Here is a 43,172-nt window from a genome sequence, read left to right as displayed (position 1 = left end):
CCCGCGGCCGGCGGCACCGGGCGGGCCCCCGCCTCGGAGGGCTCGGCGGCGTCGTTCACCGCGTCGGTCGATACCACCTCACCTGGCACCCAGCCTCCTAGTCCGTGCGGGCGCTGCTCTCTCCGTGCCCCGCGGGATGCGCCCGTCCCCACCGGGCTCTGATGGCGCCAGTGTATCCGGCGCCCATTTCGTACTAGACCGTAACCAGGGAATGAACGTCGAGATTCCGCAGCTTGTCGCGTCCGTGAAGGAACGACAGCTCCAGGAGGACCGACAGACCGACGACGTCTCCCCCGCCCCGGCGGACGAGTTCGGCGGCGGCCGCGGCCGTCCCGCCGGTGGCGAGGACGTCGTCGACGATCAGCACCCGCTCCCCGGGCCGGAGCGCGTCGAGATGGATCTCTATCGTCTCGGTCCCGTACTCGAGATCGTAGGTCTCCTCGTGCGTCCGCGACGGGAGCTTCCCCTTCTTGCGCACCGGGACAAAGCCGGCGCCGAAGTGGTAGGCGACGGGCGCGGCGAGGATGAACCCGCGCGCCTCGATGCCGACGATCTTGTCGATGGTGCCGCGGCCGTAGTGGTTGACGATCGCGTCCACGACGCCGGCGAACGCGACGTGGTCGGCCAGCAGCGGCGTGATGTCCTTGAACACCACTCCCGGCTGCGGGTAGTCGTCCACGTCGCGGATCCGGTCCTGGATCAGCTTGCCGAGATCCACGTTGCTCCCCCGCCCTGACCGAACGCCGCGCTAACGGCTACTTGGCGCCGCCGCCGCGGCGCTGCTGACGGGTGCCGCGCTTGGGCTGCTGCCGCGGCCCCGTCTGCACCACCTTCTTGACGGTGACGGTGCTCCGGAGATCGGGGGCGTCGTCGTCCGGCTCGCCGCTGGACGTTCCGCCGGACGGTTCGTCATCGGGCGCGTCGCCGGGACCGCCGGCCGCGGCCTTCACCTTGGCGGTCTGCTTCTTCGCCTGCCGCTTCGTGCTCTGCTCGCGGCGGGCGATGTTCACGCGGATCTGCCTGTACTTCGGCTCGCGCTCCTTGAACTGGACGAGCAGCGGCGTCGCCACGCAGATCGACGAGTACGTGCCGACGATCATGCCGACGAACAGGGCGAGCGACAGGTCCTTCAGCGTCCCGGCGCCGAACAGCGTGGTGCCGATGAACAGGATCGCGCCGACCGGCAGGATCGCCACCAGGGAGGTGTTCAGGGAGCGGACCAGCGTGCTGCTGAGCGCCTGGTTGGCCGCCTGGCTGTAGGTCGTCTTGGAGGTCGCGGTGAGCGGTTTCGTGACCTCCTTGATCATGTCGAAGACGACGACCGCGTCGTACAGCGAGTAACCGAGGATCGTCAGGAAGCCCAGCAGGGTCGCCGGCGTGACCTCGAACCCGGACCAGGCGTAGATGCCCGCCGTGATGACCAGGTCGTGGATCAGCGCGACGACGGCGGCGACCGCCATCCGCCACTCGAACGCCAGCGACAGATACAGGATGATCAAGATCATGAAGACGATCAGCGCCTGCCACGCCTTCTCCTGGATCTCGCCGCCCCAGGAGGCGCCGACGACCTGCGTGCTGATCTTGTCGGCGGGGATGTTCAGCTCCTGGCTGACGTGCGTCTTGACCTCGGTGACGTGCGTAGAGGTCAGGCTCTCGGTCGTGACACGCCAGTCGCCGCCGGCCTTCTGCACGATCACCTGGTGGACGCCGCCGCCGGAGACGGCGCCGCGGACGTCCTCGATGGAGGAGCCGGGGGCCTTGAACGTGAAGACGGACCCGCCCTTGAACTCGACCCCGAAGTTGAGGCCCTGGACGAGCAGCCCGGCGAGGGACAGCACCAGCAGCAGCCCGGAGATCGCCGCCCAGATCTTCGGGCGGCCCACGATGTCGGCGCTGATCTCGCCCCGGTAGATCCGCGAGGTGACGGCACGCAGTCCCATGGGTCAGGCCTCCTGGCTCGTGCCGGCGGTGGCGGCGGACGGCTTCTGCGCCGCGCGGTGCAGCTTGCGCGGGTCGACGCCGGACAGCGGATGGCCGCGGCCGTAGAACCTCGTCCGCGACAGCAGCGCGACCAGCGGCTTGGTGAAGAAGAACACCACGATGACGTCGATGAGCGTCGTCAGGCCCATCGCGAACGCGAACCCGGCGACGCCGCCGACCGCGAGGAAGTACAGCACCAGCGCGGCGATGAACGTCACGGCGTCGGCGACCAGGATGGTGCGCCGGGCCCGCTTCCAGGCGGTCTCCACCGACGGCCTGAGCTTGCGCCCGGCGCGCAGCTCGTCCCGCAGCCGCTCGAAGTACACGATGAACGAGTCGGCGGTGATGCCGATGGAGACGATCAGGCCGATGATGTGCGGCAGCGAGAGCCGGAAGCCCATCCCCTCACCGAGGATCACGACCGCCAGGTAGGTGATGGCCGAGGCCACGATCAGGCTGGACACCGCGACTAGGCCGAGGCCCCGGTAGTAGAACATGCAGTACAGGACGACGAGGCCGAGCCCGATCGCGCCGGCGATGAGCCCGCCGGTCAGCTGGTCGGAGCCCAGCGTGGACGACACCTCGTCGATGGAGCTCTGCGTGAACTCCAGCGGCAGCGCCCCGTACTTGAGGACGTTCGCGAGGTCGGTGGCGTAGCGCTGGTTGAAGCTGTCGGGCGGCCCGTCGATGCTGGCGGTGCCGCCGGTGATCGCACCCTCCCTGATGCTGGGCGCGGAGACGATCTGGCCGTCCAGGACGATCGCGACCTGCGCCCGCGGGGAGTTCGGGTCCTGCTGGTAGGCGCCGTAGGCGTCGGTGGTGACCTCGCCGAACTGGCGGGCGCCCCTGCCGTCGAAGTCCAGCGAGACCGACCAGCTGGCCTGGCCCTGCTGGGAGTTCGGCGGCATCGCGTTGGCGCCGTCCACGTTCTCGCCGAGCACCCGGACGGGACCGAGGATGTACTTGGCGATCTGGCCGCCCTCGTCGTCCTGGTCGCAGGCGGCGACGAACTTGCGGCTCGGGTCGTTGGAGCCGGGGGCGCGCCGGTCGCCGGTGTAGCAGTCGAGCGCCTCGTACTGCTTGATCACGGCCTGGTCGGTCACGCCGGTGTAGTCCTGCGGGGGCGGCTGCTGGCCGGGCGCGGGCTGCCCCGGCAGCGGCTGGCCGGTCGGCGGGATCAGCGGCGACGTCGGCGACGGCGCCGCGCCGGACGGCGTGGGCGTCGGGGCCGTGAGCGCCCCGGACAGCGCCCTGCCGCGCGGCGTGGCCGACGCGGACGCCGACGGCTTGGCGCTGGCGGACGGCGAAGCGGACGGCGACGGGCTCTTGTCGTCCTTCTTCTTGCCGTCGTCCTTGGCCTTACCGGACGGGCTCGCGGACGGCGCCGGCGCGGCGCCCGTGGACGGCTTGCCGTCGGCGACGGCGAACACCTGGCGGAACTGCAGCTTCGCCGTCGTGCCGATCAGGCTGACGACGCGGCTCTGCCCCTCCCCGGGCACGTTCACCACGATGTTGTTGCTGCCCTGCTTGGCGACCTCCGCGTCGGACACACCGAGGCCGTTGACCCGCTGGGTCATGATCTTGACGGCCTGGTCCATCTGCTGCGCGGGCGGGTTCTTGCCGGACGACGTCTTGGCGGTGAGCGTCACCGTCGTGCCGCCGGCGAGGTCCAGCCCCAGCTTGGGCGTCGTCTGGCCCTGCCAGACGGCGACGCCGGAGAGGATCACCAGGATCGCGAAGAGCGCGAGAAGCGTGCGCCCGGGCTTGGGAGCGGTACTGGGCGGAGCCACTGGTCGTCTTACTTCCCGTCTAGTGTCGGCACCGGAGGAGGGTCAGGCGGACGGCTTGTCCGACGCCTTGACCTTGGCCCTCCCCTTGGGCTTGGACTCCTCGGCCTCGTCCGCCTCGTCCGCCCCGCCGGCCTCCGCGTCCTCGACGTCGTCGTCCTTGGAGAGGTCGACGCGGTCGCCGTCCTCGTCCCCGTCCGCCTCGGCGGGCTCGTCCTGCTCGTCGTCGAGGTCCTCGGGCTCGTCGTCCTTGAGGACCTGCATGACGGCCGCCTTGACGAAGCGCACCTCGACCCCGTCGGCGATCTCCAGCACGATGCCGTCGTCGTCGACCTCGACGACGGTCGCGCGCATGCCGCTGGTGGTCAGCACGCGGGCGCCTGGCTCCATGGCGTTCTGCATCTCCATCTGCTGCTTGCGGCGCCGGCTCTGCGGGCGGATCAGCAGGAAGTAGAAGACCAGGGGAACTGCGAGGAGCAGGAGCAGGTTGAAGGCCCCGCTACCGCCCGATTCCGCCGCGAGAATAATGTCGCTGCCCATTACAGGGGCGTCCTTCCGATGTCGTTAGCCCAGCCTTGTGACCGGAGCCTTGTGACCGGACCGGTCACATCTACGGGACCGCCGGCTGGAGAACGGTCAACCAAGTCCCGGAGTCTAGAGAGTACGCCAGACCCCGGCAACGACGCGACGACCGACGAAGCCGGGAAGTTCCCAACCCGTTACCCGAATGATCACTATTCGGGCCGATCGGCCGTCTCGTCCCGGTCCTCGTCCATATCGAACAGCGTCCCGGCCAGCGGCGCCGTCGGAGGCGGGGTCAGCCCGAGATGCGCCCATGCGGCGCCCGTGGCGACCCGTCCGCGCGGCGTCCTGGCCAGCAGGCCCTGCCGGACGAGGAACGGCTCGGCGACCACTTCCACGGTCTCCGGCTCCTCCCCGACCGCCACGGCCAGCGTCGACAGGCCGACCGGACCGCCGCCGAACTTGCGCAGCAGCGACCCGAGCACCGCCCGGTCGAGCCGGTCCAGGCCCCGTTCGTCCACCTCGTACAACGCCAGCGCGGCCTGGGCCGATTCCCTGGAGACCGTCCCGTCGCCGCGGACCTCCGCGTAGTCGCGGACGCGGCGCAGCAGCCGGTTGGCGATGCGGGGGGTGCCGCGGGAGCGCCCGGCGACCTCGGCGGCGCCGTCGTCGCTGATCTCCACGTCCAGCAGCCGCGCCGACCGCCGGACGATGATCTCCAGCTCGGCGGGCTCGTAGAAGTCCATGTGCGCGACGAACCCGAACCGGTCGCGCAGCGGCCCGGGCAGCATCCCCGCGCGGGTGGTGGCGCCGACCAGCGTGAACGGCGCGATGTCCAGGGGGATCGCGGTGGCGCCGGGGCCCTTGCCGACGACGACGTCGACGCGGAAGTCCTCCATCGCCATGTAGAGCATCTCCTCGGCGGGGCGCGCCAGGCGGTGGATCTCGTCCAGGAACAGCACCTCGCCCTCGGCGAGCGTCGACAGCACCGCCGCGAGGTCCCCGGCGCGCTCGATCGCGGGCCCGGACGAGATCCGCAGCGGCTGCCCCAGCTCCGCCGCGATGATCATGGCGAGGGTGGTCTTGCCGAGGCCGGGGCCGCCGGACAGCAGCACGTGGTCGGGCGTCCGGCCACGCCGCAGGGCGCTGTGCAGCACGAGCGAGAGCTGCTCGCGGACGCGTTCCTGCCCGATGAAGTCGTCGAGCTTCTTGGGCCGGAGCGCGGCCTCGATCACCTGCTCCTCGGGCCCGCCCGCGTCCGCCGCCACCAGCCGCTCAGGCTCACTCCCTGTTCCCTGTGGGAGGCGACCCCCCACACCCCCCGGTTCGCTGCCGCTCATCATTTGCTGAGCTTCTTCAAAGCGGACTTCAAAAGGGTCGCGACGGGCGGCGTCTCGGCGCCGTCGAGGTCGGCGGCGACGGCGCTGACGGCGGCGTCGGCGTCCTTGGCGGACCAGCCGAGGTTGATCAGGCCCATCTGGACCTGCTCGCGCCACGGCTCCGCGCGGGAAGGCGCGCGGACGTCGGCGGCGCCGTCGCCGACCGGGCCGCCGAGGCGGTCCCGCAGTTCCAGGACGATGCGCTGGGCGCCCTTCTTGCCGATGCCGGGCACCTGGGTGAGGGCGGTCACGTCCTCGGTGGCCATGGCGCGGCGCAGCGCGTTCGGGGTGTGCACGGCGAGCATCGCCAGCGCGAGGCGCGGGCCGACGCCGCTGGCCGTCTGCAGGAGCTCGAAGACGGATCGCTCGTCGTCGTCGGCGAAGCCGAACAGGGTGAGAGAGTCCTCGCGGACGACCAGCGACGTCGGCACCTTCGCCTGCTCGCCGACCCGCAGCCCCGCGAGCGTGGCGGGGGTGCACTGCACCGACAGGCCGACGCCGTGCACGTCGATCACCGCCCCGTCGGGCCCGGCGGCGGCCACCTTGCCGCTGACGAAGGCGATCATTCGCTGGTTCCTCCTCTGGTCCGGGCGGCGGCGGTCCGGGACGCGGCGGTGCGGGCGGCGAGGCGTTCCCGCTCGGCCCGCGCCGCCTCCTCGATCCGCGACCGCTGGGCATGGGCGCGGCGCTTTTGGGCGCCGCCGCGCCACACGTGGCAGATGGCGAGCGCGAGGGCGTCCGCCGCGTCCGCGGGCTTCGGCGGCGCGTCCAGGGACAGCAGCCGGGTCACCATCCTGGTCACCTGGGCCTTGTCGGCGCGGCCGTTCCCGGTGACGGCGGCCTTGGCCTCGCTCGGGGTGTGCAGCGCGACGGGCAGCCCGCGGCGGGCCGCCACCAGGAGCGCGACCCCGGCGGCCTGCGCGGTGCCCATCACGGTGCGGACGTTGTGCTGGGAGAACACGCGCTCGACGGCGACGGCGTCGGGGCTCAGCTCGTCCATGAGCGCCTCGATGCCCGTCTCGATGCCCAGCAGGCGCAAGGCGATGTCGTCGTCGGGGGCGGTCCGCACGACGGACACGTGCACCAGATGGAGCCGCTTGCCCGGGTCGCCCTCGACGACCCCCACCCCGCACCGGGTGAGCCCGGGGTCCACCCCCATCACCCGCACGGCCACTCCTTCGATCATCTGTTCGGCCGAACACGCTACCAAGTCAGCATGCACCGTTCACGTGCGCCCAGGGTGTGTCCTTTAGAAGCAGGGCGTGTCCCTAGAAGTAGTCAAGGGTGAAAGGCGTGGCGGCGAAGGCGGGTGACAGGGCGTCCGCGTCACCGCCCTGGAGCAGGCCGGTGCGGCGGAGCGTGGCGACCGGGACGCCCGCGTAGAGCGCCGCCAGGCCGCGGGGGCCGAGCCGGACGGCGCCGGCGTTCTCGGCGGTGCGCTCCAGGCGCCCCTCGCCGTCCTTGATCTCCAGCCGCCAGTGGCCCGAGTTCGCGGGAAGCTGCGGATCCTCGATGAGGAGGGACGCCCCCGCCGTCACTCCGGACGGGTAGCCGCGCGCCTCGATCGCGGCGGGCGCGTCCACCAGCCGCAGCATCCACTGGCTGCGGTGGACGTACTCGGTCTCGCGCTCCCGGAGCAGCCACAGCACCGGGTCGTAGGGCGCGACGCACGCCCGGACGGTCTCGGCGGTGGACGAGCCCGACCCGACGAGCGCCCACAGCGCCCGCAGGGTCCGCTCCGACGACGCCACGAGCCGGAGCACCTCCAGGCCGGTGGCGGACTCATTCCAGTGGTAGGCCAGGAACCCGTCCTCGGCCAGGTAGCAGAAGTGCTCGTCGGTTTCGAGCATCGAGCGCCACATCGGCTCGTCCCACCCGACGGGCCCGCAGTCCCGCGCGGCGCGGTGGGCGCGGCCGATCACGGCGGCGACCTCGGCGGCGTCGTCAGGGCCGGCCCTCCGGAGGGAGACGCGGTCGGCGGCGACCGTGCGCAGCGCCTCGGTGGGGATCTCGACGTGGTGCTCCGCGCCCGCGTGCTCCCAGCCGACCGAGCGGTAGAGGGTCGTGGTGGCGGGATACAGCACGGCCAGCGGATGGCCGAAGCCGGCGGCCCGCTCCAGCAGGCCGGTCATCAGCTCGCGCCCGATCCCCCGGCCGCGCTGCTCGGGCGCGACCGTGATCGCGCTGACGCCCGCCAGGGACACGGCGCGGCCGTGCCACCACTGCGTCATGTCGTACAGCGTGCCGGTGGCGATGATCTCGCCGCCGTCGAACCCGGCGAAGTTCCGTCCGGCCTCCAGCGTCGGCCGGGCGCGCCGGACGCGCTGCCGCCACGCCTCGTCCGGCACCGGCCCGAAGGCACGGGCCCGGATGTCGCGGACGCCGTCGAACTCGTCCGGCCTGAGCGCGCGGATCTCCATGATCCCGACCGTATGCCCTCCCGCTGACAACGAGGCGGCTAGTCCAGTGTGGCGAGCACCTCGTCGCTGACGTCGAAGTTGGCGTAGACGTCCTGGACGTCGTCGGAGTCCTCGAGCGCGTCGAGGAGGCGGAAGACCTTCTTGGCGTTGTCCTCGTCGAGGGGGACGGTCACGCTCGGCAGGAACTTGCTCTCCGCCGACTCGTAGTCGATCCCGGCGTCCACCAGGGCGGTGCGGACCGCGACCAGGTCGCCGGCCTCGCTGACGACCTCGAAGTTCTCCTCGTCGAGCTCGTTGACCTCCTCGGCGCCCGCGTCCAGGACGGCCATCATCACGTCGTCCTCGCTGGTGCCGGTCTTGGGGACGATCACGACGCCCTTGCGGTTGAACATGTAGGAGACCGAGCCCGGGTCGGCGAGGGAGCCGCCGTTGCGGGTGAGCGCGACGCGGACCTCGGAGGCGGCCCGGTTGCGGTTGTCGGTCAGGCACTCGATCAGGATGGCCACGCCGCCGGGCGCGTATCCCTCGTAGGTGATGTTCTGCCAGTCGGCGCCGCCGGCCTCCTCGCCGGCGCCGCGCTTGCGGGCGCGCTCGATGTTGTCGTTGGGGACCGAGTTCTTCTTCGCCTTGTAGATGGCGTCGTAGAGGGTCGGGTTGGCGTCGGGATCGCCGCCGCCGGTCCGGGCCGCCACCTCGATGTTCTTGATGAGCTTGGCGAAGAGCTTGCCCCGCTTGGCGTCGAGGGCCGCCTTCTTGTGCTTGGTCGTCGCCCATTTGGAATGGCCGGACATTCTGTCATTCCTCCTCTGTCGTCCGGCGCACCAGATCGGCGAAGTAGTGGTGCACGCGGAAATCGCCTGTCAACTCCGGGTGGAACGCGGTCGCCACGAGGCGCCCCTGGCGGACGGCGACGATCCTACCGGCGTTCGGGCCCCCCTCCGGCACATGCGCTGTGCGTCCGAGCACTTCGACGGCGTCCCCGACGGACTCCACCCAGGGGGCGCGGATGAAAACGGCGTGGTACGGCGTGTCCCCCATACCGGTCAGCACGACGTCGGATTCGAACGAGTCGACCTGGCGGCCGAAGGCGTTGCGGCGCACGGTCATGTCGATCCCGCCGACGGTCTCCTGGCCGGCGGCGCCGTCCCGGATCCGGTCCGCCAGCATGATCATCCCGGCGCAGGAGCCGTACGCGGGCATCCCGGCCTCGATCCGCTTGCGCAGCGGTTCCAGCAGGTCGAACGAGCGCGCCAGCCGCCACATCGTGGTGGACTCCCCGCCGGGCAGGACGAGCCCGTCCACCTCCTCCAGCTCCTCGCGGCGGCGCACGGTGAGGGTACGCGCCCCGGACGCCTCCAGCGCACGGGCGTGCTCGCGCACGTCGCCTTGCAGGGCGAGGACACCGATCGTCGGCACAGCAGTCACGAAGAACCTTCCGGGGGGTCGGCCAACCTTTGGACGTTCCGTACAACGCCGTACGACCTGGCGCGTCTTCCCCAGGCCCCGGCGCGTCCTCCCGGGGTCCGGCGCGGGTCGTCCCAGGAACGAACGGCGGGCCGGTCAGGCGTGTTTGAAGCGGCGGAGCGGGAGCTCCAGCGGCAGGAAGCCGTCCTTGCCGCGGTCGGCGATGCCGCGGCCGAACATGTGGGCCTCGGCGAGCGCCAGCCCGAACTCCTCGGGGTCGAACGGCAGCGGCACGTCGGGCGCGCCCCCGTCGATGGCCCGCCAGAACGGGCGCTCGGCGGGGAGCCGCTCGCCCTGGTCGACGACGACGCCGTCCTCGGCGGTGACGAACACGTCGCGGCGCAGGTCGCCGTACTCGTACCAGCGGAACCAGCAGCCGCGGATCACCGTGTGCAGGACGAGGACCCCGCAGCAGGAGTCGGGCAGCGCGGCGGCGGCGGTGTCGGCGATCCGGCGGGCGTCGTCGTCCAGGCAGAACAGCCGCCGGTCGCACAGCAGCAGCGCCCGCTCGAACGCCCCGACGAACAGCTCGTCCTCGTACGGCCAGAGCGCGAAGTCGAGGACGGTGTCACCGGTCTCCATGAGGGTGTCCGCCGGGTAGAGGCCGCGGGCGATCTCCGCGGCGGCGTCCGGATCGGGCACGAGGCCCGGCCGGAACACCTCGGCGGGCTCACCCGCGCTCGCGCACGCCAGCGCGACCGACCAAGCCATGCTCTCCCCTCCCGCGGCCGGGCACCGCCCAGGGATCTCTCCCTCACCGGCCGCGCCGCCAGCGTAAACCCTGTAAGGGCGCGCTGTGGAGTGGGGGCGCCCGTTTACCAGCCGCGGCCCGCGAACTTCTGGTCCTCGCCGAGGGAGGCGGCGCTGATGCCGACCATGGCCTCGCCGAGCCCGCGCGACACCTTGGCGATGACGCCGGGGTCGTCGTGGAAGGTGGTGGCCTTCACGATCGCCTCGGCGCGCTGGGCCGGGTTGCCGGACTTGAAGATCCCGGAGCCGACGAAGACGCCCTCGGCGCCGAGCTGCATCATCATGGCCGCGTCGGCGGGGGTGGCGATGCCGCCGGCGGTGAACAGCACGACGGGCAGCTTCCCGGCCTCCGCGACCTCCTTGACCAGCTCGTAGGGGGCCTGGAGCTCCTTGGCGGCGACGAACAGCTCGTCCTCGGGGAGGTTCTGCAGGCGCCGGATCTCCTGCCGGATCTTGCGCATGTGGGTGGTGGCGTTGGAGACGTCGCCGGTGCCGGCCTCGCCCTTGGAGCGGATCATCGCCGCGCCCTCGGTGATGCGGCGCAGCGCCTCGCCGAGGTTGGTGGCGCCGCAGACGAACGGGACGGTGAACGCCCACTTGTCGATGTGGTTGTCGTAGTCGGCGGGCGTGAGCACCTCGGACTCGTCGACGTAGTCGACGCCGAGCGCCTGCAGCACCTGGGCCTCCACGAAGTGGCCGATGCGGGCCTTGGCCATCACCGGGACGGACACCGCGGAGATGATCCCGTCGATCATGTCGGGATCGCTCATCCGGGAGATGCCGCCCTCGGCGCGGATGTCGGCGGGGACCCGCTCCAGGGCCATGACGGCGACCGCGCCCGCGTCTTCGGCGATCTTCGCCTGCTCGGGCGTGACGACGTCCATGATCACGCCGCCCTTGAGCATCTCCGCCATACCGCGCTTGACGCGGGCGGTCCCGGTCTCAGGCGCGGCGTTCTCAGGGACGGGAGTGGAAGTGGACACGGGCATTCCTCACGTGACGGGCGATAAGTCACCTTCAATGATATTCCCTGCTCGGACGAGTCCCGGACCCGGCAGAGTGTCAGCGCCTCCTGCGCGTTCACTTACGGGGTGTAGGGCGCCTACGGGGTGTAGGGCTTGCCGTCGTTGACGAGCACGACCCAGACCTGTCCGGGCGCGAAGTTCATCGGCTCGCCGGCCTCGGTGGTGAACGTGGTGCCCTTGTCCTCGGACGTCCGGGACCACTTGGACTTGTAGGCCTTCCCGTCGCGCAGGACGACCGCCCGCCCGGTGCCGGTGGTGTCGATCAGCGGGGTGTAGCTGCCCAGGAAGTCGTGGAACTTCGACCGGGTGGTCTTGGCGTACTGGACGACGATCGTCTTCCCGCCTAGCCGTCCGCCCTCGGCGGCGCGGCTCGGGCTGCCGCCCCAGCTGGCGAGCCACCGCTTGTGCTTGGCGGACCAGGTGAACCCCATCTTCGCGGCCGGCCACCTGGCGGTGAACGACGTGACCGGCTTGCCGCCCGCGGCGGGCGCGTCCCCGAAGCGGAAGCCGACGTCCTGCGGCGGCGTGGCCTTCGGCGCCCGCTTGAGCAGGGCCTTCGGATCGGCGTACAGGTTGTACGGTGCGGGCTTGCCGCCGAACCGGTAGTAGGCGCCGCCCGCCTTCTCCTGGGAGACCTCGTACGCGGGCGACTTGCGGACGTACTTCTTCATCTTGCTCTGGACGCCGGAGAACGCGAAGGCGGGCCGGCCGAACTGGGGCAGGATGTGCAGGTCGGAGATGCGGGCGCTGCGGACGGGCCCGACGCGCTTGGGCAGCCGGGAGGAGTACACCGCCATCAGCCGCGTCTCGCCGCCCTCGACCTGCTCGACGTACACGATGTCGGCGGCCGACACCCCGCTCTGCGGGAACGCGGGCCGGGTGTTCTCGATCTTGACGGCGAGGACGGGGTCGGTCACGCCCTTCGTGCCGCCGGTGAACGGGTGCGTCGCTGGTGCGGGCGTCCCGGACTCCGCCGGTCCGCCGGTGCTGCGCGGCGGCGGCGCCGACGCTGGGTCGCCGGAGTCAGAGCAGGCCGGCAGGACGGCCCCCGCGACGGCGAGGACGCCGAGCCACGCCGCCGTCCGGCGCCGGCCGGTGGTGCCCCAAACGGATCGCACGATGTGCCCCTCCCTTGGACGGTCTGCCAGAGGGTAGCGAACACGCCCGGGTGCGCCCGCCCCCCGGCAGCGGTACGGTTCGGCAGGCCGGGACCGCTCAATCGGAACGCTCGGATCGGTAGGCGGGCCCCCTCAACTGCCAGGCGGGTCGCCGCCTCAAATGCCGGGCGGGGGGCGTCTCAGATGCCGGGCGGGTCGTCGTCGATCTCGAAGAAGTCCGGGAGCGGGGCGCGGCCGGCGAGCGGCAGGATCCGGATGAGGGGCTTGCGGCGCGCGATTCTGGCCTGGGCGACGGCGTCGTTGTAGAAGCGGCGCGCGTAGGCGACCTTCGCGGCGGACGAGGACAGCTCGTCCAGCACGGCCTCGCCGGCGCCGCGGGCGGTGAGGGTCCCGACGAACTCGGGCTGGTCGACGACGGCGCGCAGCGCCCGCGACAGGTCGCTCTCGGCGAACTCGCGGTTGTCGGCGTCGGCCGTGCGCGCCTCGTGCGCGGCGGTGGCCAGCACGAGGCTCGCGGCCGGGTCGAGCAGCCGGGACGCGGCCAGTTCGAGCGCGGCGGCGGCCCGCCTGACCAGCGCGGCGTCCAGCGCGGCGCGGGCGGTCTCGACGCGGACGTGCAGCCGGTCGAGCCGCGTGGCGCGCCACGACACGTACACCGCGATCAGGAACGCGACCGCGATCCAGAACAGGACGTCGATGATCCAGTCGTAGGACATCAGCGCTCCGCCTACGCGCCGAGGCCGGACTCGACGACGCCCGCGCCGGCGTCGGTGACCGTCTCGTACACCCTGAGCACGTCGCGGGCCACGGACGACCAGTCGTAGGCGCGCACGGCCGCGCGCGCCTCCGCCGACAGCTGCTTGCGCCGGGCCGGGTCGTCGAGGAGCTCGCCGGCGGCGGCCGCGAGGGCCTTGTGGTCGCCCGCCGGGAACAGCGCCCCGGCGCGCCCGCCGAGCAGCACCCGGTCGAACGCCTCGATGTCACTGGCCAGGATCGGCGCGCCCGCCGACATGGCCTCCACGAGGACGATGCCGAAACTCTCGCCGCCGAGGTTCGGCGCGACGAACACGTCCACCGAATGGTAGGCGCGGACCTTGTCCGCCTCGCTGACCAGGCCGAGGAGGACGACCCGGTCGCGCAGGTCCGGCGAGACGCGGGCGGCCACGTCGTCGGCGTCGCCGGGCCCGGCGAGCAGCAGCCGCAGGCCCGGGCGGCGCCGTCCGAGGATCTCGAAGGCGCGCAGCAGCACGTCCAGCCCCTTGCGCGGCTCGTCCATGCGGCCGAGGAAGCCGAGCGCGCCGCCGTCGCCGTCGCCGGGACCGCGCGGCGCGGCTCCGGCGGACGGGACGCGGCCGGGCCAGCCGGGCAGCGGGTCCGCCATCGCGTACCGCTCGGTCGCGACGCCGTTCGGGATCAGCACGGCGTCGCCGCCGAGATGGTCGACGAGGCTGGTGCGGGCGGCCTCGGACACGGCGATCCGGCCGGTGATCTTCTCCAGGGCGCTGCCCAGGATCGGCGACATGACCGACAGCGCCCGCGACTTCACGAACGAGGCGTGGAAGGTACCGACGATCGGGCCGTCCGCCGACCAGCAGGCGAGCAGGCCCAGGGACGGCGCCGCGGGCTCGTGGACGTGCAGGACGTCGAAGCCGCCCTCGTTGATCCAGCGCCGGACGCGTCCCGCCGACAGGAACCCGAACGCCAGCCGGGCCACCGATCCGTTGTAGGGGACGGGGACCGCGCGCCCGGCCGACACCGCGTACGGCGGCAGGCGCGCGTCGTCGTCCGCGGGCGTGATCACCGACACCTCGTGGCCGAGCGCGATCAGCGCCTCGGCGAGGTCGCCGATGTGCTGCTGGACGCCGCCCGGCACGTTCCACGTGTACGGGCAGACAATGCCGACTTTCATAGCGCGCCGACTCTCATCAAGCCCCGTCCGCCAGGTCTTCCACCCAGACCTTCTGCAGCATGTGCCAGTCTTCCGGGTGGGCGGCGATGCCCGCCTCGAAGACCCCCGCGAGCTCCTGGGTCATGGCCTGGATCTTCTCCTGTCTGCCGCCCTCGTCGGGCACCCGGATCTCCTCGTGGACGCGCGCCGCCCAGTACTCGCCCTCATACCAGAGTGTCACGGGAATGAGCGCGGCGCCGGTCTGGAGCGCGAGCGCCGCCGGGACGGCGGGCATCCGGGCGGTGGCGCCGAAGAACCGCACGTCGATGCCGCTCTCGGTCAGGTCGCGGTCGACGACCAGGCACACCGGCCTGCCCGCGCGGAGCCGCTGGGCCATCCGGCCGTAGGCGGACGCGCCCCGGTGCGCGAGGACCTCCATGCCGAGCCCCTCCCGGAACTCGACGAACCGGTCGAACAGCGACTCGGGCCTGAGCCGCTCCGCGACGGTGGTGAAGGGGTACCCGCAGTGCACCAGCCACGCGCCGGCGTGCTCGTAGTTGCCCATGTGCGGCAGGGCGAGGATGACGCCGCGGCCGGAGTCGAGGCTGGTGAAGATCTTCTTCTCGCCGGTGACCCGCATCCGGCCGAGGATCCGCGCCCGGTCGTACTCGGGCAGCCGGAACACCTCCAGCCAGTAGCGGAAATAGGACCGCAGCACCTTCTTGCTGAGGACGCGGACCTCGTCGTCGACGGCGTCCTTGCCGAGGACGCGGCACAGGTTCTTCTCCAGCTGGCGGACGCCCGCGCCGTGGCGGTGCCAGGTGCGGTCGGCGAGCGCGGCGAACGCGAGCCGGGCCGCGCGTTCGGGCATCTTCCGGACGACCGTCCAGCCGAACGCGTAGGCGGCGTCGGTCACCTCGTCCCGCAGCACCGCGGCGCGTTCCCGCGGGCGGGCGGCGGTCACGGTCTCGGCTCCGCCGCGGAGCCCCTCGCCTGAGCCGCGTCACCGGACTCGGCGTCGCTGGGCCCGCCGGCGTCGCCGGCCTCGGCGGCGGCCTTCGCCTGGACGTGGACCGTCGCGAACCGCTGCCCGATCGTGATCGTGCTCAGCCCGGCGAGCGCCCACAGCGCGACCGCGAGGATGAACGGCACGCCGAGCCCGTCGAACCCGGCGGCGACCAGCGCGACGATGAGGCGCTCGGCCCGCTCGGCGATGCCGACGTTGCAGGTGTAGCCGAGCCCCTCGGCCCGGGCCTTGGCGTACGACACCACCGCCCCGGCGACCAGGCAGTACAGCGCGACCCAGGCGAGCGTCTCCTGCCCGTCCCGGTACAGCCCGATCATCAGCCCGGAGAAGATCGCGGCGTCGGCGACCCGGTCCATCGTGGAGTCCAGGAACGCGCCGAACTTGGAGATCTTGCCGGTGACGCGGGCGACGGCGCCGTCCAGCATGTCGAACAGCACGAACGCGGTGATGACCATCGTGCCCCAGAAGAACTCGCCGCGCGGGAACAGCACGAGCGCGCCGGCGGCGACGCCCAGCGTCCCGACGACGGTGATCGCGTTCGGCGACGGCCCGATCCGCGCGACCGCGTGTCCGACGGGCGTGAGGGCGCGTTCCAGTCCGGGCCTGATCTTGTTGAGCATCGCCGTCCGTTCTGCTGGTCTCGGGGCGCCAATCGTAGTGCGGCCGGCACGCACCGGTGGTCAGGGCCGGGTTTGCGGCCGCCGCGCCGCGGACAGATCACGGTTGATTGTCCTTCACCCCTTGTGGTCCCGCTCGCCACGGGAAAAGGTGGTGGTACGGGTGTGACGTCGGTCACGCACGTTGGACGAGGTCGGACGCCGCACTCGGACGTCAGGGCCGGACCGCCGCGAGGTCCGGGCCCAACCGCACGCGGGCCCCGCACGTGCGCGACACGCGCGGAGACCCCTCCGAGGAGGTAGTCATGGCGGACAAGGGAGGCCACCCGGGAGCCCCCGGCAGGGCACCGGAGGCCGGCGGGTGCGACAAGGTGCGCAATGTCGCGCTGGTCGGCCATTCCGGGGCCGGGAAGACGACGCTGGTGGAGGCGCTGCTCGCCGCCACGGGCACGCTGCAGCGGGCGGGGAAGGTCGAGGACGGCACCACCGTCAGCGACTACGACGAGGTCGAGGTGCGCCAGCAGCGCTCGGTGAACCTCGCGCTCGCCCCGTTCGAGCACGGCGGCGTCAAGATCAATCTCATCGACACCCCGGGCTACGCCGACTTCGTCGGCGACCTGCGGGCCGGGCTGCGCGCCGCCGACGCGGCGCTGTTCGTGATCTCGGCGGTGGACGGCATCGACGGCCTCAGCCGGATGCTGTGGGAGGAGTGCGCCGCCGTCGGGATGCCCCGCGCGGTCGTCGTCACCAAGGTCGACCAGCAGCGCGGCGACTTCGACGACGTGGTCATGACCTGCCAGGACGTCTTCGGCGAGGGCGTAGCGCCGCTGTACTTCCCGGTCAGCGACGGGGACGGGCTGAAGGGCCTCATCGGGCTCCTGACCCAGCGGTGCCTCGACTACTCCACCGGGCAGCGCACCGAGTGCGACCCCGACCCGGAGTACCTGGACCAGATCGCCGAGCAGCGCGCGACGCTGATCGAGGGGATCATCCAGGAGAGCGAGGACGAGTCCCTCATGGACAGGTACCTGTCCGGCGAGGACCTCGACGTCAAGGCGCTCATCGAGGACCTGGAGACCGCGGTGGCGCGCGGCAGCTTCTACCCCGTCCTCGCGACGTCGGTGCCGCACGGCGACCACCCCGGCCCGGTCGTCGGCATGCAGGAGCTCCTGGAGATCATCACGCAGGCGTTCCCGTCCCCGCTCGAGCACGGCATCCCCTCCGTGACCCCGGTGAAGGGCGGGCCGCCGAAGGAGGTGGCCTGCGACCCGGACGGGCCGCTGATCGCCGAGGTGATCAAGACCACGTCCGACCCGTACGTCGGGCGGATCTCGCTGGTCCGGGTGTTCTCCGGGACGCTGCGCCCCGACACGACCGTGCACGTGTCCGGGCACGGCATGGAGGACCGCGGCCACGAGGACCACGACGTCGACGAGCGCGTCGGCGCGCTCACGTCCCCGCTCGGCAAGGCGCAGCGGACGGTCTCGTCCTGCATCGCGGGCGACATCTGCGCGGTCGCGAAGCTCACCCGCGCCGAGTCCGGCGACACCCTCTCCGATCCCGGCTCCCCGATGGTGATGGCCCCCTGGACGATGCCCGACCCGCTGCTGCCGGTGGCGATCCGGGCGAAGTCCAAGGCCGACGAGGACAAGCTCAGCCAGGCGCTCGGCCGGCTCGTCGCCGAGGACCCCACGCTGCGGCTGGAGAACAATTCCGAGACGCGGCAGCTCGTGCTGTGGTGCATGGGCGAGGCCCACGCCGACGTGCTGATCGACCGGCTCAAGACGCGCTACGGCGTCGAGGTCGAGCGGGTCGGGCTGCGCGTCCCGCTGCGGGAGACGTTCGGCGGGTCCGCCAAGGGCCTCGGCCGGCACGTCAAGCAGAGCGGCGGGCACGGCCAGTACGGCATCTGCCACATCGACGTGGAGCCGCTGCCGTCCGGCGAGGGCTTCGAGTTCGTCGACAAGATAGTCGGCGGGGTGATCCCCCGGCAGTTCATCCCGTCGGTCGAGAAGGGCGTCCGGCAGCAGATGACGCGCGGGGTGTCCGCGGGGTATCCGCTGGTGGACATCAAGGTCACCCTGCACGACGGCAAGGCCCACTCGGTCGACTCGTCCGACATGGCGTTCCAGGCCGCCGGGGCGCTCGGGCTGAAGGACGCGGCGAGCCAGGTGCCGATCCTGCTCCTGGAGCCGGTCGACGAGGTGGACGTGCTCATCGCCGACGAGTACGTGGGCCCGATCATGTCCGATCTGTCGTCGCGGCGCGGCCGGGTGCTCGGCTCCCAGGCGGTGCCCGGCGGCCGCACGATGATCAAGGCGGAGGTGCCGCAGCTGGAGATCGTCCGGTACGCGATCGACCTGCGGTCGATGTCGCAGGGCACCGGCACGTTCAGCCGGAAGTTCCTGCGCTACGAGCCGCTCCCGTCGCATCTGGCGGAGAAGGTCGCCGAGGAGTCCAAGGACGGCTGACAGCGGGGCGCGGGGAGGGGCGGCCCGGCTCGGACGGGCCGCCCCTCCTCCGCGTCCGGCCGGGAGTTCATCCTTTCGTCATCCGCCCCTCATCCCAGAGGTTGAGAGCAGGTCGGCCGCCGGGCCGATGATCTTCCCGGATCACCGTGGCACGCTGACTTCGCCATGGAAAAATCGGGGGAAGAACGGCGGCGCGAAGGGCCGGGCAGGCGCCGTTTCGTCAAGAGCATCGGGCTCGCGGCCGGCGGCCTGCTCGCGGGCGGCGCCGGCGTCGTGACCGAGCAGGCGTGGCAGGACAAGCCCGTCCCGGCGTCGGCCGCCTCGGTGGAGTCCTGGCGGCCGCCCGGCTGCCAGGTCGACGTGTTCTGGTCGGTCGACACCAAGCGCCGCCTCGTCGCGCTCACCTTCGACGACGGCCCGATGGAGCGGTGGACGCCGCAGGCCCTCGACGCGCTGGACGCCGAGAAGGTGCCCGCGACGTTCTTCGTCGTCGGGAGCAGGCTCCGCCGCAACGCCGATCTCGTCCGCGGCAGGTTCGGCCGGCACGAGATCGGCAACCACACGTGGCGGCACGACGACCTGTCGAGGATGAGCCACGCCGCCGCCTACCGGTCCATCCACCGCACCCACGAGGCGATCAAGGAGGTCACGGGCCGCGCGCCGACGCTGCTGCGCCCGCCGTGGGGCCGCCTCGGCGGGACGACCCTGCACGTCGCCGCCGAGCACGGCTACGACATCGCGCTGTGGTCGCTGCTGGTGCAGGACCGCCGGTTCGCCGACCGGCCGTCCGCGCTGGTGGACGCCGTCGTGGACAACGCCAGGCCCGGCTCCATCGTGCTCGCCCACGACGTCGGCGCGCCGAGCCGGAAGGTCGCCGTCCAGGAGCTGCCCGCCATGATCCGCGGGCTGCGGGAGAGGGGCTTCGAGTTCGTCACCGTGTCGCAGCTGCGGCAGGCGGCCCCGCCGCCCTTGCCGGGGGGTGTGGGGGGTCGTCCCCCCACAGGGGAAAACGGCCGGGCCGGAGAGAAGGGGATCTTCCTGCCGGAGCGGCCGCGCGGCTCTAGGGTTGGATGATGCACACCCCGGCCCACCGCCTGGGTCTCGCCTCGAGGCTCTGGCGGTCCGTCGTCGCCGCGTCCGTCGTCGGGACGCTCCTCTACACCAGCTCGTACGGGGACAACGACGCCTTCCCGCTCGGTCCGATGACGCAGTTCGCGTTCGCGGTGAAAGACGACGGCGGCACGATCAACTCCTTCTGGCTGGAGGCCGACACCGCGGCCGGCGTGCACGTGAAGCTGTCCATGGACGCCGTCGGGACGGGCATGAAACGCGCCGAGATCGAGGGGCAGATGAGCCGGATCGTCCGCGACCCGTCCCTGCTCCAGGGGATCGCCGAGGGGCACCGCAGGCTGCATCCCCGCGAGCCCGGGCTGACCAGGATCTACGTCGTGCAGGAGATCAAGACGCTGAAGCGCGGCAAGGTGGTAAGCGTCACGAAGCAGAACCGCGTCGTCTGGGACGTGCGATGACGGCCGCGGCGACACCGGAGGCGCCCCGTCCCGTCGAGGCCGGCGCGTCCGGGGACTCCACCGCCCGCACCGCCTGGGACCGCTGGTGGTTCGGGCCCGCCCCGCGCGCCCGCGTCGCCTGGCTGCGGATCCTCGGCTACGCGTTCCTGCCGTTCGACATGCTGCTGCTGACCGGCAGTTCCCTGGCGCACGCGCGGCTGCCCGCCGACCTGTACCAGCCCGTCCTGCTCGGGCGGCTGCTGCACATCCCCGCGCCCACGTTGTGGTCCATGTACACGCTGCTGGTGGTGACGATCGCGGCCGGGCTGGTCGCGGCGACCGGACGGGTCCTGCCGAGGGCGACCGGGTACGTCGCCGCGTGCGGTTACCTGTGGTGGGTCACGATCAGCATGTCGTACGGGAAGGTCGACCACGACCATCTGGCGCTCGTCGTGGCGCTGTTCGCCCTGCCGAGCGTCGGACGCGCGAGGATCGGCGACACGCAGGGCTGCGAGGCGTCGGCGTGGTCGGTGCGCTGCATCCAGATCGGCGTCGTCGCGGCGTACTTCCTGTCCGCGTGGGCGAAGGTGCGCATCGGCGGGTTCCCCGCGTGGCCGAACGGCAACACCGTCCAGTGGGCGCTGAGCCGGCGCGGGACGCCGTTCGGGCGCAGCCTCATCGACTACTCGCCGGTCCTCAAGGCCAGCCAGTGGATCATGTTCGTGGCGGAGGCGGTCTCCCCCGTGATCCTGTTCCTGCGCGGGCGCCCGCTGTACCTGATGGTGCTGTTCTTCGCGGGCTTCCACGTCGTCACCTACGCGCTGATGACGATCCACTTCCTGCCGCACGCCATCTGGCTGGCGGCGTTCCTCCCGCTGGAGCGGCTCACGGGACTGCTGCCCGAGCGGCTGCGCGGCCGGACGGCGGCGGACGAGGCGCCCGCGTCCGGTCAGCGCGAGCCGCTGCCCTCCTGACGGGCGCCGCCTGGACGCTGCGCCGCCGGGAGCCTGCACGCCGCCGTCCCGCCCGGCATGCGGTGCCGGTTGATCGCGACGAGCCGGTAGGCGGCCTGCGCGGCCCAGCTCACCGGCGCGATCCGGATGGCCACGCCGAGCGCCCGCCAGGCGCCGCCGGCCTCGGTCAGCAGCCGTCCGACCGCGTCCGCGCCGCCGCTGACCCGGCCCAGCCGGTCGACCCACAGCACCTCGTGCTCGGCGCGCTCGACCGTCGTGCCGAGATCGTCCAGGTCGGCGAACTGGAACGGGACGACCTCCGCCCGGACGGGCACGTACCGCTCCAGGAACCGCGCCGACGTCGTGCAGAAACCGCAGTCGCCGTCGTACACCAGGACCGGCTGATCACGCCGCTTCAGGGGGCTCATGACGCGGGCCAGGCGTCGGCGAGCATCTGCCGGGTGTCGCGCAGCAGCTGCGGCAGCACCTTGGTGTGCCCGACGACCGGCATGAAGTTGGTGTCGCCGCCCCAGCGCGGGACGACGTGCTGGTGCAGGTGCGCCGCGATCCCCGCGCCCGCGACCAGTCCCAGGTTCATCCCGACGTTGAAGCCCTGCGCGCCGCTGGCCTTGCGCAGCGCGGTCAGCGAGTGCCGCGTGAACACCGCCAGCTCCGTGTACTCCGCCTCGTCGAGGTCGGCGTAGTCGGCGACGTGCCGGTACGGGACGACCATGAGGTGCCCGGAGTTGTACGGGTAGAGGTTCAGCACCGTGTACACCGACGCGCCGCGGGCGACGACGAGGCCGTCCTCGTCGGGCATCTTCGGGATCTCGCAGAACGGGCAGCCGTCGTCCGAGCCCGCGCCCGTCGGCTTGTTCTCGCCCTTGATGTAGGCCATCCGGTGCGGGGTCCACAGCCGCTGGAATCGGTCGGGCTCGCCCGCGCCGCCCCGCTCCTGCTCGAAGCGGGGCCCAGGCTCGTTCTCTGCGCTCAAGGCGGCGGTCTCCTTTTGTTCACGGCCTGACCAGCAGCATAGAGAGAGATGCCCGGGATGCTGTAGCCGGGATCCCCGCCGGGCACGCGTGCGGGACGCGCCCGCGATCACACCCGTGCGTGACGTCCCGCGGGTCCCTCCGCCACCATGGTCATTCCACCGACCCCCAGGGAGCGATCATGACCGGGCTCGACAAGGGCTTCACCGGAAGTGGCGAGCCGAGGCCGGAGCCCGGTGCCGGGACGTTCTTCCCCGGGCCCGCCGCGCGCCGGGGGCCGGTGCCGCCGTCGAGACCGCCCCTGTCCGCGCCGTCCGCGCTGACCTCGGGCGCGAACGCGCTGCCGATGACGCTGCAGGGCACGCCCGGCGACATCACCACCGCGGTGGACGGCCGCATCACGATCGAGAACGGCGTCATAGGGAAGATCGCCGCGCTGGCCGCGCTGGAGGTCGGCGGGGTCGCCGCCCTCGTCCCGCGTCCCGGCGCTCCGGGTCCCGGCGCGCAAGGCCCCGACGCGCAGGGCCCGGACGCCCAGGGCCCGGACGCTCAGGGCCGGGACGCGGCGCGGGCGCGGGCGGGCGTGCGCGTCGACCTGGACGAGCACGCGGACGAGGTCGCCCTCGACGTCGCGATCGCCGTCGAGTACGGCACCGTCATCAAGGACGTGGCGAGGCTGGTGAAGGCGAACGTGGCGCGGGTCGCGGGCATGATGCTCGGGATGCGGATCGCCGCGGTGAACGTGTCGGTGGAGGACGTCCGCCTGCCCGGCGATCAGGCCGCGACGCGGGCGTAGCACGTCTGCATGGCGACGCCGACCGACACCGTGGTGACCTTGACGCGCTGGACGAGCTGCGGCGGGACGCCCGTGAAATGGAACGTGTGCGGCCCGCCGCCCTTGACGGTGGTCTGCTGCGACGCCGGTTGCCGCCCTCCGTCCAGGGACATCTCGGCCCGGATCGCCCCGCTGGAGGAGACGGTGATCACGACGTCGACCCCGTCGCGGACGGCACGGTAGTACGCCGTCCCCCGCGGGCACCACGACAGCTGGGCCGGGCCGTTCTGCTCGGGGATCTCGGGCCCGCCGCCCTGCCCGCCGGGGTAGGGCTCTCCCCTGCGGTTCTCCTGCGGCGCGGGCCGCGTCGGGGACGCGGGAAGGCCGGCGCCGCCGGGCTGCCCGCCGGTCGGCGCGGCGGACGGGTTCGCCGGGCCCTGGGCGCCCGCGGCCCCGGCGTCCCGCCCGTCGTCCATCAGCGGCATGAGGAGCACCACGACGGCGGCGGCGGCCAGCAGCGCGGCACCGCCGTAGCCGCCGATCCGGACCCAGGGTGACCGGGGCCGCCGGACCCGCCGGGCCCGCCGCGCAGACCACGGCCGCCGCCGCGCCGACCGGGGCGACCGCGTCGACCGGGGCCACCGCCCCGGGCGCCCGACCTTCATCCGCCGTCTGCTCAAACCGGGCCCTCCAGCCGCCCGTCAGATCTGCACGCGGGCCTCGACCGCCTTGGCGATCTCGTCGGCCGCCTCGGCGATCGGGACCCCGTTCTTCTGCTCGCCGTTGCGGTACCGGAACGACACGGCGTCCTTGGCCACGTCGTCGTCGCCCGCCAGCAGCATGTACGGGATCTTCTGCTTCTGCGCGTTGCGGATCTTCTTCTGCATCCGGTCGGACGAGGCGTCCACCTCGACCCGGATCCCGCGCTCGCGCAGCGCGGCGGCGGCCTTCTCCAGGTGCGGGACGTGGGCCTCGCCGATCGGGATGCCGACCGCCTGCACCGGTGCCAGCCAAGGCGGCATCGCGCCCGCGTAATGCTCCAGCAGCACGCCGAAGAACCGCTCGATCGACCCGAACAGCGCCCGGTGGATCATGACGGGCTGCTGCCGGGTGCCGTCCGCCGCCTGGTACTCCAGGCCGAACCGCTTGGGCTGGTTGAAGTCGACCTGGATGGTGGACAGCTGCCAGGTGCGGCCGATGGCGTCCTTGGCCTGGACGGAGATCTTCGGGCCGTAGAACGCGGCGCCGCCCGGGTCGTCGACAAGGTCGAGGCCCGACTCCTCGGCCGACTCGCGCAGCGCGGCGGTGGCCTCCGCCCATTCGTCGTCGGAGCCGATGAACTTCTCGGAGTCGTCCTTGGTGGACAGCTCCAGGTAGAACTCGTTCAGCCCGTAGTCGCGGAGGAGGTCGAGCACGAAGGTGAGCAGCTTCTTGATCTCGTCGACCATCTGCCCGCGGGTGCAGTAGATGTGCGCGTCGTCCTGGGTCATGCCGCGGACGCGGGTGAGGCCGTGGACGACGCCGGACTTCTCGAACCGGTACACCGACCCGAACTCGAACAGCCGCAGCGGCAGCTCCCGGTAGGACCGCCCGCGCGCCCTGAAGATCAGGTTGTGCATCGGGCAGTTCATCGGCTTGAGGTAGTAGTCGCCGCCGTCGACCTCCATGGGCGGGAACATGTCGTCCTTGTACCAGCCTAGGTGGCCGGAGGTGTCGAACAAGTCGCCCTTGGTGATGTGCGGGGTGTTGACGAACTCGTAGCCGCTCTCCTCGTGCCGCCTGCGCGAGTAGTCCTCCATCACGCGGCGGACGACGCCGCCCTTCGGGTGGAAGACGGCGAGGCCGCTGCCGATCTCGGACGGGAACGAGAACAGGTCGAGCTCGGCGCCGAGCCTGCGGTGGTCGCGCTTCTCGGCCTCCTCCAGGAACTTCAGGTACTCGTCCTGCTTCTCCCTGGACTCCCACGCGGTGCCGTAGATCCGCTGGAGCTGCGGGTTCTTCTCGCTGCCTCGCCAGTACGCGCCGCCGGTCCGCATCAGCTTGAACGCGGGGATGACGCGGGTGGACGGCAGATGCGGGCCGCGGCACAGGTCCTTCCAGCGCAGCTCGCCGGACTTGGCGTCGAGGTTGTCGTAGATGGTCAGCTCGCCGCCGCCGACCTCGACGCTGGCACCCTCGGCCGCCTCTTCGGCGCCACCTGAGCCCTTGAGGCCGATGAGCTCCAGCTTGTAGGGCTCTTCGGCCAGCTCGGCGCGGGCGTCGTCGTCGGAGACGGGACGGCGGGAGAAGCGCTGCCCCTGCTTGACGATCTCGCGCATCCGCTTCTCGATGCGCTTGAGGTCGTCGGGGGTGAACGGCTCGGCGACGTCGAAGTCGTAGTAGAAGCCGTTCTCGACGGGCGGGCCGATGCCGAGCTTCGCCTCGGGGAACAGCTCCTGGACGGCCTGCGCCATGACGTGCGCGGCGGAGTGCCGCATGATCGCCCGTCCGTCGGCGGAGCCGATCTCGACGGGCTCGACCGCGTCGCCGGCGCTCAGCCCGGCCGCGAGGTCGCGCAGCTCGCCGTTGACCCGGGCCGCGATCACGGTGCGGCCGTCGGCGTCCAGCGCCTGGCCCGCGGTGGCGCCCACCGGCACCGCCCGCTCGCCGCCGTCGACGGTGATGCGCAGCTCGGACACGGATTCTCCTCGTGGTGATGGGCCGGGATCAGCGGGTTCCGATGGTATCGACTCGGGGTGGGCCCCGGACGCATCCGCCTCCATCTCTGGTGCTCCTCTGATCATGGAGGGCCCGCGGCGATCCCGGTCGGCGGCCTTGGAAAGCGAGAGGGCCCCGGGATCGCTCCCGGGGCCCACCGCGTGCAATGTCAGGACATGCCGCCGTCGCGCCGGGAGTGACCCGGCGCGGTCGTCTCGAACACGTGCGGCATGCGTCCAGCGTAGCCGATGGGACGAACCGGCGCACGGCGGTAAAAAGCGCTCAGGAGCGGGCTCCGGGGGCGGCGAGCTTGTCCATGTCCTCCAGCTCGCGCCCCTTGGTCTCGGGGACGGCGCGGATCACGAACACGAACGCCAGGACGGAGGCCGCCGTGTAGATCCCGTACGCCAGCCCCAGCGAGAACCCGGAGATGCCGGGGAACGTCGTGGTGATCACCCAGTTGGCGAGCCACTGCGCCGCCGCGGCGACGGCGAGGGCGGACGCCCGGATGAAGTTGTTGAACATCTCCCCGAGCATCACCCAGACCACCGGGCCCCACGTCGCGGCGAACGAGGCGACGAAGACGTTGGCGGCGACCAGCGCGACCGGCCCGGCGAGGTCGCCGAGGCGCGGCTCGCCGTCCACGACGGGGGCGGTGGCGAAGCAGACCGTCAGCAGGCCGAGGGAGACCGCCATCCCGGCGGCGCCGCCGAGCAGCAGCGGCCGCCGCCCGACCCGGTCGACCAGCGCGATCGCGACCAGCGTGAACAGGACGTTGACCAGCGAGTTGATCACCGAGGTGAGCATCGCGTCGTCCTCGGAGAACCCGACCGCCTGCCACAGCGAGGACGAGTAGTAGAAGATCACGTTGATGCCGACGAACTGCTGGAACACCGACAGCAGGACGCCGACCCAGACGATCGGCAGCAGCCCGAGCCGGGGGCCGCGCAGGTCGCCCAGCCGGACGGGCCGGTCGCTGGCGATCGACCGCTCGATGTCGCCGATCTTGGCGTCCACGTCGCCGTGGCCCATCACGCGGGCGAGGACCTGCCGGGCGCGGGCCGTCTCGTGCTTCTTCACCAGGTACCGGGGCGACTCGGGGATCGCCGTGGCGATGATCCCCCAGAGCACGGCCGGGACGACCGCGCTGGCGAACATCCACCGCCATGCGCCGCCGCCCCAGGGGAACGTCCCGGTCGCGCCGCCGTCGGACACCTGGGCGATGACGTAGTCGACGACGAGCGCCGCGAAGATGCCGAGGACGATCGCCATCTGCTGGAGCGAGCCGAGCCGTCCGCGCAGCTCGGCGGGCGCGATCTCGGCGATGTAGGCGGGCGCGATGACGGACGCGGCGCCGATGGCGACCCCGCCGACCAGCCGCCAGAACGTCAGGTCGACCGGGTTGAACGCGAGCGCCGAGCCGAGCGAGCTGATCACGAACAGCAGGGCGGCGACGTGCATCACCCGCACCCGGCCGATCCGGTCGCTGAGCGGCCCGGCGAACCAGGCGCCCGCGGCGCAGCCGAGCAGCGCGGCCGACACGACGAAACCGACGGCGAAGCCGCTCAGGCCGAAGGTCTCCTTGAGCGCGTCGACGGTCCCGTTGATGACGGAGGAGTCGTAGCCGAACAGGAATCCGCCGAGGGCGGCGGCGCCCGCGAGGAGCACGGCGGTGGCGACGGAGTGGGACGGCGCGTCCCGCCGCCGGTCCGCCGCGGGTCTCGGTCCGCTGTCCGGTGTGGTCATGCGGCCTGATCTTCCCCGGCAGGCGGGCCTTAGTCGCGGACGGCGACCCCGATGACGTGCGGCGAAGCGGGGTTGGCGCGGGCGGACGCCGGGAACTCGAAGTGCCGCTCCCGCCGGACGGTGAACCCGGAGCGGGCGATCCACTCGTCCGTCGGGCGGGTCAGGCGGCAGCCGGCGGCGAGAAACGGCCACACCAGGTCGGCGTAGCGCTGGAACCGCACCTTCCGCGGCGTCCTGCCCCGGACGTGCTCGTAGTACCGCAGCTCCCCGCCGGGCCTGAGGACGCGCCGCAACTCGGCGAGCGCGCGGACGGGGTCGCGCACCGAGCACAGCACGAGGGAGGCCACCGCCACGTCGAAGGAGGCGTCGTCCGCGTCGAGGTCCTCGGCGACGCCGGGCCTGACGGTGACGGGGACGGGCGCGGCGGCGGCGGCGCGGGCGGCCTTGGCGCGCAGCAGCGGCTCGGGCTCGACGGCGACGACCTCGGTGACCTCGGGCGGGTAGTGCGCGAAGTTGGCCCCGTATCCGGCGCCCACCTCCAGGACGCGGCCGGACGCGTCCGCGAGCAGCTCGGCGCGGTGCGCGTCGCCGCCCGCCTTGGCGCAGCCGGCGGCGAGGCGCGGATAGAGCCGGGCGAAGATCGGATGGCTGAGGTCGCTCATTCCCGCAGTCTCCGTCGCCCCGGCGATCACCGCAAGATCACTTCCTGCCGGACGTGACCGGCCCGATTGCGGCGGAAGCGGGCTGATACCCAGGGTGCGGGTCGCATCTCCCTCCGCCGGGTCAGGCCGTCGCGGCGCCGGTGGATCTAGGCTCGACGCAAATGAACCATCCAGACCACGCCGCGTCGGGGGCCCGGAACCGGCTGATCGCCGGCGTCCGCGCCGCCGTCGTGCCCGGCCGCGACGACCACCCGGCCGTCACGCTGCTGCCCGGGAACCTCTCGCTGCGCGTCCCGATCCTCGCGCTCATGTTCGCGATGACGATCGGCTTCACCGCCGGGTCGATCGCGATCGCGATCGTGGAGTACCACGTGAAGCCGGGGCTCGCCTGGCCGCTCGGCGTGCTGCAGGCGACGCCGCTGATCTTCGCGGCGCGGTGGCCGCTGGCGGCGTGGCGGGTCGCGGCCGCCGGGCTGCTGCTGACCGTCGTCGTCCGGCACGGGACGGGGTTCATGCCGTGGCCGGTCACCGCGATCCTGGCCCTGATCGTCATCCTGTTCTTCACCGGGGTCGGCGCCGACCGGCAGACCACCGTGGGCGTCGGCACGGTCACGATCGCCGGGGTGCTGCTGCCCGCCGTCGCGTTCGGGATGCCCGGCTGGTTCGGGATGATCCTCGCCGGGATCTTCGCGGTCGCGCTGACGTTCGGGGACGCGGTCGGCGGCCGGCACTCGGCCGTGGAGGAGCTGCGCCGCCGCGAGGAGCAGCACCGGCAGGACCTCGCCCGGCAGGCGGTGCTGGAGGAGCGCGCCCGCATCGCCCGCGAGCTGCACGACGTGGTGGCGCACCACATGTCGGTGATCGCGATGCAGGCGGAGGCCGCCCCCTACAAGATCCCCGACCTGCCGGACGCCGCGAAGCAGACGTTCGGGGTGGTGCGGGACGCGGCGCGCGAGGCGCTCACCGAGACCCGCCGCGTCGTGGGGCTGCTGCGCTCCGACGACGAGGGCGCCGAGCGGGCCCCGCAGCCCGGGCTGGACCGGCTGGACGACCTGGTCGCGGCGGCCCGCCGCTCCGGGCTGTCGGTCGCGAGCGTCGTCGTCGGGATGCCGCGTCCGCTGGACACCGGCGTGGACCTGTCGGCGTACCGGATCGTCCAGGAGTCGCTGAGCAACGCGGCCCGGTACGCGCCGGGCGCGCGGGTCCACATCGAGATCAAGTACGGCGCGGAGGCGCTCGCGGTGTCGGTCATCGACGACGGGCCGCGCAGCACGCCGGCGGAGTCGCACGGCGGCGGGCACGGCCTGGTCGGGATGCGCGAGCGCGTGACGATGCTCGACGGCCGCTTCGACGCGGGCCCGCGCCGGGAGGCCGGCTGGTCGGTCGTCGCGGAACTGCCGTACGGGGACACCGACTGATCTTTGCCCCGTACTGTTGACGTGTGACGATTCGGGTGCTGATCGCCGACGACCAGGTGATGATCCGCGACGGGCTCGCGGCGCTGCTGTCCTCCGATCCGGGGATCGAGGTGATCGGGCAGGCGGGCAACGGCCGCGAGGCGGTGGAGATGGCCCGCAGGCTCGATCCGGACGTGATCGTCATGGACATCCGGATGCCGGAGATGGACGGCCTGGCCGCGACCGCGGAGCTGGTCGGCGAGCCCGCCGCGGACGCCGACCCGGCCGGGGCGCGGCCCAAGGTGCTGGTCCTGACGACGTTCGACCTGGACGAGTACGTGTACGAGGCGCTCGGCTCCGGCGCGAGCGGGTTCCTGCTGAAGGACGCGTCCGCGGCGGACCTGGTGAACGGCGTGCGGATCGTGGCGGCCGGGGACGCGCTGCTCGCCCCGTCCATCACCCGGCGGCTGATCGGCGACTTCGCGCGGCGGCGCCGCCACCAGCGGCCGAGCCCGAAGGCGACCGCGGCGCTGACGCCGCGGGAGCTGGACGTGCTGCGGCTCATCGCCCGCGGCCTGTCCAACGCCGAGATCGCCGGGGAGCTGGTGCTGGCCGAGCAGACGGTCAAGACGCACGTGGGACACGTGCTGACCAAGCTCGCGTTGCGCGACCGCACCCAGGCCGTCGTCTACGCCTACGAGAACGGCCTTGTCGGCTGATCCGGCCGGTCGGCTGGTCCCGGTTCAGCGGGACGGATCCAGGACGAGCTTGCCGGTGGTGCGGCGGGCGCGCAGGTCCTCGTGGGCGCGCCTGGCCTCGGTGAGCCCGTACTCGCCGCCCGCGACGACGCGGAGGCGTCCGTCCACGGCGAGGCCGAACAGGTCGTCCAGCGCGGTGCGCATGACGTCGCCGGGGAGCCGGAACACGTGCGCCAGCCACATGCCCGCGATCGTCGTCGAGTGGGCCATGAGCGTGGCGGGGCGGACGGGCGACGGCTCCGTCCGCGACGCCATCCCGTAGAACGCGAGGCGCCCGAACGGCGCAAGGGCGCGCAGGCTCTGGTCGGTGACCGTCCCGCCGGTCATCTCCAGGACGGCGTCGACGCGCCGTCCGCCGTTGGCGTCGATCAGCGCGGCCGTGAGGTCGGGCTCGTTCGCGTCGACCGCGGCGTCGGCGCCGAGTTCGAGCGCGAGGTCGCGCTTGTCCGCGGACGAGGCGGTGGCGATGATCCGTCCGGCGCCCCAGGCCTTGGCGAGCTGGACGGCGATGGACCCGACCCCGCCCGCGGCGGCGTGCACGACGACCGACTCGCCCGGCTCCAGGTGGACGCTGCGGCGCAGCAGCACCCACGCCGAAGCGCCCTGGACGATCATGGCGAGCGCGGTGACGTCGTCGACGGCGTCCGGGACGTCCCACGCCAGCGCCTCGGAGGCGACGGCCTTCTCCGCATAGCCGCCGGTGCCGACGAGCGCGACGACCCGCCTGCCGTCCTGAGCCGTGCCGACGACCTCGCCGCCCGGCACCATCGGCAGCGTGGACTCCGAGAGGTAGCTGTCCTCGGCCTGGTGGGTGTCGGCGTAGTTGACGCCCGCCCGCGAGACGTCGATGAGCAGGTGCCCGGGCCCGGCGGCCGGGTCGGGCAGCTCGGTGACGGTCAGGACCTCGGGCCCGCCGAACTCGGTGATCTGGATCGCGCGCATGACTCTCCTGTCGGCTCTCGTGCTCAGCGCGGGCCGGGGACGCCGCGGAACCTGAACGGCTCCGCCGGGCGCCCGGGCACCACGTACCACGCCTCACCCGTGCCGTCCCCGTCCAGGACCTGCATGAACGCGGTCACGACGTCGTCCACGTCCAGGATCGGGAACCCCGTCTCCTGGAGGTGCCCCTTCATCGGGACGAGGATGTCGGTGTCGGCGAACGACGGGCACAGGGCGTTCACCCGGACGCCCTCGTCCGCGAACGCCGGCCCGAGCGCGCGGACGAGCCCGACCACCGCCGCCTTGTTCGCGCCGTAGACCGGGTCGAACGGCGTCGCGGTGAGCGCGGCCATGCTCGCGGTCGCGACGATGTCGCCGCCGCCGCGGGCGCGGATCGCGGGCAGCGCGGCGTGCACGCCGAACACGACGCCGTCGAGGTTGACGCCCATCGCCCGCCGGTACGCGGCGAGGTCGAAGTCCTCGCCGACTCCCCCGCCTCCGGCCACGCCGGCGTTGAGGAAGGCCACGTCCAGTCCGCCGAAGCGGTCCACGGCCGCGGCGACGGCGGCCTGGCTGTCGCCGGGCTCGCGCACGTCGCAGCGTACGAACGCGCCGTCCAGCTCGTCCGCGAGCGCCGCGCCGGCCTCGGCGTCGATGTCGGCGAGGACGACACGCGCCCCCTCCCGCGCGAGCCGCCGGGCCACGGCGGCGCCGATGCCGTTGGACCCGCCCGTGATCAGGGCGACCTTCCCGGACCCGTCGAACGCCGGCATGGGGACTCCCTCATGAAGTAACTGACTCGTCAGTTACCCTAATGGAATGGACTTCGGTTTGAGCGAGCGGGCCCGGGAGTACCACGGCCGCCTCCAGGAATTCATGGACGCCCACGTCTACCCGGCGGAGCCCGTCTACGCGGCTCAGCGGGCGGAACTGCGTACGGCGGGCCGCGAGCACCACGTCCCGCAGATCGTCGAGGACCTCAAGGTCGAGGCGCGCAAGCGCGGCCTATGGAACCTGTTCCTGCCCGACAGCAAGGACCCGGCGCACGGCCTCTCCGTCGTCGACTACGCCTCGCTCGCCGAGACGCTGGGCCGCTCCCCCGAGCTCGGGCCGGAGGCCGCCAACTGCGCGGCGCCCGACACCGGCAACATGGAGGTCCTGCACCTGTTCGGCACGCCCGAGCAGAAGGAGCGGTGGCTCGCGCCGCTGCTGGACGGCGAGATCCGCAGCGCGTTCGCGATGACCGAGCCGGACGTCGCCAGCTCCGACGCCACCAACATCTCCACCAGCATCGAGCGCGACGGCGACCACTACGTCATCAACGGCCGGAAATGGTGGATCACCGGCACCGCCGACCCGCGCTGCAAGATCATGATCGTGATGGGCAAGACCGACCCGGGCGGGCACCCGTACCGGCAGCAGTCGATGGTGCTGGTGCCGATGGACACGCCCGGCGTGGAGGTCGTCCGGCCGCTGCCCGTGTTCGGCTACCAGGACCAGCACGGCCACTGCGAGATCACGTTCACCGACGTCCGCGTCCCGGTGGAGAACCTCGTCGGCGAGGAGGGCGGCGGGTTCGCCATCGCCCAGGCCCGCCTCGGCCCCGGCCGCATCCACCACTGCATGCGCGCGATCGGCGTGGCGGAGCGGGTGCTGGAGCTGATGTGCGAGCGCGCCGTGTCCCGCGAGGCGTTCGGCGGGCCGCTCGCCAAGCAGGGCGTGGTGCGGGCGCAGATCGCCGAGTCCCGGATGGCGATCGAGCAGGCCCGGCTGCTCACGCTCAAGACCGCCTGGCTGATCGACAGGCAGGGCGTCCAGGCCGCCAGGTCCGAGGTCGCGGCGATCAAGGTGATCGCGCCGCGGGTCGCGCTGGACGTCGTCGACAAGGCGATCCAGGTCCACGGCGGCGCCGGCGTCAGCGGCGACACTCCGCTCGCGGCCATGTGGGCGGGGCTGCGCACGCTGCGCCTGGCGGACGGCCCCGACGAGGTCCACGTCCGGTCCGTCGCGCGCGCCGAACTGGGCAAGTACACCGGCGCATGACCGACGCCGAAGCGGGGGCGGGCGCGCGGCGGCGGATGCCGCACGCCCGGCGGCGCGAGCAGCTGCTCCGGATCGCGCTGGAGGAGTTCGGCAGGCGCGGCTACCACCTGACGCAGATGGAGCACGTGGCGGCGGCCGCGCAGGTGTCCAAGGCGCTGCTGTACCAGCACTTCGCGTCCAAGGAGGAGCTGTTCGCCGAGGTCACCGAGGCGATCGTCGCCGAGCTGACCGGACGGCTCAACGCGGCGGTGCTCGCCGCGCACGGCTCCGCGGGCGGCATCCGCGCCATGATCCGGGTGCTGTTCGACTACGCCACCGAGGAGCCGGACGCGTGGGCGCTCGTCGTGCGGCATCTCGACAAGCCCGAGGTGGGGCTTGAGCTGCGCGAGCTCCGCGAGCGGCTCGGCACCGCGTTCGCCGACCTGCTGCTGCGCCGCCGCCGCGCCGACCCGAAGCTGTCGCGGGCCGCGCTGGAGGTGAACGAGCGGCGGGCGCGGCTCCTCGTCCCGCTGATGTACGGGTCGATGCTGTCGATGGTCTCGTGGTGGCTGGAGCACCCCGACACCCCGCGCGAGCGCGCCGAGCAGATGGCCGTGGAGTTCATCTGGCTCGGCCTCGACCGGCTCCGCACCGGCGAGCGGCTGCCCAAGGAGCCGGAGACCGGGCCGGTGGAGGGCTAGCGGAAGACGTCGTCGCGGGCCAGGTCGAGAGCGGTCAGGACCGCGCCGCGCAGCACGGTGTCGCCCTCGACGCCGCTGGGCCGCACCTCGGTGGGCGCCGGGGACATCCGGCCGAGCCGCTCGGCGACCAGCCCGGCCAGCCGGTCGCCGCCCGCGCGGCCCAGGTCGCCGCCGAGGATGACGAGGCCGGGGTCCAGGACGGCGACCAGCGCGAACACGCCCTGGACGATCCGGTCCGCGAACTCCTCCGGGGCGAGGTCGCGCACGGCGCCCACCAGGTCGCAGAAGTCCATGCCGCCGAACTTGAGCAGGCCGACCTCGCCCGCTCCGCCGGACGCGCCGCGGCGGAGCCGTCCGTCCAGGAAGACGGCGGCGCCTATGCCGTCGGCCATCCAAAGCAGAGCGAAGTCGTCTCGTCCGGCCGCGGCGCCCGTCCGGTGCTCGGCGACGGCCGACAGGTTGACCTCGTTCTCCAGGGTGACATGCACGCCCAGCCGGTCCGCCAGAGCCGGGCCCAGGTCGGGACGCCAGCCGGGGACGCCGCTGTCGGTGGCGAGCCCGGTGCGCGGATGGATCAGGCCGGGCGTGCCGAGCACCACCGTGTGCGGGACGCGCCCTCCCGCGGCGTCGGCGACGGCGCCGGCGATGAGCGCGACCAGATCGGGCGCGTCCGGCAAGGGCCGCGACGCGGCGCCGGTCTCGTTCCCCGCGATGTCGGAGACGACCACATGGACGGCGTCCCGCCGCAGGTTCACCCCGGCCACGTGCGCGCGGCCCCCCACGAGGCCGTAGAGGCGCGCGTTCGGGCCCCGCCGGTCGGCGCCCGCCTCCCCGGCGACCTCGATCAGCCCGCCGGCGCGGAGCCGCTCGATCAGGTCGGACACGGTCGGGCGCGACAGCCCGGTCAGCGCGCGGAGCTGCGGGGCGGTCAGCGGTCCCCGCTCCAGCAGCAGGTCGAGCGCGAGCCGGTCGTTGATCGCGCGGGCCATCGTCGGGTCGGCGGTCTTCACGCTCCCATAATAATCAGGGTTCCTGCCTGTTTTCACTTTTCATCAGGAAGCCTGCCTGTTAGTTTCTGTGGTCATGAACCCTCAGCACCGCGCCATCGGCGTCGTGTTCGCCGTCCACGGCGCCGTGGCCGGGACGCTCGCCACCCGCATCCCGTGGATCCAGGACAGGCTCGACCTCTCCCCCGCCGTGCTCGGCCTCGCCCTGCTGTGCCCGTCCATCGGCGCGTTCTCCGCCATGCCGACCGCGAGCCGCCTCGCGCACCGGATCGGCGAGCGGCGGTCCATCCGCATCCTGGCGGCGGCGTGGAGCGCGGCCCTCGCGTTGCCCGCGCTCGCGCCCGCGCCCGCCTGGCTGTTCGCGGCCCTGCTGCTCTACGGGGCCGCCTCCGGCATGTGCGACGTCGTCATGAACGGCCACGGCGTCGCCGTCGAGCGGCACCTGCGGCGCCCGATCATCTCCGGGCTGCACGGCCTGTGGTGCGTCGGCAGCCTGGCCGCCGGCGGCGTCGGCATCCTCGCCGCGCACGCCCGCGTCGACGCCCGGCTGCACCTCGGCCTGGTCGCGGCCGTGCTGCTCGCCGCGGCCCTCGCGGCGGGACGCGGGCTGCTCGCGGACCGGCCGACCGAGGGCGTCCCGGCGCCGCGCCGGTTCGCGCTGCCGACCCGGGCCGTCCTCGCCATCGGCCTCGTCGGGTTCTGCGGCACCTTCGCCGAGGGCGCGAGCGCCGACTGGGCCGCCGTGTACCTCACCGAGGTCGCGGACGCGGGCCCCGGCCTCGCCGCCGCCAGCTTCACGATCTTCATGTCGTGCATGGCGGGCGCGCGGCTCCTGGGCGACCGGCTCGTCCGGCGGCTGAGCGCGGCGAAGGTCGTCCGGTGCGGGGGCTCGGTCGCCGTGCTCGGCGGCGTCCTGGTCGTGGTGTCCCGTGCCCCGCTGCCCGCGATGGCCGGATTCGCGCTGCTCGGCATCGGGGTCGCGACGGTCCTGCCGCTGGTCTTCGCGGCCGCCGCCGACACCGGCGCGACGCCCGGGGAGGGCGTGGCGGGCGTCGCGACGATCACCTACCTGTCCGGGCTGACCGCGCCCGCCGTCACCGGCTGGACGGCCGGCGCCCTCTCCTACCCGGCCGCCTTCGCCATGATCACCTGCGTCGTCGCCCTCATGACCCTCTCCGCCGGCGCCCTCCGCCCGCGCCGCCCGTCCGACCTCACCGCCACCCGGCCGGCCGAAGCTCCCGCGCGAACCGCGACCGGCCCCTGACCATGGATGATGCTCACCCGCTTCTACGGCCGGCGGCGGATCCGGTAGTGGAGGAGCACGGTGCCGGTCGGGGTGTTTCTCGACCCTACGAGTTCCAGCGCTCCCGCCGGTGCGCCGTCGAACAGGCGCCGGCCTCCGCCGGCGAGGTACGGCGTCATCACCAGCCGCAACTCGTCCACGAGCCCTTCGGCCAGAAGGGACTGGGCCAAGGTGACGCTGCCATGGACACCGATGTCGCCGCCTGAGGCGTTCCGGATCGGCGCGAGCCGCTCGGCGAGGGATGCCCGCGGGTCGCCGGCGAGGACCTCGGCTCCGGCCCACGGCGTCCCCAGCGGCTTGGAGGTGACCACCACCTTCCGCACGCCGTTGATGAAGCTCGCGAACGGCTCCTCGCCGGCGGTCGGCCAGTGGGAGGCCCAGTCGTCGTAGCCTCGGCGGCCGAGCAGCACGGTGTCCTGGGTGCCGATGACGGTCCCGAGATGCTCTCTCATGACCTCGTCGAAGTCGTGGACGAACACCGGAGGGTCGTCGACGACACCGTCCGCCGAGATGAGCGAGTAGCTGACGATCTTCCGCACGATGTGACCTTCCTGTTGCCCGGACGAGCGCGGGCGGTGTCGGCCGATGGGCTGACCTGGAAAGTTAGCGGACACGCTCATTCACGTCTTGTACGTCGCGTCCTCGGGGACCGGGGCGGTACCGGCTCTGGACTCCGGGCCCTGGACGGCCACATTGACCTGATCGGACTGCTCCCAGAACACCAGGTTCCACCGTGAGGTCGCGATCGACGTCATCTGGTCGACGTCCTGGCTGCGGCTGCGCCACACCCGCTCGATGAACGGCGAGTCGGACGCGCGATGCTCGATGTCCAAGCCCATCCAGGTCGTACCTTTCCTAGACGAGTGATTCCTCGTGGTAGTAGGCGTCAGCCGATCAGGAGGCCGAGCCCCAGGAGGAAGGCCAGGCCGCCGACGATCCCCAGGAAGACCCAGCGCGACGACACGCCCGCCCGGCTCTGGTACCGCACCGCGATCCGGGCCAGCAACGCACCGGGGACGCCCCAGATCAGCGCGGTCATCACCAGATTGAACCAGGCCGTGGCGTCGGTGTGGGTCGCGCCCAGACCGGTCTCCTCCACCAAGCCCACCACGACCGTCAGCTTGATCACCAGTTCGGCCAGCGGGTAGAAGACCTGGAGGCCCGCCGCGCCCGCCAGGCCGCCGAGCAGCAGCCAGCCGGGCACCCGGCGCCCCCACGAGCGGATCGTCGCCTGCGCCATCGCGATGGTCAGGGCGCGCAGCCCGCAGGCGAGCACGACCACACCGTCGGTGCCGCCGAAACTCTCACCGCGCAGCGGCTTGCTCGCGACCAGCACGGCAACGAGGGCGATGAACGCCCCAACAGCCCAGGTCACAGCCGTAACAGGCCAGGTCTCGGTTCGAGCGGCGGGCCGGGGTGCACAGATCGTGGTCATGCCGACATCATCACGACGACCGCCCTGTCGCAGCCTCCCTCCAGCGGGTGACCACCTTCCCCCGCTGGGCCGAATCGATGTGGACGACGCGTCCTAGAGGAGGGCGGTGAGGGCTTCGGCGGCGCGGTGGCAGTCGTGGAACGTGCAGTACAGCGGGACGGGGGCCAGGCGGACGACGTCGGGTTCGCGGGCGTCGGCGATCACGCCGTGCGCGTCCGCGAGGTGCTTCACGAGGGCGCCCGCGCCGTCCACCCGGAGGGAGAGCTGGGCGCCGCGGGCGGCCGGGTCGGGCGGGGTGATGATGTCGAGGCCGCTGATCGGGGCGAGCCGCGACGCCAGGTAGGCGGTGAGGCGCTCGCTCTTGGCGCGCAGCGCGTCCATCCCGACCCGGTCGAAGATCTCCAGGGAGGCGAGGACGGGCGCCAGCGCCAGGATCGGCGGGTTGGACAGCTGCCAGGCGTCGGCCGACGCGGGCGGCGCGATGTCCGGATCCATCCGGAACCGGACGGACGGGTCGGTCCCCCACCAGCCCGACAGCTTCGGCACGGACGCGTCCCGGACGTGCCGCTCATGGACGAAGCATCCCGCGACCGCGCCCGGCCCGCTGTTGAGGTACTTGTAGGTGCACCAGGCCGCGAAGTCGACGTCCCAGTCGTGCAGCCGCAGCGGGACGTTCCCGGCCGCGTGCGCGAGGTCCCAGCCGACGACGGCGCCGGCGGCCCGGCCCGCCTTGGTGATCGCCGGCATGTCCATGAGCTGGCCGGTCAGGTAGTTGACACCGCCGAGCAGGACGAGCGCGACCGTGCGGCCCTCGCGTTCGAGGAAGCCGAGGACGTCCTCGGTGCGCAGGTTCTCCTCGCCCGGACGCGGCCGGAGGCGGACCACCGCCGCGGCCGGGTCGAGCCCGTGGTGGACGGCCTGGCTAGCGACCGCGTACGAGTCGGACGGGAACGCCGAGTCCTCGATGACGATGCGGGTGCGCGTCCCGGCGGGCCGGTAGAAGCTCGCCATCAGCAGATGCAGGTTGACCGTCAGCGAGTTCATCGCGACGACCTCGTGAGGCAGCGCGCCGACGAGCCGGGCCGCGGGCTCGCGGGCCAGCTCGTGGTAGTCCACCCAGGGGCGGCGGCCCTGGGTGTGGGCCTCGACGGCGAGCCGCGCCCAGTCGTCCAGCTCCTCGCGGAGCAATGCGGCGACGCTCCTCGGCTGGAGGCCGAGGGAGTTCCCGGCGAAGTACGCCGCCTCCTCGAACGTCCCGCCGGGCGCGGGCGGGACGAGGAACTCGCTGCGCAGCGTGGGCAGCGGATCGCCCGCGTCCAGCCGCCGCGCCTCTTCTTCGAGGTTCACGGTGCTTCTTCGAGGTTCATGGTGCGCTTCCTTCGGTGGTCACGAGTTCCTCTTCGACGGGGGCGGCGGCGAAGAACGTCTCCGCGTTGCCGCCGAGCAGGAGGGCGCATTCGGCGTCGTCCAGGCCGGGGCACTCGCGGATCGTCGTGCCGGGCTCCAGCTCGCCCAGCGGGAACGGGTAGTCGGTGCCGAGCATCACGCGTTCCGCGCCCATCACGTCCACGAGGAGGCGGAGGGCGCGCGGGTCGAACACGGCGGAGTCGACGTAGAACCGGTCGACGTACTCCGACGGCGGCCGCGGCGACCCCGCGCGGACGATGTCGCGCCGGTGCCAGGCGTTGTCGGCCCGTCCGAGCAGGAACGCGAAGCTTCCGCCGCCGTGGCAGAAGCACAGCCGCAGCGACTCCGGGATCCGCTCGAACGCCCCGGACAGCATCAGCCCGAGGATGCTGAGCTGCGTCTCCGCGGGCATGCCGCAGAGCCACGGCAGCATGTGGCCGCGCATGCGGTCGGCGCCGAGCATGTCCCAGGGGTGCGCCAGCACGGGCAGGCCGAGGCGGGCGCAGTGGGCGAGGAACTCGGTGATGCCCTCGTCGTCGAGGTTGCGGTCGCCGACGTGGTTGCCGATGTGGACGCCGCGGTGCCCGGCCGCCTTCGCGCGGGTCGCGACGTCGCAGGCGAGCGCCGGGTCCTGCAGCGGGACCTGGCACAGCGGGAGCAGCCGCCCGGGCGCGCCCGCGCAGAACGCGAGGATGCGCTCGTTGACCAGGTCGCACCAGTCGGCGGCGCGGCCCGGCTCGGCGGCGTAGCCGAACATCAGCGGGGTGGACGAGACGGCCTGGACGTCCACGCCCGCGGCGTCCATGTCGGCCAGCCGGCGGGCCGGGTCCCAGAGCGCCTCCCCGACCGGCCGGTACTCCTCGTCGCCGCTCATCATCATTCCGGCGCCGCCGCCGTCGACGCGCAGCCACGGCTGCCCGGCGCCGGTGAGCAGGGCGCCCTCCCGCCGGGTGATCTGGGGGAAGACGTGCGTGTGGACGTCGATGACCGTCACGGGACCCTCGTCACGCCCGCGGCGCGGTGGCCGGGGTCATCGTCTGCGGCCACGTCTTGCCCGGGTGGACGGCACCGCAGTGCGGGCATTTCCGGTCGCCGTCGTAGAAGCTCTGGAACACGGGCGGCAGGTCGTCCACGATCGAGCGGACCTGCAGGTCGACGCGGTGCACGAGGTGGTGGCACTCGGTGCAGTACCACTCGAACGCCTCCCGCTGGCCCTCCGGCCGCGGGACCTCCACGACGAGGCCGATCGACCCCGCCTCGGGCCGCTGCGGCGAGTGCCGGACGTGCGGCGGCAGCAGGAAGATGTCGCCCTCGTTGATCTGCAGGTCGACCGGCGGGCGGCCCTCCTCCTCCATGACGCGCAGCACCATGTTGCCCTTGAGCTGGTAGAAGAACTCCTCTTTCGGGTCGTCGTGGAAGTCGGTCCGCTGGTTCGGGCCGCCGACCACCATGACGATCAGGCCCGCGTCGTCGAACACCTGGACGTTGCCGACCGGCGGCTTCAGCAGGTCGCGGTGCTCGTCGATCCAGGACTCGAAGTTGAACGGCCGTCCGAACGAGAGCTGCGGCAGGGTCATGCTCCGGCCTCCTCACTGGAATGGGGGATGCGGTCTGCGGGGATGTGCGCGACGCACGAGATCTCGATGAGCAGGTGCGGGTGCGGGAGCTGGTGCACCGCGACGGTGGTGCGGGCGGGGCCGGTCTCGTCGAAGTACTCGGCGTAGACCTCGTTGTACCCGCCGAAGTCGTTCATGCTCACCAGGTACGCGGTGACGTTCACGAGGTCGGGCAGGTCGCCGCCCGCGGCCCTGAGCAGGTCGCGGACGTTCTCGATGACGGCGCGGGTCTGCGCCCGGATGTCGAGGTCGGTGACGCCCATCGCGTCGGCGCTCGCCCCGGCGAACGTCCCGTCCGGGCGGCGCGAGCTCGTCCCGGACACGAACACGAGATCACCGGCCCGCTTCACATGCGGGAACCGTCCACGCGGGGCGGCCTTGCCCGCGACGAGAATCGCATCGTCGCTCATGTGAGCCTCCTGTGGGGGGTCGACCCCCACACCCCCCGGTTCGCTCCGCTCATGCGAGCCTCCTGTGGGGGGCCGACCCCCCACACCCCCCGGTTCGCTCCGCTCATGCGAGCCTCCTGTGGGGGGCCGACCCCCCACACCCCCCGGTTCGCTCCGCTCATGCGGTGACCTCCACACTGCCGAGGCCCGCGCCGGTGACCCGCACGTGCGCGCCCTTCGGCAGCGGGACGGCGGCCGTCGCGGCGCCCGCGAGGACGATCCACCCGGGTTCCAGCCTCAGCCCCGCGCCGAGCGCGAGCCGGGCCGCGGCGCGGAGGGACCGGGCCGGGTCGCCGAGGATCGCCGCGGACGAGCCCGTCTGCACCGGACGCCCGTCGATCTCCATGAGCAGGCCGACGTTCGACAGGTCGCGCGGCGCGTGCCAGGCCCCGAACCCGAACCGGGCGGCGGACGCGTTGTCTGCGATGACGTCCGGGAGGGTGAACTTGAAGTCCCGGTACCGGGAGTCGAGCACCTCGAACCCGACCGCGACGCCGGTCACGGCCGACTCGACCTCCGCGGCCGAGCGGACCTCCCGGCCGATCAGATACGCGATCTCCGGCTCGATCCGCGGATGGATCAGGCGGGACACGTCCACGGCCGACTCGGTGAGCATCGCGTCGGTGAGCAGGCCCCAGATGACGTCGTCCACGCCCATCTGCGCCATCTTCGCGCGGCTGGTGAAGCCCATCTTCACCCCGGCAAGCCGCTCGCCCCGGCGGCGGCGCCGCTCGATCCCGGCGCGCTGGACGGCGTAGGCGGTCGCGACGTCGAACGGTGTCCGCTCGGTGAGCTTCGCCACGGGCATGACGTCCCGGGCGGCCTTGTCCAGCCGCTCCGCGAGCATGTCGACGTCCACCATCAGCCCTGCTCCTTGCCGAAGGCGGCGCGGACGTCGCCGAGGCCGTCGATGCGGGCCTCGAACACGTCGCCGGGCGCGGCCGGGACGACCGGGCCGAGCGCGCCGGTCAGGACCGTGTCGCCCGCGCGCAGCGGGCGCCCGACGCGGACGAGCGTGTCGGCGAGCCACAGCGCCGCGTTCAGCGGATGGCCGAGGCAGGCGGCGCCGGTGCCGGTCGAGACCTGCTCGCCGCGGCGCTCCACCACCATCCCGCACAGGCGCAGGTCGACGTCCTTGAGCGGGACCGGGCGGCCGCCCAGCACGTACAGGCCGGACGAGGCGTTGTCGGCGACGGTGTCGGCGAGCGTGATGTCCCAGTCGCGGACGCGGCTGCCGACGACCTCGATGGCGGGCAGCGCGAACGCGGTCGCGCGGATCACGTCGGCGACGGTGTGCCGCTCGTGGACGAGGTCGTGCTCCAGCACGAGCGCGACCTCAGCCTCCGCCCGCGGCTGCAGCACGGCGCCCGCGGGGATCTCCGCCCCGTCCGGGACGGCCATGTCGGCGAACAGCATGCCGAAGTCGGGGCTGTCCACGCCGAGCTGCTCCTGGACGGCCCGCGACGTCAGGCCGATCTTGCGTCCGGCGAGCCGGCGTCCTTCGCCGAGCCAGCGCCCGGTCAGCCGGTCCTGGACGGCGTACCCGTCGTCCGCCGTCGTGATCAGGTCGCGGACGGGCGCGCACGGCACGCCGGACGCGTAGGCGTCGAGGAGCCGCTCGGCCGCGGCGTCGATGTTCGTTGTCACTGGGCTCGCCTTCAGATCTGGATGCACACGTTCACGGGCTCGGAGAAGAAGTCCAAGGAGTACTCTCCCCCCTCCCGCCCGATCCCCGACGCCTTGACACCGCCGAACGGGGTGCGCAGGTCGCGGATGTTCCAGCAGTTCACCCAGACGATCCCGGTCTCGACGCGCGGCGCGACCCGGTGCGCCCTGGACAGGTCGCGGGTCCACAGCGTGGACGCGAGCCCGTAGGGGCTGTCGTTGGCGAGCGCGAGCGCCTCGTCCTCGGTGTCGAACGGCGCGACATGGCAGACCGGGCCGAAGATCTCCTCGCGGACGGCGCGGGCCGTCTCGGGGAGCCCGGTCAGGACGGTCGGCTCGACGTGGAAGCCGCCGTCCCGCTCGTCCCCGAAGGACGGCGCCCCGCCGCCGGCGACGACCGTGGCGCCCTCGTCGCGGGCGAGCCCGTAGTAGGCGAGGACCTTGTCGCGGTGGCCGGCGGAGATCATCGGGCCGTAGCCGTCCAGGGCCGAGGCCCGCTCGCCGAGCCGGACGACGAACTCGTCGAAGACCGGCCGCTCGACGTAGACGCGCTCGGTGCACAGGCAGATCTGGCCGGAGTGGGTGAACGACGAGCGGACGGTCCCGTCCACGGCGGCGTCGAGGTCGGCGTCGGCGAACACCAGCGCCGGGTTCTTGCCGCCCAGCTCGAACGAGACGGGGGTGACGTGGTC

The 43,172-nt window shown here is 72.7% G+C and carries 46 protein-coding genes (1 of these 46 running past the window's edge); 10 read left to right on the top strand and 36 right to left on the bottom strand.

Annotated elements, in window-relative coordinates; all coding sequences use genetic code 11:
* Positions 1-193: 193 nt before the first annotated feature.
* From E1287_RS05010 to pgsA, 17 genes are all read right to left on the bottom strand, one after another.
* Positions 194-718 carry an adenine phosphoribosyltransferase gene (locus E1287_RS05010; RefSeq protein WP_131963614.1) on the bottom strand — a complete coding sequence of 175 codons (525 nt, stop codon included), beginning with the start codon at positions 716-718 and terminating at the stop codon, positions 194-196.
* A gap of 37 nt (positions 719-755) precedes the next feature.
* On the bottom strand, positions 756-1,940 hold the full coding sequence (gene secF, locus E1287_RS05005; RefSeq protein WP_131963613.1) for a protein translocase subunit SecF: 1,185 nt from the start codon (positions 1,938-1,940) through the stop codon (positions 756-758).
* A 3-nt stretch (positions 1,941-1,943) separates the two neighbouring features.
* Positions 1,944-3,770: a protein translocase subunit SecD gene (gene secD / locus E1287_RS05000; RefSeq protein ID WP_131963612.1), complete on the bottom strand. Its 1,827-nt coding sequence runs from the start codon at positions 3,768-3,770 to the stop codon at positions 1,944-1,946.
* A 42-nt stretch (positions 3,771-3,812) separates the two neighbouring features.
* A complete protein-coding gene (gene yajC, locus E1287_RS04995; RefSeq protein WP_131963611.1) occupies positions 3,813-4,307 on the bottom strand; it encodes a preprotein translocase subunit YajC in 495 nt (164 codons plus the stop codon).
* A 194-nt stretch (positions 4,308-4,501) separates the two neighbouring features.
* Positions 4,502-5,557: a Holliday junction branch migration DNA helicase RuvB gene (gene ruvB / locus E1287_RS04990; RefSeq protein ID WP_243718633.1), complete on the bottom strand. Its 1,056-nt coding sequence runs from the start codon at positions 5,555-5,557 to the stop codon at positions 4,502-4,504.
* Positions 5,558-5,628: 71 nt separating this feature from the next.
* Positions 5,629-6,234, bottom strand: a complete 606-nt coding sequence (gene ruvA / locus E1287_RS04985) for a Holliday junction branch migration protein RuvA (RefSeq protein WP_131963610.1) — start codon at positions 6,232-6,234, stop codon at positions 5,629-5,631.
* Positions 6,231-6,836, bottom strand: coding sequence for a crossover junction endodeoxyribonuclease RuvC (gene ruvC, locus E1287_RS04980; protein ID WP_131963609.1), 606 nt, complete (start codon positions 6,834-6,836; stop codon positions 6,231-6,233). Before ruvC ends, ruvA begins: the two co-directional genes overlap by 4 nt.
* Before the next feature lie 100 nt (positions 6,837-6,936).
* Positions 6,937-8,088, bottom strand: coding sequence for a GNAT family N-acetyltransferase (locus E1287_RS04975; protein ID WP_131963608.1), 1,152 nt, complete (start codon positions 8,086-8,088; stop codon positions 6,937-6,939).
* A 38-nt stretch (positions 8,089-8,126) separates the two neighbouring features.
* Positions 8,127-8,879: a YebC/PmpR family DNA-binding transcriptional regulator gene (locus E1287_RS04970; RefSeq protein ID WP_131963607.1), complete on the bottom strand. Its 753-nt coding sequence runs from the start codon at positions 8,877-8,879 to the stop codon at positions 8,127-8,129.
* A 4-nt stretch (positions 8,880-8,883) separates the two neighbouring features.
* Entirely contained in the window at positions 8,884-9,513 is a 630-nt protein-coding gene (gene pdxT, locus E1287_RS04965; protein WP_131963606.1) for a pyridoxal 5'-phosphate synthase glutaminase subunit PdxT, read from the bottom strand.
* Between the two features lie 135 nt (positions 9,514-9,648).
* Entirely contained in the window at positions 9,649-10,263 is a 615-nt protein-coding gene (locus E1287_RS04960; protein WP_131963605.1) for a hypothetical protein, read from the bottom strand.
* Positions 10,264-10,367: 104 nt separating this feature from the next.
* Complete coding sequence (gene pdxS, locus E1287_RS04955; protein WP_131963604.1) at positions 10,368-11,291, bottom strand: pyridoxal 5'-phosphate synthase lyase subunit PdxS; 924 nt, start codon at positions 11,289-11,291, stop codon at positions 10,368-10,370.
* A 113-nt stretch (positions 11,292-11,404) separates the two neighbouring features.
* A complete protein-coding gene (locus E1287_RS04950) occupies positions 11,405-12,445 on the bottom strand; it encodes a DUF3048 domain-containing protein (RefSeq protein WP_131963603.1) in 1,041 nt (346 codons plus the stop codon).
* Between the two features lie 179 nt (positions 12,446-12,624).
* Positions 12,625-13,161 carry a hypothetical protein gene (locus tag E1287_RS04945; RefSeq protein WP_131963602.1) on the bottom strand — a complete coding sequence of 179 codons (537 nt, stop codon included), beginning with the start codon at positions 13,159-13,161 and terminating at the stop codon, positions 12,625-12,627.
* A gap of 11 nt (positions 13,162-13,172) precedes the next feature.
* Entirely contained in the window at positions 13,173-14,354 is a 1,182-nt protein-coding gene (locus E1287_RS04940) for a glycosyltransferase family 4 protein (RefSeq protein ID WP_131963601.1), read from the bottom strand.
* A gap of 16 nt (positions 14,355-14,370) precedes the next feature.
* Complete coding sequence (locus E1287_RS04935) at positions 14,371-15,297, bottom strand: phosphatidylinositol mannoside acyltransferase (protein ID WP_131963600.1); 927 nt, start codon at positions 15,295-15,297, stop codon at positions 14,371-14,373.
* The gene (gene pgsA / locus E1287_RS04930) at positions 15,294-15,980 is read right to left on the bottom strand and encodes a phosphatidylinositol phosphate synthase (RefSeq protein ID WP_131963599.1); all 687 of its coding nucleotides are present in this window, start codon (positions 15,978-15,980) and stop codon (positions 15,294-15,296) included. Before pgsA ends, E1287_RS04935 begins: the two co-directional genes overlap by 4 nt.
* A 302-nt stretch (positions 15,981-16,282) precedes the next feature.
* Between pgsA and E1287_RS04925 the strand changes: the two genes are divergently transcribed.
* The 4 genes from E1287_RS04925 to E1287_RS04910 all read left to right on the top strand — a co-directional run bounded on the left by E1287_RS04925 (position 16,283) and on the right by E1287_RS04910 (position 20,930).
* Complete coding sequence (locus E1287_RS04925) at positions 16,283-18,448, top strand: elongation factor G-like protein EF-G2 (protein WP_131963598.1); 2,166 nt, start codon at positions 16,283-16,285, stop codon at positions 18,446-18,448.
* Between the two features lie 165 nt (positions 18,449-18,613).
* Positions 18,614-19,522: a polysaccharide deacetylase family protein gene (locus E1287_RS04920; RefSeq protein ID WP_131963597.1), complete on the top strand. Its 909-nt coding sequence runs from the start codon at positions 18,614-18,616 to the stop codon at positions 19,520-19,522.
* Positions 19,519-19,977, top strand: coding sequence for a hypothetical protein (locus E1287_RS04915; RefSeq protein WP_131963596.1), 459 nt, complete (start codon positions 19,519-19,521; stop codon positions 19,975-19,977). The genes E1287_RS04920 and E1287_RS04915 overlap by 4 nt, the downstream gene beginning before the upstream one ends.
* A complete protein-coding gene (locus tag E1287_RS04910; protein ID WP_131963595.1) occupies positions 19,974-20,930 on the top strand; it encodes a hypothetical protein in 957 nt (318 codons plus the stop codon). The genes E1287_RS04915 and E1287_RS04910 overlap by 4 nt, the downstream gene beginning before the upstream one ends.
* On the opposite strand, the gene E1287_RS04905 is transcribed toward E1287_RS04910, so the two are convergent.
* Entirely contained in the window at positions 20,906-21,337 is a 432-nt protein-coding gene (locus E1287_RS04905; RefSeq protein ID WP_131963594.1) for a DUF393 domain-containing protein, read from the bottom strand. The genes E1287_RS04910 and E1287_RS04905 overlap by 25 nt on opposite strands.
* Complete coding sequence (locus E1287_RS04900) at positions 21,334-21,903, bottom strand: HIT domain-containing protein (RefSeq protein ID WP_243718632.1); 570 nt, start codon at positions 21,901-21,903, stop codon at positions 21,334-21,336. The genes E1287_RS04905 and E1287_RS04900 overlap by 4 nt, the downstream gene beginning before the upstream one ends.
* A 179-nt stretch (positions 21,904-22,082) precedes the next feature.
* Between E1287_RS04900 and E1287_RS04895 the strand changes: the two genes are divergently transcribed.
* A complete protein-coding gene (locus tag E1287_RS04895; protein ID WP_131963593.1) occupies positions 22,083-22,697 on the top strand; it encodes an Asp23/Gls24 family envelope stress response protein in 615 nt (204 codons plus the stop codon).
* On the opposite strand, the gene E1287_RS04890 is transcribed toward E1287_RS04895, so the two are convergent.
* From E1287_RS04890 to E1287_RS04875, 4 genes are all read right to left on the bottom strand, one after another.
* On the bottom strand, positions 22,676-23,341 hold the full coding sequence (locus tag E1287_RS04890; protein ID WP_131963592.1) for a hypothetical protein: 666 nt from the start codon (positions 23,339-23,341) through the stop codon (positions 22,676-22,678). The genes E1287_RS04895 and E1287_RS04890 overlap by 22 nt on opposite strands.
* Before the next feature lie 36 nt (positions 23,342-23,377).
* Positions 23,378-25,402, bottom strand: coding sequence for a threonine--tRNA ligase (gene thrS / locus E1287_RS04885; RefSeq protein ID WP_243718637.1), 2,025 nt, complete (start codon positions 25,400-25,402; stop codon positions 23,378-23,380).
* Between the two features lie 253 nt (positions 25,403-25,655).
* Positions 25,656-27,119, bottom strand: a complete 1,464-nt coding sequence (locus E1287_RS04880; protein WP_131963590.1) for a sugar porter family MFS transporter — start codon at positions 27,117-27,119, stop codon at positions 25,656-25,658.
* 29 nt (positions 27,120-27,148) lie between these two features.
* Complete coding sequence (locus tag E1287_RS04875) at positions 27,149-27,781, bottom strand: class I SAM-dependent methyltransferase (RefSeq protein ID WP_131963589.1); 633 nt, start codon at positions 27,779-27,781, stop codon at positions 27,149-27,151.
* A 161-nt stretch (positions 27,782-27,942) separates the two neighbouring features.
* On the opposite strand from E1287_RS04875, the gene E1287_RS04870 reads away from it, so the two are divergent.
* On the top strand, positions 27,943-29,199 hold the full coding sequence (locus E1287_RS04870; protein ID WP_131963588.1) for a sensor histidine kinase: 1,257 nt from the start codon (positions 27,943-27,945) through the stop codon (positions 29,197-29,199).
* Positions 29,200-29,222: 23 nt separating this feature from the next.
* Positions 29,223-29,897 (top strand): response regulator transcription factor, encoded by a 675-nt coding sequence (locus E1287_RS04865; RefSeq protein WP_131963587.1) that lies wholly within the window; start codon positions 29,223-29,225, stop codon positions 29,895-29,897.
* A 24-nt stretch (positions 29,898-29,921) separates the two neighbouring features.
* Here the strand turns inward: E1287_RS04865 and E1287_RS04860 are convergent, their stop codons facing one another.
* Complete coding sequence (locus E1287_RS04860) at positions 29,922-30,878, bottom strand: NADPH:quinone oxidoreductase family protein (protein WP_131963586.1); 957 nt, start codon at positions 30,876-30,878, stop codon at positions 29,922-29,924.
* 23 nt (positions 30,879-30,901) lie between these two features.
* Positions 30,902-31,648, bottom strand: a complete 747-nt coding sequence (locus tag E1287_RS04855; protein ID WP_131963585.1) for an SDR family NAD(P)-dependent oxidoreductase — start codon at positions 31,646-31,648, stop codon at positions 30,902-30,904.
* Positions 31,649-31,694: 46 nt separating this feature from the next.
* Between E1287_RS04855 and E1287_RS04850 the strand changes: the two genes are divergently transcribed.
* Positions 31,695-32,918 (top strand): acyl-CoA dehydrogenase family protein, encoded by a 1,224-nt coding sequence (locus E1287_RS04850; RefSeq protein ID WP_131963584.1) that lies wholly within the window; start codon positions 31,695-31,697, stop codon positions 32,916-32,918.
* Complete coding sequence (locus E1287_RS04845; RefSeq protein WP_131963583.1) at positions 32,915-33,598, top strand: TetR/AcrR family transcriptional regulator; 684 nt, start codon at positions 32,915-32,917, stop codon at positions 33,596-33,598. Before E1287_RS04850 ends, E1287_RS04845 begins: the two co-directional genes overlap by 4 nt.
* Here the strand turns inward: E1287_RS04845 and E1287_RS04840 are convergent.
* Complete coding sequence (locus E1287_RS04840; RefSeq protein ID WP_243718630.1) at positions 33,595-34,608, bottom strand: ROK family transcriptional regulator; 1,014 nt, start codon at positions 34,606-34,608, stop codon at positions 33,595-33,597. The two genes, E1287_RS04845 and E1287_RS04840, sit on opposite strands and share 4 nt — an antisense overlap.
* 73 nt (positions 34,609-34,681) lie before the next feature.
* Here E1287_RS04840 and E1287_RS04835 point away from each other — a divergent pair, with 73 nt between their 5' ends.
* Positions 34,682-35,869, top strand: a complete 1,188-nt coding sequence (locus E1287_RS04835; protein ID WP_131963582.1) for an MFS transporter — start codon at positions 34,682-34,684, stop codon at positions 35,867-35,869.
* Positions 35,870-35,892: 23 nt separating this feature from the next.
* Here the strand turns inward: E1287_RS04835 and E1287_RS04830 are convergent, their stop codons facing one another.
* The 10 genes from E1287_RS04830 to E1287_RS04785 form a co-directional block, all read right to left on the bottom strand.
* Positions 35,893-36,447 (bottom strand): dihydrofolate reductase family protein, encoded by a 555-nt coding sequence (locus E1287_RS04830; RefSeq protein WP_131963581.1) that lies wholly within the window; start codon positions 36,445-36,447, stop codon positions 35,893-35,895.
* Positions 36,448-36,528: 81 nt separating this feature from the next.
* The gene (locus E1287_RS04825) at positions 36,529-36,747 is read right to left on the bottom strand and encodes a hypothetical protein (protein WP_207934011.1); all 219 of its coding nucleotides are present in this window, start codon (positions 36,745-36,747) and stop codon (positions 36,529-36,531) included.
* Positions 36,748-36,794: 47 nt separating this feature from the next.
* The gene (locus tag E1287_RS04820; protein ID WP_131963580.1) at positions 36,795-37,283 is read right to left on the bottom strand and encodes a hypothetical protein; all 489 of its coding nucleotides are present in this window, start codon (positions 37,281-37,283) and stop codon (positions 36,795-36,797) included.
* A gap of 153 nt (positions 37,284-37,436) precedes the next feature.
* Positions 37,437-38,690, bottom strand: a complete 1,254-nt coding sequence (kynU, locus tag E1287_RS04815; RefSeq protein ID WP_207934010.1) for a kynureninase — start codon at positions 38,688-38,690, stop codon at positions 37,437-37,439.
* Positions 38,691-38,706: 16 nt separating this feature from the next.
* Positions 38,707-39,744, bottom strand: a complete 1,038-nt coding sequence (locus E1287_RS04810) for an amidohydrolase family protein (protein ID WP_131963579.1) — start codon at positions 39,742-39,744, stop codon at positions 38,707-38,709.
* Between the two features lie 10 nt (positions 39,745-39,754).
* Entirely contained in the window at positions 39,755-40,327 is a 573-nt protein-coding gene (locus E1287_RS04805; protein WP_131963578.1) for a 3-hydroxyanthranilate 3,4-dioxygenase, read from the bottom strand.
* Positions 40,324-40,776: a RidA family protein gene (locus E1287_RS04800; RefSeq protein ID WP_131963577.1), complete on the bottom strand. Its 453-nt coding sequence runs from the start codon at positions 40,774-40,776 to the stop codon at positions 40,324-40,326. Before E1287_RS04800 ends, E1287_RS04805 begins: the two co-directional genes overlap by 4 nt.
* A gap of 157 nt (positions 40,777-40,933) precedes the next feature.
* On the bottom strand, positions 40,934-41,677 hold the full coding sequence (locus E1287_RS04795) for a fumarylacetoacetate hydrolase family protein (RefSeq protein ID WP_131963576.1): 744 nt from the start codon (positions 41,675-41,677) through the stop codon (positions 40,934-40,936).
* A complete protein-coding gene (locus E1287_RS04790) occupies positions 41,677-42,462 on the bottom strand; it encodes a fumarylacetoacetate hydrolase family protein (protein ID WP_243718628.1) in 786 nt (261 codons plus the stop codon). Before E1287_RS04790 ends, E1287_RS04795 begins: the two co-directional genes overlap by 1 nt.
* 11 nt (positions 42,463-42,473) lie before the next feature.
* Positions 42,474-43,172, bottom strand: the final stretch of a protein-coding gene (locus E1287_RS04785; protein WP_131963574.1) for a 2-hydroxymuconic semialdehyde dehydrogenase. The gene runs 738 nt beyond the window's last position; the window shows 699 of its 1,437 coding nt (coding positions 739-1,437); its start codon lies off the right edge, out of view — the gene reads right to left on this strand; its stop codon occupies positions 42,474-42,476.

It is taken from the genome of Actinomadura sp. KC06, assembly GCF_004348735.1.
Lineage (GTDB): Bacteria > Actinomycetota > Actinomycetes > Streptosporangiales > Streptosporangiaceae > Spirillospora.
The sequence above is the reverse complement of the archived record's forward strand: the minus strand, read 5'-3'. Positions and strand labels throughout refer to the sequence as shown.

Bases quoted from the DNA above. Each gene is read 5' to 3' on its own strand.
- E1287_RS04855 (WP_131963585.1), bottom strand. From the start codon at position 31,648: ATGCCGGCGTTCGACGGGTCCGGGAAGGTCGCCCTGATCACGGGCGGG.
- E1287_RS04890 (WP_131963592.1), bottom strand. From the start codon at position 23,341: ATGAAGGTCGGGCGCCCGGGGCGGTGGCCCCGGTCGACGCGGTCGCCC.
- E1287_RS04835 (WP_131963582.1), top strand. From the start codon at position 34,682: ATGAACCCTCAGCACCGCGCCATCGGCGTCGTGTTCGCCGTCCACGGC.
- E1287_RS04940 (WP_131963601.1), bottom strand. From the start codon at position 14,354: ATGAAAGTCGGCATTGTCTGCCCGTACACGTGGAACGTGCCGGGCGGC.
- E1287_RS04845 (WP_131963583.1), top strand. From the start codon at position 32,915: ATGACCGACGCCGAAGCGGGGGCGGGCGCGCGGCGGCGGATGCCGCAC.
- E1287_RS04870 (WP_131963588.1), top strand. From the start codon at position 27,943: ATGAACCATCCAGACCACGCCGCGTCGGGGGCCCGGAACCGGCTGATC.
- E1287_RS04925 (WP_131963598.1), top strand. From the start codon at position 16,283: ATGGCGGACAAGGGAGGCCACCCGGGAGCCCCCGGCAGGGCACCGGAG.
- E1287_RS04805 (WP_131963578.1), bottom strand. From the start codon at position 40,327: ATGACCCTGCCGCAGCTCTCGTTCGGACGGCCGTTCAACTTCGAGTCC.
- E1287_RS04825 (WP_207934011.1), bottom strand. From the start codon at position 36,747: ATGGGCTTGGACATCGAGCATCGCGCGTCCGACTCGCCGTTCATCGAG.
- secF (WP_131963613.1), bottom strand. From the start codon at position 1,940: ATGGGACTGCGTGCCGTCACCTCGCGGATCTACCGGGGCGAGATCAGC.
- E1287_RS04850 (WP_131963584.1), top strand. From the start codon at position 31,695: ATGGACTTCGGTTTGAGCGAGCGGGCCCGGGAGTACCACGGCCGCCTC.
- E1287_RS04895 (WP_131963593.1), top strand. From the start codon at position 22,083: ATGACCGGGCTCGACAAGGGCTTCACCGGAAGTGGCGAGCCGAGGCCG.
- E1287_RS04945 (WP_131963602.1), bottom strand. From the start codon at position 13,161: ATGTCCTACGACTGGATCATCGACGTCCTGTTCTGGATCGCGGTCGCG.
- E1287_RS04975 (WP_131963608.1), bottom strand. From the start codon at position 8,088: ATGGAGATCCGCGCGCTCAGGCCGGACGAGTTCGACGGCGTCCGCGAC.
- E1287_RS04800 (WP_131963577.1), bottom strand. From the start codon at position 40,776: ATGAGCGACGATGCGATTCTCGTCGCGGGCAAGGCCGCCCCGCGTGGA.
- E1287_RS04910 (WP_131963595.1), top strand. From the start codon at position 19,974: ATGACGGCCGCGGCGACACCGGAGGCGCCCCGTCCCGTCGAGGCCGGC.
- E1287_RS04920 (WP_131963597.1), top strand. From the start codon at position 18,614: ATGGAAAAATCGGGGGAAGAACGGCGGCGCGAAGGGCCGGGCAGGCGC.
- pgsA (WP_131963599.1), bottom strand. From the start codon at position 15,980: ATGCTCAACAAGATCAGGCCCGGACTGGAACGCGCCCTCACGCCCGTC.
- E1287_RS04795 (WP_131963576.1), bottom strand. From the start codon at position 41,677: ATGGTGGACGTCGACATGCTCGCGGAGCGGCTGGACAAGGCCGCCCGG.
- E1287_RS04905 (WP_131963594.1), bottom strand. From the start codon at position 21,337: ATGAGCCCCCTGAAGCGGCGTGATCAGCCGGTCCTGGTGTACGACGGC.
- E1287_RS04915 (WP_131963596.1), top strand. From the start codon at position 19,519: ATGATGCACACCCCGGCCCACCGCCTGGGTCTCGCCTCGAGGCTCTGG.
- E1287_RS04860 (WP_131963586.1), bottom strand. From the start codon at position 30,878: ATGCGCGCGATCCAGATCACCGAGTTCGGCGGGCCCGAGGTCCTGACC.
- E1287_RS04970 (WP_131963607.1), bottom strand. From the start codon at position 8,879: ATGTCCGGCCATTCCAAATGGGCGACGACCAAGCACAAGAAGGCGGCC.
- ruvA (WP_131963610.1), bottom strand. From the start codon at position 6,234: ATGATCGCCTTCGTCAGCGGCAAGGTGGCCGCCGCCGGGCCCGACGGG.
- E1287_RS04875 (WP_131963589.1), bottom strand. From the start codon at position 27,781: ATGAGCGACCTCAGCCATCCGATCTTCGCCCGGCTCTATCCGCGCCTC.
- E1287_RS04880 (WP_131963590.1), bottom strand. From the start codon at position 27,119: ATGACCACACCGGACAGCGGACCGAGACCCGCGGCGGACCGGCGGCGG.
- E1287_RS04960 (WP_131963605.1), bottom strand. From the start codon at position 10,263: ATGGCTTGGTCGGTCGCGCTGGCGTGCGCGAGCGCGGGTGAGCCCGCC.
- yajC (WP_131963611.1), bottom strand. From the start codon at position 4,307: ATGGGCAGCGACATTATTCTCGCGGCGGAATCGGGCGGTAGCGGGGCC.
- pdxS (WP_131963604.1), bottom strand. From the start codon at position 11,291: ATGCCCGTGTCCACTTCCACTCCCGTCCCTGAGAACGCCGCGCCTGAG.